The following is a 57,671-nucleotide window of genomic DNA, read 5'->3' on the forward strand; positions in this document are numbered from 1 at the left end:
TTTGAATTATTCACGATAAAATTTAGTGGAGGTGAAATCCACCGTCATATCAATCAAAAATCTATTCAATGACCAATGACTAATGACCAATGACTAATGACTGCTGACTAATGACTGCTGACCAATGACTAATGACCAATGACTAATGACTAATGACTAATGACTAATGACCAATGACTAATGACCAATGACTAATGACCAATGACTAATGACCAATGACTAATGACCAATGACTGCTGACCAATGACTAATGACCAATGACTAATGACCAATGACTCTCACATCATCATCGTCAGTAGCCCCTGCTGGCCGAGAATCATTTCTCGCAGCAAGCTACAGATGCCAACCCAAATAATCGGCGTAATGTCCACCCCGCCGATGGGCGGTACAATCTTTCTAGTAGCTGCTAAAAAAGGTTCCGTGGGCCAAGCAATCAGACTCAACGGCAGTCTACTGAGATTGACCTGGGGATACCAAGTCAAGACGATGCGAAAAATGAACAACAAAGTCATCAATACTAGGACAAAGCCCAGAATCCAGCTTGTAACGGTAATACCAGTCATAGAGTTATTGTGTCGAAATTTTAAGTTTTGTTAAGTCAGGTATTCATAATTTTAACTGTTTCCCTGGTGCGATCGAAAGTATAAAATTAATAAAAATCAAATTGTTGTAACAAAGGCTTTGAATCTATGACTCCTTCACTCGCGAATTTTCTGTACAGCCTGCTGGTGGGCGTTAGTGTGGTGGTAATTCCAGCAACGATCGCCCTAATCTTCATCAGCCAAAAAGACAAAATTAAGCGCACCTAAAACATCTGTAAAGATCCAAGTCCGGCGTCAAAGTCAATTGTCGGCTGTAGCGATGGCTTGACGTCGGGCATTTCCCTAGTTCCGAAACCTCGGCTGTAAGCAACTCAGAAGCCAAAACCTTCTAGAACTGCCAAGCTGAGGTTTTTTCCCGTTAACTGAGACCCCCGGAAAGTCCCTCGCTCTACCTGTAGCCCGGTGATATCAATTCCGGTTGTATCGGAATGGTTTAACCGCGAAGGCGCTAAGGACGCGAAGTTCGAGAAGAGAGAGTTTAATACAGGACGATGAAGACAGGATTTTATATGAGCTGTTCAGATTCAGTATTATGTCAATATTATGTGAATTCCCAAGCTGCAAAGCGGATGAGACCCTCATCCAGCTAAGTCGGAATAGCAGATTTAAGTAAAAATGTAAACATCTAACTCGCTAATATAGAACAGAAATAGGAGATAGGGTAATGGTTAATTTAGGATTAAACTGGAGCAGCCTGCTGGGGATCATCCTAGCAGTAGCTGGCGCGGGACTTTACTTTCTACGATCTTGGCGTCCCAAGCTAGCACGAGACCATGATATTTTTTTTGCAGCAGTAGGTCTATTGTGTGGGGGTATTCTATTATTCCAAGGCTGGCGGCTAGATCCAATTCTGGCCTTTGGTCAATTCATGCTCACTGGTTCCGCCATATTTTTTGCAGCCGAAAGTATTAAGCTGCGGGGAGCAACCACCGCCCAAGCCAAAAGTCGGGCACAATATATCGATGAAGATAGACCCGTCAGCAACGCCTACGGTTATGATGGCTACGATGCTGACATTGAGCAGCTAGAACCAGAGGAAGACTATCCCCAGCGTCCCCGGATTAGAGGTAGTCAAGATTATCGTGCTTCGCGGGAAGGCTACGATGACGAACCTCGCCGCCGTCCCGACCGTCGCAATAGCAGCATTGATATATCTAAACCCGATGGACCTGAGCGATCGTCCCGCAAACGTCCCTCTCGCCCCGAAAACCCTGCCCCAGAGCGATCGGACAGATCGGACAGATCGGACAGATCGGAGAGATCCGACAGATCGGACCGTTGGGACATTTCAGACAATCCCGATGAAAAACCGACTCGCAGCCGTAACAGCCGCCCGCCAACTTCCGATAACCGCAGCGATGGGACACCGAGAACCAAAAAAACTCGTCCCGCCGAAGGAGGGAAGTCTCGCCCCAGTAGCCGCGATTTGCAACCACCACCCTCAGATTACGTGGAGTATCGACCAGTAGAACACCCGGAAGACCAACCGGATAATTCCCCCAATTTCGACAACTAGGGGAAGTGCTAAGTAGATGGGTGAAATTTAATATTTCTGGTGTCAATATCACCGGAAAAATACCAGTTACATTTGATTTATGCCCATCTACTGGCGATCGCGATCGGAGAATTACGATCCAAAAAACTGTGAATGGGGAGTGTGAAACCGCCGATCGACGCACAGACAACACAGAGCACAACCGACAGCTAAATACTCATCGATCGCCATGAATTTCAAACTTTTAAGTTTAGCAATATCGGGAATTTTAACAATGGGGGTTTCAGCCAGCGCCACCGCCGTTGTTACCACATCCCCTGTGCAGTCATCACCAGATGTTACTGAATTTAAGTCGCTGGATAGACAGGGTGCGATCGCCCAAAATATCGAAGAACAAACTAATATTCGCGTTTACGAACGAGCCAGTCCGGCAGTTGTTACCGTCGATACAGATAAATCCAACGGTAGTGGCACAATTATCAGCCCCGACGGCATGGTTTTAACCAACGCCCACGTTGTTGCCGCAGGCGGTACTGTGAATATAATTTTGTCAGATGGCAAAAAAGTCCCAGCCGATGTCATTGGATTCGGGGAAGAAGGCTTAGATTTAGCCGTAGTTAAAATGCGGGGTCAAAACAATTTGCCCACAATTCCTTTAGCCCGTCCTGGTTCGGTGAAAGTGGGACAACAAGCATTTGCGATCGGCAATCCTTTCGGTCGATTTCAAGGTACTTTTACCGTCGGAATTGTCAGCCGCATCGACCAACAACGAAGCTTGATTCAAACAGACGCAGCCATCAATCCCGGCAATTCAGGAGGTCCACTGCTTAACAGTTCGGGAGAATTAATCGGAGTCAACACTTCTATTTTTACTCGCGGTCAGGGCGGAGGCAATATCGGCATCGGTTTTGCCATTTCCATAGACAAAGTACCCGCTTTCCTGACGGCGGTAAGAGAAGGGCGAGCTCCCCGCGTTGCTCAGAGACGATCGCCCTTTGGTAACAAATCACCAGAAAAACTCGCGCTCAACGGCCCCGCAATCAGTGGCAAACTCACCAACCAGTCTAGCGTTCTGCCGGGAGACAACAGCTTTTTCGACCTCTACTCCTTTGAAGGAAAAGCAGGTCAGCGAATCACAATTGAAATGAAAAGTCAAGAAATTGACCCTTATTTAATCTTGCTCGGCCCCGATCGACGACAAATCGCTCAAGATGATGACGGCGCAGGCAGTAACAATGCCCGAATTACAGTCAGGCTGCCAGCAGACGGCACTTACACCTTATTGGCAAATTCCAACCAGGCCAGGCAGTCGGGAGCTTATACACTAGAACTGAAAGCCGCAGCTTTTACCCAGGCGGCCAGGGCAATTTTGCAAGAAGAAGGTACTTTAGCTGCTGGCGCTCAGGTACTGCCCTCGGACAACAGTCTCTATCGCGAGTATACTTTTGAAGGTCGATCGGGTCAGTCTGTGGAGATTTCCCTCGAAAGTAAAGAGTTCGATCCCTATGTAGCTTTGTTTGGCCCTAATGGTCGATTAGTAGCAGAAAATGATGATGAGAGCGATGCGAATAAAAATGCGTCTCTAAGCGTTACTTTACCCGCTACTGGTCGCTATCGTGTCATTGTCAATGCTTACGACGCTTCGGGCCGGGGGCGTTACACTCTAACAGTCCGCTAAAAGTTGAAAATTAGTAATTGGGAATTAGTTATGAGTGGGGGGGGTAGGCACGCACCATCCACTACCCCTACAAACCCCTCGTTTGTTGGAGAATGAAACCGCCCTGGGGTAGGGGAGGGGTTCTTCTTCCTTCTTCCTTCTTCCTTCTTCTTTCTTCCTTCTTCCTTCTTCCTTCTTCCTTCATCAAAAACTGAGGTAATTCATGCGTCAAGTTAGATTTTGGGCGATCGCGCCAATTGCTCTACTAGCTACTGTTTCAGCCAAGCCCGTTGCTTCCTCGCCAATTTTCGATGCGAGTCGAGTTTTAGCGCCCGGTAATTCTACCCTAATTGCCGCAGGATTTTCTCAGAATGCCCCTCATACTAACAGGGATATTAATCATGTTTTAGCTCAGGCTACTCCGAAGTCTTCGCCATCAGCAATACCAACTCCCTCAGCTTTGCCTATTCCTGCTGCGGGATCGTCTAAAGTCATTTTGGAAAAACAAGGAGAACTGACTCCGGCGAAGTCTTCCGTACTGCCCTCAGACAGCAGTTTATATGACGAATATACCTTTGAAGGCACGACAGGCCAGACAGTAGTTGTTTCCTTAGAAAGTGGCGAGTTTGATACTTATCTGGCTGTCTTCAACTCCCAAGGCGAATTGCTTGCAGAAAATGATGATGCTACTGAGCAAAATTCCAATTCGGAATTGACTGTTACTTTGTCTGCCAGTGGTAGCTACAAAGTAATTGTCAATGCTTTTGATTCACCGCCAAAAGGTAAAGGCAAGTACAGTTTGATAGTCCGGGAAGTCATTAAAAATTAATGATTGATAAATCGATATTCTCTGAATTCAAACATCTACGCAGAAGGTGAAAATTGGATAATAATTTATTTTTCACCTTCCATTTTTTAGTGATTTAACGCAAACCTAGCCAGGTGAAAAAATTCTCGCCTGTGAAAAATTCTAGCAACAGAATTGCCACGAATCCCACCATCGCAAATCGTCCGTTGATTTTTTCCGCGTAGGCGTTCCAGCCAAAGGCAGGTTCTGCTTTTTCGGCTGACTCTGGGCTTGGTGGTGTTGGAGAAGCAGGAGTTTTAGATTTCATTGAAAAGTTATGAATGTTGAGTATTGAGTTAAAATTTTATAGCAAAAAGGTTAAATCATGACCATGCAACGGTCAACTACATAATATCAAATCCGTTGACATCATAATTATTATTTCTCTGTTCTCTTTCTCTGTGTCCTCTGTGTCCTCTGTGGTTTAATCATTCCGATACAACCAGAATTAATATAATATTATTTTTTACCCCATGTTCATCGCCCCCTTGCACAAATTTCTGACAGCCACAAATCATGATGATAAATCTCGATCGCCTACCATATTTTGGTTAGCTTTAAGCTTGACATTTGCCGCAATCTATGGTTTTTTAGGACTAAGACAAGCCTTCGGTGGCGAGTATGTCGTGCAAGACGACGCGAGACAACACGTTTTCTGGATGATGCGATTTGTCGATCGCCAATTGTTTCCCAACGACTTCATTGCTAACTACTTTCAATCCATCAGCCCCACAGGCTACAGCACGCTCTACAAAATAGCAGCCACAATTGGCATCTCTCCCCTATTATTTCACAAAATATTGCCGCTTTTCCTCAGCTTAATCTCCACTTATTACTGTTTTAGCATTGCTCTAGAAATACTGCCAGTGCCCATGACTGGATTTATTGCCTCTTTGCTGCTCAACCAACATATGTGGATGACAGACGATTTGGCTTCCACAACGCCCAGAGCCTTTATCTATCCGCTATTTCTCGCTTTTTTATATTATTTGCTGCGACGTTCCTTACTGCCCTGTTTAGGCGCGATCGCCTTAATCGGACTATTTTACCCTCCTTACGCATTGGTAGCAGCCGGTATCTTAGTTTTGCGGTTGCTGGATTGGGAAAAAGGTAGTTTGCGCTTGTCGCGCGATCGCACAAATTACCTATTTTGCACTACAGGTTTAGGAGTTGTGTTTTTAGTAATGCTACCCTATGCCCTAGATAAATCGGAATTTGGCCCCGCTTATACAGCAGCAGAAGCTAAAACAATGCCGGAATTTGCGCCCCAAGGCCGAAATGCTTTTTTTCGTCCAAATCCCCTAGATTATTGGTTGACTGGCCGGGGTAGTGGGATGTTTCCCAAGTCCCTGTTTACCCCCGTTACTCACTGTGCTGCATGGCTATTTCCGCTGCTATTGGTATGGCGATCGCACTTTCCTGTAGCCAAACAGATTCAAAGTAATATCTGGCTGTTGCTGCAACTATTTTTAGCATCCTTAGTCATGTTTCTTGCAGCTCATGCTACCATTTTTAAATTATATCAGCCGGGGCGCTATACTGCTTATAGCTTGCGATTTATTGTAGTGTTCTTAAGTGCGATCGCCCTAACTTTGCTCCTAGATGGAGTGGGAAATTGGGCCAAGACAACCGAAACCAAATTTAGCATCAAAAATCTAGTGGCAATCATCACAACAGCGATAATTGCTGTGGTAGTTGTGCTTTATCCCTGCTTAGTGAAGAAATTTCCTAGCGTTGGGTATGTAGAGGGTAAAATGCCCGAATTATACCAGTTTTTTGAGCAGCAACCGCCAGATATTTTGATTGCTTCCCTAGCGCCAGAGGTGGACAACCTGCCAACTTTTAGTCAGCGCTCGGTTGTGCTAGGAAAAGAATATGCAGTGCCTTATCAAAAAGGCTATTATACTAGATTTAGACAGCGAGTTAACGATTTAATTCGCGCTCAATATAGTCCCGATCGCTCTGTGGTGCAAAAGTTTATTAATCAATATGGAATAGATTTCTGGATGCTCGATCGCAATGCCTTGACTCTTGAGTATGTAAAGGATTACGGTTGGATCGAAGACTTTGATTCTACACCAGAGGCGATCGCCTCTCTCACACAAGGGAAAATTCCTGTGTTAGCTGAAGCAATGACAAATTGTGCAGTTTTTCAGAATGATTTTTTAGTGGTTTTAGAAACATCTTGCATTGCCAAATTGACTGGTAGTTAAGGTGAGGCAGAGCCTCTGGATATTGGTTCCCAGGCAGAGTGTGGGAACCAGAAAAGAGAAGATTCCGGTTCCCCCCTTATTAAGGGGGGTTAGGGGGGATCTAGACTGCGAAACCAACAAGAAAGATTATCGATTTAACCATCGACTTTTTTAATTTTAAGCACTGCATTTGGGAATTGCACCACGACCAACGCTGACTGTTAGGAGCGATCGCCCCATACGCTATAATTTCCATAGGAGATAATGGTGTAGCTCAATGACACAAGACGAAGAGGGTAGGCACTCTTGGCACTACCCCTACAAAATCATCGTTTTCCTGAGAATGAAACAGCCCTGGGCGGCACTTGGGAACAATTCAAGTTAATCCAGAAAGGTTCGGAAGATTCCCCTGGGGTAAAATTGTCTTTTTTTGCAGGTGCGATTGAAATTATAATGCCGGGATTCCAACACGAAAATTTTTCAGAAATCATTGGTTATCTGCTGACAACTTTTCTGCTAAAGCAAGGTATTAGGTTTTACCCTTGTGGTTCCATGACGCAGGAGAAAATGGGAGAAGTTTCAACTCAAGCAGATAAATCGTTTTGTTTGGGAAAACCTAAGTTGATTCCCGATTTGTCGATCGAGGTTTGACTTGCTAAGACGCTGTATTTTGATGGGCGAAACTGATTTGGCTGAAGCGGTTAAGGTTTTTGGGCAGGGAATTTCGACTGTCGGCGAAGGAAACAGAATATAGATCCGGGGTCAAGTTGGTAGAAAATGAAAATCATACAAATACTCGATCGCACCTTATCTCTTTAGCAAAAACATGGCAACACTATACGTCAACTCCGCCACAGGTTCCGATGCAGCCGCCGGTAGCCAAGGGGCCCCATTGAAAACTATAGCCCGCGCGATCGGTATCGCCCCCTACGGAACGATCGTTCAGCTAGCCAGCGGAACTTACAGCGCAGCCAGTGGCGAACAATTCCCCCTAGACATTCCCTCTGGAATCAAAATAATCGGTAATGAATCCAACAAAGGTAGCAGCATTATCATCCAAGGAAGCGGCAAATTTGTCAGTCCCAGCGCCGCTGGTCAAAATGTCACTATACTCCTAGGAACCGATGCCGAATTACGCGGAGTAACTGTCATCAATCCTGAGATTCGTGGCACCGCAGTTTGGATTGAATCAACTTCTCCCACTGTGGCTAACTGCACTTTGACTAAATCCAAGCGGGAAGGAATATTTGCCACCGGCACTGCTAATCCTGCTATTCTCGATAACATCTTTTTGGAAAACTCTGCCGCTGGCGTGATTATGGCTGGTAGCGCTAAAGGTGTACTCCGGCGCAATACTTTTCAAAATACAGGTTTTGGTATTTCTCTACAAGCTCAGTCCGCTCCTTTGATTGTGGAAAACCAAATTTTGCAAAATCGCTCTGGGATTGTCCTCGCAGGCGATTCACAACCAACTATACGCAAGAATCGCATTGAAAGAAATGTGGAAGACGGCTTGACAGTAGTGGGGAAAGCGATGCCTGATGTTGGTACTGCTCAAGATTTGGGTGGTAATGTGTTTGTCAATAACGGTGAATTTGACTTGCAAAACGCCACTGGGGTCAAAATTTTCGCCGTGGGAAATCAGATTAATTCCTCTCTGGTGAAAGGTTTAGTTGAGTTGGGCTCGGTGACACCAACTCCAACCCCAACTCCAGCGCCAACTCCAACTCCCGCCCCAACTCCAACTCCCGCCCCAACTCCAACCCCAGCCCCAACTCCAACCCCAGCCCCAACTCCAACCCCAGCCCCAACTCCAACCCCCACTCCCACTCCTGGCGGCATCAAGTTTAGCGACATCAGCACTCACTGGGCTAAGGATTTTATTGAACGTTTGACAAACATGAATATTATCAGTGGTTTTCCTAACGGCACTTTTAAGCCGGATCAAGGTTTGACAAGGGCTCAGTACGCAGCTTTGCTGGCGAAGGCTTTTGAACTTGCTCCTCGCCGGGATGCAACCAATTTTAAGGATGTGGCGGCGGATTTTTGGGCAAAAGCGGCGATCGAAAAAGCTAATCGGGCTGGCTTTTTGGCTGGATATCCTGACACTACCTTTCGCCCAAATCAGAATTTGACTAGGGCTCAGGCTGTTGTTTCTTTGGTAAATGGTTTGCAGCTTGTGGGCGGAAATCCCAATTCTTTGAGTGTTTACAGCGATCGCGCTTTGATTCCCAGTTTTGCCACCGCTCAGGTAGCAACGGCCACAGAGCGTAAAATGGTGGTGAATTATCCAGCGCGCGATCGCTTTTCCCCAGCCCGCGACATCACCCGTGGTGAAATATCCGCTCTCATCTACCAAACTCTAGTCGCCACCAATCGCGCCCAGCCTATTAATTCTCCTTACATCGTCTAGGAGTATGGGGAAGGGGGACAAGGAAGATTTGCAATCAAACTTGAGTCTGCTTTTTTCTCTTCTTCCCCTCTCCCAAGTCTCGATTTCCCTGTACCGAATCGTTTTATGATGGGATCTTAAGAAATTAAGTAATCATTAAGGTTCAATTGTCAAATTATGGCTACAATTCAATTTTCCCGTGGTATGGACGAAGATTCTGTGCCCGAAGTGCGTCTAACTCGTTCTAAAAGTGGCAGTCAAGGCACGGCTACTTTTATTTTTGAAAATCCCAAAGCTCTAACTACCAGTACCGAAGACATTACTGGGATGTACATGATTGACGAAGAAGGTGAAATCATAACTCGCGAAGTTAAGGCTAAATTTGTCAACGGTCAGCCTGCTGGTTTGGAAGCTCTTTATTTAATGAGAAGTAAGGAAGAATGGGAGCGTTTTATGCGTTTTATGGAACGCTACTCTGAAGCTAATGGCTTAGGATTTAGCAAGGCCTAGGTTATTTGTTGTTTGTTATTGGTTATTGGTTATTGGTTATTGGTTATTAGTTATTGGTTATTTGTGGTTGGTTATTTGTTATAATAACGAACAACACAAGAAGACAGCTACAACTAACAATAAACAACCCCCTAGATAACCAATAACCAACAACCCTTCGACCCTTCGCCTACACTCAGGGCGCGGCCAATAACCAACAACCCTTCGACTACGCTCAGGGCATCGCCAATAACAAATAACAAATAACCCATAACAAATAACAAATAACAAATAACAAATAACAAATAACTTATTTTATATGACGCAAATTCCTCATCCTGATTTATCTGAAATGACTGTGAACTGTGCTGTTGTTACTGTTAGCGACACCCGCTCGGCTGAAACAGACCAGAGTGGTGTTTTAATTAAGAAGTTGCTGAAAGATGCTGGTCATTCTGTGGTAGCTTACACAGTTATTAAAGATGATTCGGCAAAAATTATATTGCAGATTCAAGCTTTTTGCGATCGCGAAGATGTGGATGTGGTAATTTTTAGCGGCGGTACTGGTATTTCTCCGCGAGATACTACTTATGATGTGATGGAGAGTTTGCTGGACAGGATTTTGCCTGGTTTTGGGGAGATTTTTCGGTTTTTGAGTTATCAAGAAATTGGTTCTAGGGCGATCGCCTCTCGTGCTGTAGCTGGCGTTTATAAAGGCAAGTTAGTGTTTTCTCTTCCCGGCTCTAGTAATGCAGTGAAACTGGCGGTGGAGAAACTGATTTTACCAGAATTAGTTCATTTAGTCCAGCAGTTGCGGGGTGGGTGAGGGGTGAATATGCCGCGACAAATCCGATAGCGCCAGCATCTCCCTAACCTGTTATATCGTTTCTGGTTGTATCGGAATGATTAAACCTTACTAGAACACAGAGGACACAGAGAAAGAGAAGAGAGAAATCATAATTCCGATGTCAACGGATTTGATATCAAATATCTGACTAACTGAAAATTATTCAGAATTAACTTTCTAGCCTTTTGCTCCTTAGCCTCCATTCTATCTCATTCAAGAATGAGTTAATCAGACTTATTACTTCCTGACCTCCATCTTTAGGGAGTATTATTTGATAATAACCAAGTATCCCCCCACCTCCATCGTTATCCAAGATTTGTTGGTAAGAACCAAGTATAAAGGGACCGCGGTTGGTAAACAACAGACGGATATTCCGGTAGTTATTACGTCGATAGCGCGAGTCACCACCATAAATTCCAAATTTGTCAGAAAGTATTCCTAAATGCCCGTAAACCTGACTCTCGGCTCCTCTAAGTTGATTTAACAGCGATAATTGCCTGCGAAATCTTCCTAAGTAAATAACGGTAACAGTATTAGCTTTGACATCTAGTTCTAAGTAGGTAGACCCCTGGTAAAAAACGATGCTAATTCCTAGTATAAATAACAATAATCCCAAAGGTAAAAGGAAGAACATAAAAAAATTGCTGGCACTCTCATAGGATGCGTAGATATCGAGCTTCCATATTTTATCGCCATTATTCAATTTAGCTAAACCCGCGTTAATCGCTTGGATATTTTGAAGGTTATTAGATGTCGGTTCCAGAACCATCCAAGGTTTTGAACTGGTGAGGACAATGGTTTCGCCGTTCGGTGTCTGAGAGGCGATCGCCTTTTTAGTATGGGGAATTTTAATAGTATTTCCAGAGATAAACCCAGGAATTACATACTCGCAGTTTACAGCTTGCTGCTGTTTTTGACAGGTAAGAGTTCGAGGTAATCTAACTTCCCATATTATTGTAACAAATAATAAATTTAAGCAAGTAACAAAGCCAAAGTACATAAACATAAATACCCAAAATAATAATCCTGGAACTCTATGAATTACCAACAGATCGGGGTTGGGTTTGTGAGTAGTATATTTTGGTAAAATATTCATGATTTGAAATAAAAATGATCTGCTAGAAGAACCAGGGCGTTTGCTAACTTTCTGCCCTTAAGTGTTTTTACTACAAACTTATTCCTACGGTTTAACGACAAGCTCACCCGCCAGCGAAAGCGAAATGAGGAACGAACGGAGCTTTAGGCGGTGGGGTGCAGCGCCTTGTTCGGCCGTCGTTTTACCCCTTTATATCCAGTTCGCTCGCTAATATGCCATATTGTAAATCGTCATGGAATTGTCCCCCTTTGCAAAAGTGCTCGCGCGAGCATCCCTCGTAACTCATGCCAATTTTTTGCATCACACGGCCTGAAGCAGGATTACATTTAAGATGAGCAGCGTGAATACGATGGAGATTCAAGGATTTGAAACCGTAGTATAGAACTGCTTTTGCTGCTTCGGTGCAGTAGCCTTGACCCCAGTAAGGCTCACCGATCCAATAACCAAGTTCGGCATTATTATTCCTATTGTCTATGCCGAGTCCGATTGCACCACATAAGAGCATTCCTTCTCGAATGACTATGGCAAAATCGACGACTTCTCCCTTTTCATGCTTTGCTCGTTGAGAAGAAATCCACTGTTCTGCCATGCCATCCTGATATGGGTGGGGCATATTGAGTGTCGTCGCAGCCACTTCATAAGCCCCTGCCAATCGCTGCACGATAGGAGCATCTTCTAAAGTAAATGGCCTCAAAATAAGCCGTTGCGTTTGTAAAGTAGGATATATTTCCATAGGCAAAATCTTAATTCATGACGTGGCTGTATCCAATCAAGCTGCGCGCGACGGCAGAACTATTAATTGTACGGCTGTTGCGGTATAAGAGAGTTAAAAATTTTATTATACCGCACACATTTTTCAAACGTCAAACTTGACTATTTATTGCCTCAGCAACAATAGTCCGGTGTCTGGGAGTATTGCAAGTTATCGTCGGTGCTGCGAAACCACAATCTACCAAAGCCTGCTCAATATCCAACCCAAAATACTGATCCAAATAAGGCTCGGTACTCTTGAGCAAAGTCAAAATATAAGGAGGCATTTTGGCATAAATTTCAGATTTGGGATTCATATCCATAATAGTCAAATGTCCGCCATCGCGCAGCAAACGCCTCGCTTCTCGGAATATTTCCATCGTTGCCTTCTGCGGCAATTCGTGACAAACTAGAAAGATAGAAACTAAATCGAAAGCATTCCCAGGTAAACCTGTAGATTCAGCGGCAGCGTGTACCCAAGTCGGAGTTTTTTGGTTTGGTAATTCCGCTTTTTTTTGTTGGGAACGGTATTGAGCAACGGCTAAAAAATAAGGCGACAAATCCACACCGACAGTATTTGCTTCTGGGTAAACATCCTGCATAGCAAAGGTACTCATGCCCACGCTGCATCCCAAATCTACAATATCTTGGGGTGTTTGGGAAATCTGAGATTGGATAATTTGATGATAGCTTTCCCGCAGTTTAGCATCACCTTCGGCACCGGCTTCTGGCCAAATTCCGGCGTGAACTGCACGAGCGGCAACTTCGACTTCTGTGGCGGCTTCCCAACTCATATTGCCTTTTTCGTAGGCGTGAAATGAAGTTAGATAATATTTGGGGTAAACCAGATTGGGATTTTGGACGCTGAGCAATTCTGCATCCCAATTCCTAGCTAAAAGTGCTTGGGCATCTTGCCGCCAATGCACTCCTATTTTTTCGGCTCTTTTAATCATCATTTCTCGCGCTTGGTGTTTGGCGATATTAGCTAAAGGTTTGATGGAGAGTACGCCGTTTACTAAGCGCGATGCTAATCCTGGATTGGTTTTAACTTCAACAGTCATTTTTTAGATTTTTATTTTTTTCGGGATTGATTATAACATATATCGGCGATTTATGTGGGTCTATATAATGAAACTTAACTTTGTGAGGGCGAGTGAAGTGTGAATATTTTGCACCACAGAGGGCGCTCCAGAACGCAGAGGAGCCAGCAGAGTGCCAAGGCTGGAGTATTACAAAACTGGCTGTTGTCCTGTGGTAGTTGTTTGCATTTGTTTGCTTGCTTCGGGAGAGTTTACCGGGAATCTGGAATTGTATTTTCCAAAGTTGGAGTATTTGGAAGAACAGGTTTAAATATAGCTATTCTGGAGTTTGTGATGAGCAAGTCTATTGTGGAATTGGTTGACAATTTGCCTTCTGGTGGTATCACTGTGATGATGTTGAAGTCTCTCGATTTTGTGGTTCCTGGCCAATGGAATAATCTCACGGGTTTTGATAATACTATTCAAGTTGTTACAGGGGAAACTAAGCGCAAAGTAATTGAGAAAATTCGCGATCGCGCGATCGCACTTTATGCAAATCCCAACGAACCCTATCAAGCCTCTCTCCGACTTTACCAGTTAGCCGACAGTGCCGACAGTGCGTTAGGAGTCACGGCTATGGCTAATAAAATTGGCGAAAACATCGGCTTTCTTTCTTTTATCAACCGCTTGACTCCCAAGGCTGACACCACTCAGACGATCGACTTATGTGTCAAAGTGGCGATCGAGCTAATTGTCTTCTGTAAACTTAACAATATTTCCCTTGACAATATGGGAAATTTTGGTAATTATTTATCTCATTACAAAGACGAAGCTCTGATGCGGATGGCTGCTTTAGTCTGTGCTGATGGTTTAATTCCCCTGGGCCCGGACTTCCTGAGAGTAGCACAAAATACTCTAGTCGGGTTGAATCCTTCCACCTTGCAGCAAAACTCAACTTTCCAAAATATCAGCAACCTAATTCCCGGCGGTAGTGGTGCTGCAAAACTCGGATTTGTCAGCGCAACTTTTGCTTCAGCCCAAGGTTGGATGAACAATTTAGTACAGTCTCGTGGTTTAACTCCCGCTACTGTTTTGGGAAATCTTAAGCAATATGTTGATGTTACTGATGACAAGCTGGATTATGTGGCTGCGTTTTTAGATATGACTACTAATTATTACGAACATACTGGAATTCAAACTGTGGCTCGCCGATTGATCGATCGAGCTTATGCCGATATCACCTCTGGTAGAGTGTAGCAACTTGTTTTCAGGTGAGGAAAAGCAAGAGCGAGGCAGATTGCTCTTACTTTTCCCTCGTTTGAAGCCTGGATATCAATGTGATGTAAAATAAACAGATTATGTTTAGCAAATTACTTTGAATCCCTGGCGTGAAAAACAAATCACTTCCTTCATCAGTAACAGTCAAATTAGGCAAATTTGTCTGGACATCAATGTGGCAATTAATGATGTCAAAACTAGCACCGCCCGATCGCACCGGAGCATACATTCGCCCCAGCAGCAGTTTCCGCAATTTTGTCTCGACAGAAGCAAACAACCCTCACCAGCCCGCCACGGGACAATATCGCCTGTTTGTGGGTATGGGATGCCCGTGGGCGCACCGCACTCTGGTGACGAGAGCGCTCAAAGGACTCGAAGATGCGATATCGGTGTCGATTGTCTATCCCTCGGAAGGGGGAATGTGGGTGATGGAATCGGAGACTTTTGGCTGCAATACGATGCCGGAACTTTACCAGTTGGCATCACCGGGCTATCAGGGGCGGTGTACGGTACCTGTGTTGTGGGATGACTCGAAAAAGGCGATCGTTAATAACGAGAGTTCGGAGATTATTGTGATGCTAAACTCGGAGTTTAATGAGTTTGCTAGCAATCAAATGGATCTTTATCCTGTGGATGTGCGATCGCAAATTGACGAGTGGAATGAGAAAATTTACCAATCGGTGAATAACGGTGTTTATCGCTGCGGTTTCGCCCAATCTCAAGCTGCTTATGACTCGGCTTGCAGTGAATTGTTTGCTGTTTTGGACGAAATCGAGCGATCGCTCTCGATGAATCGTTATCTTTGTGGCGATCGGGTAACATTAGCAGACGTGCGACTATTTACTACTCTATTCCGTTTTGATGCAGTTTATTACAGCTTGTTCAAATGTAATGTGCGCCGCATTCAAGATTACGAGAATTTGGGCGCCTACCTGCGCGATTTGTATCAGTTACCGGGAGTTGCGGGTACTTGCGATTTGGAGGCTGTAAAACGCGATTATTACGGCAATTTGTTCCCGTTGAATCCCGGCTGTATTATTCCGGCTGGGCCCGATGTGGCGAATTTGCTCAAATCGCACGATCGCGCAGGATTCAGAAACCTGGTTTCTTAACTTAATCTAGGTGAGGATGCCAGAATTATCGCGTGTGGGGTTCAGAAACCGGGTTTTTTTGTAAAATATCATGAGGATGCAAAGATTACCGCAGAAACTCGGTTTCTCGGATGGGCGTGGGAGTCAGAAACCGGGTTTATTCGTAAAATATCGTCAGGAGGCGTAAATTCTCGCAGAAACTCGGTTTCTTGGATTATCTACTAGCTCAATATTATTCTTGAATTTCACTTATTTGCTCGTTTACTTCCTCTTCAACTTCAAAACTAATCCGTTCGTAAATTTCGCTCAGTGGGATTTGAAAATCTACAGATTCTAGGGTTAATCCAGATTCCGCTGAATCATATTCTGTTAATACCCATTTGCCATTAGAGTTTTTAGCAAATTGCTCAATATGATAACTATATTGGTCTATTAAAATGTATTCTCGCAATTCCGGGATTGAGCGATAGGCGACAAATTTGCCACCGCGATCGTAGTCCTTGGTTGAATTGGATAAAACCTCGACGATTACCAGAGGATTTGTGACAATTGTTTTGTTACTTCCTTGATATATTGGTTCTCCTTGAATCACCATGATATCGGGATAGACGTAGCGACGAGTTAGGGGTATCCACAGGCGCACATCATTGATAAATGTCTCGTAATCTTGACCATTCACAGTCAAGGGAAATTTCCGGCAAAAATTCAGTGCGATTTTATTGTGGTTGGTTGTTCCGCCTGTCATTGGTATGATTTCTCCATCATGATATTCACTTTTGTCGATCGCACTTTCTTCTAATGCGAGATATTCCTCTGGGGTGTAGTGGCGTTTTTCTGTTTGGGGTTTCTTTTCGATCGCTGGTTTTTCTTGGGTTTGCATAGTCGTTCCCTTCTGCTGTGAAGTGATTTTATGATAACAGCGATCGTGTGGGGCCTCAGAAACCGGGTTTCTCACCACAATCTCGGTGAGGATGCGAAAATTATCGCAGAAACCCGGTTTCTTGGATTTGGGGGTGATGTGTGGGGCCTCAGAAACCGGGTTTCTCACCACAATCTCGGTGAGGATGCGAAAATTATCGCAGAAACCCGGTTTCTTGGATTTGGGGGTGACTGTGGGAATGGTTGTCAGTTCCTGTGACAGTTTTGTATCTCAGGAAGCTTTGTTGGATATTGCTGTCAATTTTGCGATCGCCAAATACGAAAAAGCTTCTTGTGAAGAAGTGGCCCAAATGCAGCCTCAGTCTAAGTCCACACCAGATTCAACAACTGATGGGGGGAAACAAGCTGCTCTGCAAGCAAAAGCGATCGAACTCTTGCAGAACAATCCTGAAGTCCGTCAGAAATTTATCGATCGCGTCGCCGGACCCATTGCAAATAAGATGTTTGAATGTAACTTAATTCCCTAGGTTTATATTAAAATCTTAGTAGGGCCTAGAGAAATGTTGGTAACGAACAGCTATCTAAAATTTAACATCTAAAATCCCATGACTAATTGGTTAGAACATAGCGTACAAGTAGAAGTAGCAATTCCCATCGAATTAGCGTGGAAACTTTGGTCAGACTTAGAGCAAATGCCGCGCTGGATGAAGTGGATAGAATCAGTTCGCATTCTCGAAGACAACCCGGAATTGTCTAGGTGGAAACTCGCTACTGGTGGCTTAGAATTTAGTTGGCTGTCTCGGATTTTAAAATTAGTCCCCAATCAGATTATGCAGTGGGAATCAGTAGACGGTTTGCCCAATCGAGGTGCTGTGCGGTTTTACGATCGCAAAAACAGCAGCATTGTCAAACTAACCGTAGCCTATGGCATTCCCGGATGGTTGGCAAAATTGATGGACAATTCCTTTGTGGGGCGGGTAGTTGAATCGACACTTCAGGCAGATTTGGAAAGGTTTAAAGAGTATGCCCTGAAAGTTAAGGCAACATCCTAAATTCTGATGACTAAAGTCCTCATTACAAACCAAGATTCCCTTGGTAGTAAGGACTTTAGTCCGTCTGAAAGTTAGTTTTTTAACGATCGCGCGAGGCTCCATCTCCCATAGGTTTTCGTATGATAGAGATATCCTGCTGATTCATTCCTCGCTTGGTTATGAGTTACTGCCTCAATCCTGCTTGTCAAAATCCCCAAAATGCCGATCGCACCCAATTTTGTCTCAATTGTGGCAGCAAACTCTTGCTCAGAGAGCGTTACCGGGCAATAAAACCCCTGGGGCGAGGGGGTTTTGGCCGCACTTTTTTAGCCATAGATGAAGACAAACCCTCCAAACCTCGCTGCGCCATCAAACAATTTTTCCCCTTAGCCCAAGGTACTAGCAGCGCCCAGAAAGCAGCAGAATTATTCAACCGAGAAGCCGTGCGCCTAGACGAATTGGGAAAACACCCACAAATTCCCGAATTACTGGCCCACTTTCAGCAGGAAAACTATCAATATTTGGTGCAAGAATTTATCGAAGGTCAGAATTTACAGCAAGAGTTGGCGCGACACGGGGCCTTTAGCGAAAATCAAATTCTCAGTTTGCTGAAGGATTTATTGCCAGTATTGGAGTTTGTCCACTCGCGCAGTGTCATTCACCGAGATATTAAACCACCAAATATTATCCGTCGCCGCCCGGTTCAACCTTCCATTATTTATACTTACCCAACCCTAACGGGGGAATTAGTTTTAGTTGATTTTGGTGCGGCCAAAGTTGTCGAGGGTTCGAGAGAAACTGGTACTGTCATCGGTTCTCCCGAATTTGTCGCGCCGGAACAAATTCGAGGTCAAGCGGTTTTTGCCAGCGATTTGTACAGTTTGGGAGTAACTTGCATTTATTTGATGACTCAAGTATCGCCTTTTGATTTGTTCGATCTCAATCAAGATGTTTGGGTTTGGCGAGACTTTGTGAAGGTGCCTATCGATCCGAAATTGGGTCGCATCCTGGACAAAATGATCGAACCGAGTCTGAGTCGGCGCTACAAATCTGTGGCCCAGGTACTCCCAGATTTGCTACCGCAGCCGTCGGCGGGGACGGGCACGGCGACACCGCCCCAGTCAGCCCCCGCCATTCCCGTGCAGCAGAGGATGCCTGTGTTGCAAAATACACTGCCGCCAACGGTTGCAGGCACGATTTTACCTGTGCCATCAATGCAGCGGGTTGTACCGGCACAGGCCCCCACTTGGCGGTGTGTTCATACTCTGGTAGGTCACTCGAATGCTGTCACGTCGGTAGCTTTTAGTCCTGATGGTCAAACTTTGGCTAGTGGTAGCGAGGACAAGACGATTGAGATGTGGAAGTTGGATACCCTCAAGCGCTGGTATACTCTCACTGGCCATTCTGACTGGGTGACTGCTGTGGCTTTTAGTCCTGATGGGGCGACTTTGGCTAGCAGTGGCCGGGACAAAATGATTCACATTTGGGATTTGAATAAGGGTAAGTGGTGGTACGCTTTGGCTGGTCATTCTGACAGGGTTGCTGCTGTGGCGTTTAGCCCCAATGGTCAGGTTTTGGCTAGTGGGAGTCGGGACAAGACTTTGCGGTTGTGGAATTTGAATAAGGGAAGGCGGATGTCGGCTTTGATTGGTCACGCTGAGGGGGTGGAAGCGGTGGCTTTTAGTGCGGATGGGGAGTTTTTGGTTAGCGGGAGTCGGGACAAGACTTTGCGGTTGTGGGATTGGCAAACTGGTCGATCGATTTGTACTTTAGCAGAGCACGGGGATTGGGTGCGATCGACTGTTTTTGCTGGGAACTTCCCTCACCCCAACCACACCAGGGGAGGGCTAGGAAAGGGATTGATTTTGGTGAGTGGGAGTCGGGATGGTACGGCGAAGTTGTGGCGGGTGGATACCCAGGAGGGTCGTGGCAGCTTGTTGCGGAGTTTCAGGGATAATTCTGGGGATGTTTTGTGTGTGGCCTTGAGCCCGGATGGTCGGGTTTTGGCTAGTGGGAGTCGGGATGGTACGGTTTATTTGTGGGATGCCCAGGCGGGGGGTTTGTTGGAAATTTTGTCGGGCCACGGGGGGGAGGTTTTGTCTGTGGCGTTTAGTGCTGATGGGGGTAGTTTGGCTAGTGGTGGGGGCGATCGCACTGTGAAAATTTGGGGCAAAATTGGCGATTAGAAAAAACTTAATTTTTATGCTTGACATTCTACGGATAGTTCTGCTACATTAGGAATTCGTGAGGACGCATAGCTCAGTTGGTTAGAGCACTACGTTGACATCGTAGGGGTCACTGGTTCGAGTCCAGTTGTGTCCATGAATTTGATTCCCATACCACATTAGCCTTTCATTTATCCCTAGGATGTCAAGGTAGTGCTACTATGCGGTTTGTATCCGTTTTCTAAACTTAGCATCCTGGTTTTCTGTGAGTCCGCATCGGCGGACTTTGGTTGTTTAGAAGCGATGTTCATCGCCGAATTTGAAAGGGTTTTCAACTATGATTGATATTGGTTCCTTGGTCCGATCGCCTAAAAACGATTTGGGAGTCGGAAAAGTGGTCGAATTATCCCGCACCGAAGCCCTAATTGAATATTTTTGCTCAGTTAAAAACCGCCTTAGCAAAACAGTACCCCTAGGCTTGCTCCAAGAAGCCAGACTTCAGCGCCAAACTCGATGCTACCTCTGGAGCACCACCTTGGAGCGCTGGATCATTGGTCGGATTTATGACTGGGATGAAGATAGAATGCTCTACGACATCGACCTCCCTGATAGTCAAAGCATACAAGCTGTCGAAACAGATATTTATGTTCGCTGCAATATCCCGATCGCCGATCCGATCGACATTTTAGCCGTCAAAGGTCAAGAAACTCCCTATTTTCACGATCGCCGACTCGCCTTCGTTCAATCTACCATCACCCAGCGCGCCGTCAGCCGCGGTATGACAGGTTTAATTTCTGCCAACATAGACCTCTATCCTCACCAAGTTGAAGTCGTGCGGCGCGTCCTAGAAGACCCCATTGGACGCTATTTATTAGCAGACGAAGTAGGATTGGGAAAAACCGTAGAAGCTGGGACAATTCTCCGCCAATTTCTCCTAGATGAACCCAATGGGCGCGCTGTGGTGATGGTTCCCAAATACCTAACTCAGCAGTGGCGCGATGAGTTAGAAAATAAGTTCTATTTGTCTCATTTTGCCGATCGAGTCCAGCTAGTTTCTCTTAGCGAAATTAATCAAGTTAGTCGCAATGCTAATCTAGATTTTCTGATTGTAGATGAAGCCCATGAGCTGGCGGCCATGGCTTATTCCGGCGATCGCACTCAGAAGCAGTGCTTTGAAATTTGCCAAACCCTAGCTCACAAAAGCAAAAATTTATTGTTATTATCTGCGATACCAGTTTTGGGACACGAGCAAGAGTTTCTCACAATGTTACACTTGCTAGACCCCACAACTTACCGTCTTGATGATTTGGCAAATTTCAAAGAACAGGTGCAAAATCGCCAGGAAATCGGGCGCGCCTTGCTGGATTTTCGAGCAGAAACCAACCCTGGGGTTTTGCAAACAAAACTCGCTCAACTCCGCACTTTTTTTGCTCAAGATGATTATTTAATCGGATTAGCCAATGAATTAGAAAGTTGTTGGAAAACTGAAGCAACCACAGAATGCGATCGCCTTGTCAGAAGTATTCGCACCCACGTTAGCGATACCTATCGTCTGTACCGCCGAATGCTTCGGAATCGCCGAGACGCAGTGGAAGATGTGATTTTCGATCGAGATACTCTCCCCAAAGTTGAGTACGATCTCAATGACGAACAGTGGTCGGAAATTCATAGTATCCTGGAAAAATGGCGGACTCTCGCTCCTAATAAGACCACCTATCAAAAAATATTTCTGCTGTTTTTCCGCACTTCCGGTACCTGGTTGAATGTTTTGGAACGGGTTGTGAAAGCTCGTTTACAAAAGAAATCGACGGCGGAACTCGATCGCGAATTTGGGCAAAAGTACATGGGGATTGTGACTCAAACCGCCATGTTTTCAGGAGAAAGCGCCATCTTAGAATCTTTGCTCAATGCCCTGGAAAAGCCCCAGGAAGGAACCGACAGACTGAGTTTGTTGAGAATTGTCATTATCCGATTTCTAGGCGTTGCTTTAAAGATTCCACCGGAGTATCACAGCAAACCTCGCGATTTGTTGTCCAGAATTCAACAGCAAATTAAAAGACCGCTTCCCGGTGATAAATTCCCCAAAATAGTCATCTTTACCAGTTTTAATGAAACTTGTAAAGCCATTGCGGAAAATTTAGCGAAGATTTTGGGTAAAAATGCGATCGCCACCCATGAGACTAGCAAATCAGCCGCGGATGTTGAAGCGAATTTGAAACGGTTTAAGACTGAGCCAAATTGCTTTATCCTAGTCTGCGATCGTTCAGCGGAAACAGGCATAAATCTGCAATTTGTGGATTGGTTAATTCACTTCGATTTACCGTGGCTTCCCAATCAGTTAGAACAAAGATTAAGTAGAGTCGATCGCATTGGTAGCAAAATGGGAGTGCAGTTTTGTTTGTTTGCAGGCCCAGATTTGCCAGAAAGTCCCCACGAAGCTTGGTTTCAAGTTTTAAAAGATGGGTTTGATATCTTCCACAAATCTATTGCTAGTCTTCAGTTTTATGTCAATGAAAAAATGCCAAAACTTGAAGAAAAATTGCTGACAGAAGGAGCAAAAGGCCTAGCTAGCGAAATTGAATTAATCCAAACTGAAATCGTCGCCGCCAAAGTCAAAATTGACGAACAACAGGTTTTGGATGAAATTGACCTGTTTGAGGAAAGTGCATCTGAGTATTTTCAATCCCTCGATGATTGCGATGCTAAACATAAAGAAATGCAGCGGGCGACGGAAGGCTGGCTCTGTCAAGCTCTGAATTTCAAACAGGTTGAACATCCGAGTATATCGGGGTTGGTGCGCTATCAACCTAGTCAAAAAACCTTGATTCCTTCCAATGATTTGAGAACCAGATTAATTCCCTATTGTCAGCAATATGGTAGTTACAATCGCCGCGTTGCTCACCAAAATTCGGATGTCGCTCTTTACCGCATTGGTGAGGGATTGATCGATGCGCTTAGTTCTTATATTCGCTGGGACGATCGGGGTCAAGCTTTTGCATTGTGGCGTCACGATGAAAGTTGGGATGCGGAGGAAGGTAAGGAGTGGTTTGGGTTACAATTTAATTATTCAATCCAGACAGATTTGCAGCCTGCTTCCGAGGTGTTGCAAACTCAAAATATCGAAAATTACAATTTGAAAGCTTTGCAAAGACGGGCTGATGCTCTGTTTCTGCCTGTTTTTGAAACGGTGTTTGTGGATGCTCGCAGCGAGCCGATGTTGCTGGTGGAAGACGAGGAAATTCTGAATATTTTGCAGCGGCCTTATAAGGGGAAAGGTGGCCCGAATCGAGATTATAATTTGTCAAAAAATCGGACGGCGATGCTCGACAGTTTTGTCGATCCGCTAGAATGGGATGATTTTTGTCAACGGGGAAGGATGAGATCGGAGGAATTGCTGCGTGGGCGATCGGCTTTTGTCGAAATGTGCGAGCGATCGGCTCAGACTGCTGCAATGCAACTAGAAAACCGGGTAAATCAATTGCATTTGCGTTTGCATCGGCTGTCTCCATCCGAACAACTTTTAGAGTCGGTGTTGACCGATGAAATTAGCACAGAAAGTATGTTAAGTCAAGCTGTTTTGGCGGGAATTCGTCAGCCGCGTCTGACTCTGGAATCAGTTGGGTTTATTGTGATTTCTGGGCGTGCTCCTGTTAAGTTAGAAGATGAGGGATAACTGGTTTTAGTGAACTGCGATCGCTCTTGTTTACCGAGAGCGATCCATCGCTAACGATATCTCAAATTATATCAAATCCTCTCTTCATCGTCCTGTATTAAACTCTCTCTTCTCTTCCTTCGCGTCCTTAGCGCCTTCGCGGTTAAATCATTCCGATACAACCGTAATTGATATTACCCATCCTGCAATTACCTCCTATATCAACAGCGGGTAAAAAAACCATGAAATGTCGATAGGTGCGAGGGACTAAACCTCCTGAAAAATTGCTCCCCGCTGTTGTAGATTCACTTTCATCTCCTCGGAAAGTCCTGAATTATTTCCAAATATGGCTGACTCAACCTTCGCACCGCCCAGATTCGCATTGGTTAAGTTTACTTCGACTAGATTTGCATTTTCCAAATTCGCACCGCCCAGATTAGCTAAAGCTAGACTTGCTTTGTACAAATCTGCACCTTTCAAATCGGCATTTCCTAAGAAAGCACCGCTCAAATCTGCACCGCTGAATTTGGCATTTTGGAGGTTGGCATCGCTGAAGTCTGCGTCGCTTAAGTCTGCACCCCGGAAATTGGCGCGATCGAGATTTGCACCACTAAAATCCACTGCATTCAAAGTCGTTCCCCGCAGGTTAGCACCCGCCAAATCCTGTGCTGGATTAAGATTAGCGATTTTTGCTAATGCTGCAAAATCGGCTGTTTCGGCCCCGATAATGCGATCGACCATTTCCTGCAATAGCGCTTCCTCAGTTTGCGGAACAATTTCCACATCGCGCCTTTTCACCCCCGATGAATCCTCACACAATAGCGCCCAACTCAGAGCTGGCTGGAGTTGATTTGTTGCCAAATATAATGTCAGGATTCTTTCTAAAATTGAATGTTGATTTGGGGTAATATCGTGGGGCCACAAACCTTCGGCATCTGTGACATAAATATCTTCTTTGGCTACTTCAAAAACTGCTTCAATCCTAAATTCGGGTGTTGTCACTTCTCCTACTTTAGCACTTTTTAACAAACCTTTCAAGAAGGGTTTTCCCCGTTTAACTTCAAATTTCCAACCGGGTTGGCTCTCATCTTCCATGATTGAAACGTGGCAAGATGTGTAGTCAGTTTCATCTTTTTGGAGCCGATCGCTTACTCCCTCGCCCCGCTGATTTTCCGGCGCTTTTTCTGCTATAGGCAATAGCTTGAAATCACCGACTAATTGACACGATGCCAGGGTAATTTTGGTGTTTGCCAAATTTAATTTTAGCGTACCTGATTGTAGTCCAAATTTGACCCTACCACCGAGCAAAGGTTGCCAATGTTCGTTAAAATTGAGGCTGATGTAAAGGTCTAGGTGCTGAGTTGCTGTTGGAGTCGCCGACACTGGAATTGCTTCTAATTGCATCCACAAGCAATCTGGATATTTGTTATGAGAATCTAGCGATCGCATATCGGGTAGAATTGCTGGCGCTACCAGCTTGTAATTAAAAAAATTTTGACTGTCTAATCTCTAATCTATCACAAGGGAGCATTTTTTTCTAGGTTTAATTTGTAAACTTTGTTGGATTTTCAGGACTTATATCAAATCCGTTGGTATCGTCCTGTATTCATCTCTCTATTCTCTTCCTCTGTGCCCTCTGCGCTCTCTGCGGTTAAATTATTCCGATCCAACCGTAAACGATATTAGGCAAAAACCCGGTTTGTGAGAAAAAAACAATAGACAAATCCAGAAAAATCTACTCAAAAATTCCGCCCCCCTCCATTAACTCAATTTTCAACCCTTCAGAAATACCCAAACAACCAGCAAACTTGGCATTTTTGACCACAATATTTTTCAAATCCGCACGGCTCAAATCAGCGCCCTTCAAATTTGCACCGCTCAAATTAACACCGCTCATATCAGAATTGCGGAAATCAGTACCCTGCAAATTTGCACCAGCTAAATTCGCATGGGGTAAATAAGCACTGCTCAAATTTGCGTTAGTTAAATTGGCATTTTCCAAATTAGCCCGTGGCAACTTTGTCCGCAAGTCAGCACCGCTCAAATCAGCATCATTGAGTTCGCTATCACGCAAATTAGCATTGCATAAAGTAGCATTAATTAACCGAGCACCGCTCAGCAAAGCACCGCTGAGATCTGCTAGGGTAAAATCAACACCGCTGAGGTTGGCATTCCGCAAATTTGCTCCGGCAAAATCAGCATATTGCAAATCAAAATTGCTTAAATCTGCTCCGGCAAAATCTTCCACCGGATTCAAACCAACCATTTCTGCAAGTTGTATAAAATCGTTATTTTGCTGACTTAAAAACATTTGTCGCACGATCGCCAATTGTTGCTGTCGGTAGTAGTTAGCTTGCTCGTAATTTGCTAAATACTTGTAAGCTAGCTTCAAATTCTTGAGGGCGTGGCGTTCAATGCGATCGTCTGCGATCGCGCGGGCGAGTTCCAACTGTTGATGATAGCACTGGAGCGCACCAGACAAATCTCCTTTGGCATCGAAAGCTAAGGCCAAATTACCCAAAGCTTCCTCTTCCCCGCGATTGTCTCCCGTTTCGCGGGCGATCGCCAAACGCTGCTGCTGGTGTTCAATCGCACCGTCAAAGTCCAACTGAGCACAACAAGCATTACCCAAATTCCCCAAAGCATTCGCCTCACCGCGGCGATCGCCAATTTCCCGCGCTAACACCAAATGCTGTTGATAACAGTCGATCGCACGCGCCAAATCTCCCAGGGCTTCATAGGCAACTCCCATATTTCCCAGCGCCGCACCCGATCGACGTTTGTCATCGATTTCCCGATACAGACTCAGCGCCTGTCCCCAAGATTCCAGCGCTGCCTCAAATTCCCGTGCCTGATATTGGGAAATTCCCTGTTTGATTAGCTCATTAGCTTGTGGGGTCATAATTATAAAAATTAGTGAAATTTTTAACTAAAGTCGATATTAGTCCGTAATGGGTCATCAGTAATCGGTAATTAGTCATGGGTAGGCTACTTTCCTGTAGCCGCTTTCCCCCATCCCTGTCGCTGCAAAAAAAAGCCTAAAGAGAAAAATTCCCAAAAAATAGAGAGTCGCCTAAGCGACTCTCCTTGCCATCAGGGTGCATCTACATAACATAATATATCATGTCTGCAATGAGGGGTCAACCCCCTTTCTTGAAAAAATCAAAATATTTATCAGCCCCGGCGGTTACAAACCGCAGCTACATAAACAAAACCCGCCTGCGCGGGTTGAAGAATTATTGGGAACTAATTTTTAGCCGTTGAGCTTGTTGGCTAGCAACTCATTGGTCAATTTGGGATCTGCCCTACCACCAGTCTCCTTCATCACCTTGCCGACAAAAAAGCCCAACAGCTTAGTTTTGCCCGCCCGGTACTGTTCGAGCTCCTTGGGATTGGCAGCCAAAACTGCATCGATCGCAAGTGCGATCGCACCAGTATCGGAAATTTGGATCAAACCCTTGCTCTCAACCAACTGTTGCGGAGAACCGCCCTTGGCTAGCAACTCCGGTAAAATATCCTTAGCGATTTTGCCACTGATCGTGCCAGCCTCAATTAGCTTCAGCAGTTCGGCCAAATTATCGGGTTGGAAAGGAATTTCGCCGATCGCCACTTGTTCGTTTTTGAGATAAGCAGTGATATCGCCCATCACCCAATTGGCAGCTTGCTTAGGCGCAGCACCAGCGGCGATCGCTTGTTCAAAATACTCTGCTACTGCTTTGTCATCAGTCAACACCCGCGCGTCATAGGGAGAAAGACTCAGTTGAGTTTCGTAGCGATGCCGCTTTTCGGCCGGTAATTCTGGCAATTGAGCTTGCCAATCTGCCAACTGAACGCTAGAAACCTCGATCGGAGGCAAATCCGGTTCCGGGAAATAGCGGTAATCGCTTGCCCCTTCCTTCATCCGCATACTAAAAGTACACTGTTTGCCCTCATCCCAAAGTCGCGTTTCTTGGAATATGGTTTCGCCGTTTTCTAAAGCTTGAATTTGGCGCTCGATCTCATAGTCGATCGCCCGTTCGATCGCATTAAAAGAGTTCATATTTTTAATTTCCACTTTCGTGCCGAACTCTTTCCTACCCACCGGGCGCACCGAAATATTCACATCGCAGCGCAGGGAACCTTCCTGCATATTCCCGTCGCCCACACCAATATAGCGGACGATCCGGCGCAATTCTTGACCGTATTCCGCTGCTTCTGCGCCCGATCGCAAATCTGGTTCCGAGACAATTTCGATCAAAGGCACACCAGCGCGGTTGTAATCTACCATAGAATAAGTAGAACCGCTGAGTCGATCGCTGCCGCCGTGCACCAATTTTCCCGCATCTTCCTCCATGTGCAAGCGAGTGATCCCGATTTTTTTGCGAGTCGAATTGCCTGATTCATCAACCAATTCAATTTCGAGCCAACCCTTAGTGGCGATCGGCAAATCAAACTGAGAAATTTGATAATTTTTCGGCAAATCCGGGTAAAAGTATTGCTTGCGATCGAACTTACTGTAAGGTGCGATTTCACAGTGCAGAGCCAGTCCTGCTTTCACCGCATACTCCAGCACTTTCTCATTTAAGACAGGCAACACTCCGGGCATTCCCATACAAATTGGGTCAATATTAGTGTTGGGAACACCACCAAATTCTGTGGAAGAACTCGAAAAAATTTTAGTCTTCGTACTCAATTGGCAGTGAGTTTCCAAACCAATAACGGCTTCGTACTCAGTTTTAACTTTTGCAGCAACAGTCATAAAAAAGTTCGGTAAGTGAGAAAAAGTGCGAGTTGTTAGAGCGAGGGACGGAAAGGACGCGGGTGGTTTTAACCACAGTCAATCTTTTTTTTTTCTATTACCATCTGGGGATTGTTTAGCGTGAGGTACTTTTTCGATCGACTTTCAAGCTTGACAATTACCATCTCAAGCTGCACAATCCTGTACGCATAATAGTTTGCTGCTAGACAAATCCAAGACTTGTCTCGACATTTGCTTCTTACTTCAACGGGAGCATGGGAGCGGTTATCCCTTGGTAAGCTTTCACGATGAGAGCCAACCGCGATCGATTAATTGCTCTTTCCATCCCCCCACGGGGTAATGCGCACCATAGCTTAATTCAGTTTAAACTTTATTTTAGCTTTTGATTAACCAAAGCGATGCACCAGAGCTCAAGTACAACTCGCGCCCACAACTTTTCGATCGCCCCCAGCTCCCTCACCACCTTTTGTAAAGATATGTTAAGATTTTTCAGACTCAGCCAGTGGTAAGGCATTGCTAGGGGAAGTTCAGCCTCGCAAACCGCAATTGCCGACCACTAGGCAAGTGTATCTTGTAGCCAGTGCCAGCTTAAGGGGTTCAATTAATGATTAAAAATGTAAAATTTAAGAGTAATACCAATTTTAAAAAAGAATGCAACAGTAGTCTTGTCCCTCCCCTTTATAAGGGGCGGGTTAGGGGGGTCAAAGATTGTTGCACGATTTTAGAGAAATGGTATTAGTTGAAATATATTCTTTAAATCATTAATTGATTACCACAAAGTAACACTTTTCTAAACATCAAAAATATGCCTGAAATTCCAGTCGGAAGTGCCACACTGTTTCCCAACAGCATCACTGAGCTAGAGCAGGCGGAATCAGCCCTAGAAATAGCTTGGGAAGAACTAGAAGCAGAAACAGCAAAAACTATCGATCTAATAGGGCAAATCAGTCCAGAACATTCACAGAGAATAGGCGAGCGACTTGCCACAGTCAAGCAACTGCGGCAACAGTTAAAAACCCAAAGAAAACAAGCCACCTCGCGACTAGAGTTTCACCTGGACAACTCACAGATGGCAGTTTTAGAATGGGATTGCCAATTTCGGATAGTTCAGTGGTCAGCCGGGGCAGAACGCATATTTGGCTGGAAAACCGCAGAAGTAATCGGCAAAAACTTTGAGGAATTATCAATAGTCTATGAAGCGGATTTAGAGCTAGTCAACTTAGTCACAAATAACCTCTTAGAGGGGCGCGAACCTCGCAATATTTGCCACAACCGCAACTACACTAAAGATGGAGCGGTAATTCACTGTGAATGGAATAATTCAGCACAGACAGATGCAGAAGGAAAAGTAGTTTCGATTATCTCCTTTGCCCTAGATGTCACTGAACGTCACCGCACTCAAGAAGAACTGCGTAGGCGGGAAGAAGCTTTCAGCGCGATCGCCGAAAATGCCACCGATACCATCGCGCGGTTCGATCGAGAATTGCGCCACCTTTACGTCAACAAAGAAGTCCAACGGGCCACCGGAAAACCACCTTCAGAATTTATCGGCAAAAGTAACCAAGAATTAGGAATGTCCCCCCAACTTTGCAATCTGTGGGACCAAGCTTGTCTGAAAGTTTTCCGCACCGGTCAACCAGAAACCATAGAATTTGACTTTCCTACTCCCGCAGGCAAAAAATATTATCAATGTCGAGTAATTCCAGAATTTACTCAAAATAATAGCGTAGAAACAGTCCTAGGCATCGCCCGCGACATCACAGATCTCAAACAAATAGAAGCCCAGTTGCGACAAAGTGAAGCTAAATTTAGGAACATTGTTGATTCTAACATGATAGGCATCTTCTTTTGGGATATACATGGTGAAGTTATAGACGCAAATGATGCTTTTTTAAACATGATTGGATACCCGCGAGAAGACCTGGAAAGCCGAAAATTGAGCTGGCAAAAAATTACACCACCAGAATATCGCAGCCAAGATGAAGCAAAACTAGCAGAACTAGAAGCCACCAGCAAAGCTAGTCCCTTTGAAAAAGAATACATCCGAGGAGACGGCAGCCGCGTTCATGTCCTGCTGGGGGCTGCATTTTCCGAAGGTTCTCAGGAGCTTGGTGTCAGTTTTGTGCTGGACTTAACTCAGCGAAAACAGGCAGAAAATGAACTCCAAAAACATCAAGAACTTTTGGAAAGTATCCTAAAAACTATTCCCAATTTTCTTTATATTTATGATGTATTAGAAAACAAAAACATTTATGCAAATGAAGCTGCACTCTCTATATTAGGCTACTCTTCTGAAGAATTACAAAGCATGGGAAATGCAGCCCTTTCAACCTTAATTCATCCTGACGATATGTCAAAATTAATCGCTGGTATGCAGCGGCTAGCAAATAGCCCAAACATTCACGAAACAGATGATATAGACTACAGAATTCAACATAAAAATGGGGAATGGCGTTGGGTACACGATCGCTCTACAATTTTCAAAAGAACCCCAGACGGACAAATTAAACAAGTTATCGGCTCTGTACTCGATATCAGCGATCGCAAACAAGCCGAAGAATCCTTAAAACAACAAAAAGAACTGCTGCAAACTATCTTCGACAACGTACCAGTCATGCTCGCATTCTTGGGCGACAGTGGGGAAATAGAGTGGGTAAACCGATACTGGGAACAAGTGCTCGGCTGGAGTTGTGAAGCAATGAAAGGCCGCGATATCTTTGCCGAATTTTATCCCCAGCCAGAATACCGCCAATACGTTTTGGATGAGATCCAAGCAGCCAATAAGAAATGGACCGACTTTAAAACTAGAGTGAGAGATGGGCGAATTATTGACACTTCATGGGCAAATATTCGTCTTTCTGACGGGAGATGTATCGGCATTGGTCAAGATATCACCGAACGCAAACGAGCGGAAGCCGAACTCCAAAAACTTAACGAAACTTTAGAAGCTCAAGTCGCCCAGCGTACCGCTGAACTAGAGACTTTCTTTGATGCTTTGCCCGATCGCATTTTTGTTGTAGAGCGCGAAAATATGCGTCAGCCCTTTGTTAACCAATCTCTGGCAAAAATGGCGGGTTTCCAAAATAGAAAAGAGATGCAAGGAAAAACTGTTTTTGAATGTTTTCCACCAGAGCTATCCGCAAAATTTTATCAAGAAAATATGCAAGTTTTTGAATCTGGTGAAACTCTACATTTGCAGGAAGAATTTAATTTTGAAGGGAGAACTCATTACTATGATACGTTTAAAATTCCCCTCAAAAATCAAAGAGGCGAAATTTATGCTTTAATTGGGACTTCTCGCGAGATAACTGAGTTAGTTGAAACCAAAAAAGCTTTATCAGAACGTACAGATCAATTAGAATTTGCCAATCAAGAACTAGAATCTTTCTCTTACTCTGTTTCCCACGACTTGCGCGCTCCTTTGCGACACATTTCAGGTTTTGTCAACGCCTTGAAACAGCGACTACAATCAATGGAGGTTCTGGGCGATCGTAAAATAGTTCATTATCTGCAAGTAATTGATGACAGTAGCCAAAAAATGAGTCTGTTGATTGACGGTTTGCTAGCACTTTCGCGGGTGGGGCGCACCGAGTTAATCCAAATTCCGATCGACGTCACCGAGTTAGTACAAACTGCGATTAAATTGGCTCAACCCCGAACAGTCACAGATGTTACCCAAACTCCCCAAACCGTTGAATTTGAAATCGGAGATTTACCTATGGTGACGGGAGATCCTACCTTACTCCAACAGGTGTTCAGCAACTTGATTAGCAATGCAGTCAAGTTTAGTCGCGGACGCAATCCAGCTACAATAGTTATTGATGCTTTACCAGATGGAACAATTTTTGTCAAGGATAATGGTGTCGGTTTTGAGATGGAATATGCCGATCAACTGTTTGCAGCCTTTGGGAGATTGCACTCCCAGAGAGAATTTGAAGGCACCGGCATCGGTTTAGCGATCGCCTGGCGGATTATTCATCGCCACGGCGGTACAATTTGGGCCGAAAGCACACTCGATGGAGGAGCAACATTTTACTTTAAACTCAATTAAACAGTCTCAACCTTTTTTCCTGTCTAGGACGAGCTTATTTCATTTGTAAACAAGATTTTTTAAAGCCGTACCACAGGATGCAAAGCAAAAGCACAGAGAACATAAAGAGAAGTTCACAAATCATTTAAGATTGCTATATACTATTACATATTTCATAAAAATTTACTAAATAAATCCCCAAAAGCTATGTTAAACTTATTGATTGTCGAAGACATGGCAGAAGATATAGAATTAGTGGTAATCGCCTTAGAAACAGGAGGAATCAAATTTACATTTGACACAGCTCAAACGGCAAAAAAATGTAGAGAACTGCTCGAAAATGGCAAAAAATATGATGCTGTATTGTCCGATTACAGGCTGCCAGGTTTCAACGGTTTAGACTTGTTGAAAATGATGCAGGAATTAGATCGGAATATCCCTTTTATTTTAGTCACAGGAAGCTTGGGAGAAGAGGCCGCAGTTGAGTGCATCAAATCAGGCATGACCGATTACTTATTAAAAAGCAGATTATTTAGACTACCAACAATATTAGAAAGATCGCTCCAAGAATATCAAATGCGCGCCCAGCGACAAGAAGCGATCGCCAAAATTCAACGACAAGCTCAGAAAGAAGCGATCGTCAACCGCATTGTCCAAGCCATGCGCGAAACCCTAGTGCTAGACGAAGTGCTACAAACCACCGCAGATCAGCTCCATGAAGCTTTTGAAACTAGCGGCTGCGGGATTTTGCAGCCAGATGCTGACGGGGGTATCATAGTTCGCTACATGAGCAAATCAGCACACAAACAACAGATCCTGGGGCTAAATTGCGACTTTGCCGAACACTACCGCTCCTCCCTCGCAGCAGGAGAAACCCTAGCCCTCGACGACTTATCCAACCTCGGTCCGTCTCTGCAAGCATCAGCAGAGATTGTAGGGTTTCAGGCAGTGACGATCGCACCACTGCTCTACCAGCAGTCATTTTTGGGAGGAATTTGCCTCTACCAGTGCGATCGCACCCGCTCTTGGAGTGCAGAAGAAGTATCCCTAGTCAAAGCAATAGCAGATCAGTGCGCGATCGCGATCCACCAAGCCGAACTCTATCAGCAAGCCCAAACCGAACTAGCAGAACGCAAGCGCGCCGAAGCAGCAGTCCTTGGCATCCAGCAGCAGCTAGCAGCAATGGCAGCCAACATCCCCGGCTCCGTTTACCGCATCATCATTCATCCCGACGGTAGGATTTCCCTGCCTTACATCAGTCCGGGGGTGCGGGAAGTGACAGGCATCGAGCTATCCGAGGTGATGGCGCGTCCCGAAATCTTGATGGAAATCATTCATCCAGAAGACAAAAACTCCTTTGACCAAAGCGTAGCAGCATCCAGTGCCAGTCTAGAGCCGTGCGATCGCCAATACCGGATCATTTTGAAAACCGGCGAGGTGAAGTGGGTGCAAGACAACGCCCGGTTTTCCAAAAACGAAAACGGCGACATCATTATCGACGGAGTAGCCCTAGACATCAGCGGACGCAAAAAGGCAGAAGAAGCACTGCGTCAAAGCGAACAGCGGTTTCGCTCGCTGATCGAAAACGCTACAGACATCACAATCATTCTCGACGGTGAAGGCACATTTCGCTACGTCAGCCCCTCCGTCAAGCGAATTTTAGGATACTTACCCCAAAAGACGATCGGGCGGAGCGTTTTTGATACCGTTCATCCCGAAGACGGAGCCCTGATTACCGAAACACTCAACAAAGTAATTCAAAACCCCAAGACAAGTCACTCCCCTCTCGAGTACCGAGTCCGCCACCGCAACGGCTCATGGTGTTTTTTAGAAGCAGTAGCCACCAACTTGCTACACGATGGGGCTGTCCAAGGAATAGTAGTCAACTGTCACGACATCACCAAGCGCAAACTCGCCGAAGAACAACTACTCCACGACGCCTTTCATGACGGGCTGACTGGACTGCCTAACCGAGCCCTATTTATCGATCGACTCGAACACGATCTCAGACTCGCCCAAAGACGCAAAGAATACTTATTTGCAGTGCTGTTTCTCGATTTAGATAGATTTAAAGTAGTCAACGATTCCCTCGGCCACGCCATCGGCGACCAACTGCTAATCGCCAGCGCGCGACGTTTAGAAACCTGTTTGCGGGTGGGAGATACAGTGGCTCGCCTCGGAGGCGACGAATTTGCCATCCTGCTAGAAGATATCGACGGCATCAATGAAGCCAATAATATTGCCCATCGCCTCCAACAGAGAATCAGTGCTCCCTTGGTTCTAGACGGACACGAAGTATTCATCACCGCCAGCATCGGTATCGCCCTGAGTTCCGTTGAATACATCGAATCGACAAATCTGCTGCGCGACGCCGACACCGCCATGTACCGGGCAAAAGGACTAGGCAGAGCCCGCCACGAAGTATTCAACAGTTCCATGCACGCCCACGCTTTGCGGCTATTGCAGCTAGAAAACGACCTGCGACGCGCCGCCGAATCGATTCGAGACCGCCCCAGAGAAGAAGATGAGGGACAACAGCAACTTGGGGAATACAGAACCTCAGAAGACTCCACCCAATCCCTTCTCTGCCTCAAATGCCCCAAACCTTCCTTACCTCCCTTGTCCCCAGCGCCCCAGTTTATTATTCACTACCAGCCCATAGTCTCGATCGCCACCAACACCATTAGCTGTTTTGAAGCCTTAGTGCGGTGGCAGCACCCAGAAAGAGGATTAGTTTCCCCAGCCGAATTCATCCCAGTCGCCGAAGAAACCGGACTGATCGTACCCCTGGGCCGCTGGGTGCTGCGTACAGCTTGCCAGCAAATCCGCCAGTGGCAGCAGCTATTTCCCAGCAACCCCCCCTTGAGTGTCAGCGTCAACCTTTCAGTCAAACAGTTTTCTCAGCCAGACTTAATTGAATACATCGACCAAGTGCTAGAAGAAAGTGACCTAGAAGGCAGCAGTTTAAAACTAGAAATTACAGAAAGCGTACTCATAGAAAACTCCGAATCAGTTACCGCCATGCTGGTGGAACTCAGAGCCCGCAACATACACCTTTGCATCGACGATTTCGGCACCGGTTATTCATCCCTGTCCTATCTGCACCGCTTTCCGACCAATACTTTAAAAATAGACCGTTCTTTTGTCAGCAGAATGGGAGTCAAATTTGATATCAGCAAAGGAGAGATTGACCCCACAGAAATTGTGCGATCGATCGTTACTTTATCGCACAATTTAGGCATGGACGTAGTAGCCGAGGGAGTCGAAGAAGCCACACAGCTTGACCTGCTCAAAGGGTTAAAATGCGAGTACGCCCAGGGATACTTTTTCTCAAAACCTCTAGACTCTCAAACAGCAGCAACCCTCATCCGACAGCAACAAGAAAAGCAAAATTTGCTCGCATTAAGCGAACTCGTAAACGGCAATTAAAAAAAACACGGCACTTTATGGCTCCCATTTACCAAATAAATGGGTCTGAAGCCCCATAAAATCTTAAGATATTGTAAAACAGTTCCTAACTCGTGTCAGTTTATTAACTGCTGGATCAAAATAATTATGACTACTGGCTACCTCGCCCTCGTGCTTCACGCCCACCTACCCTTTGTCCGCCATCCCGAAAGCGACTATGTTTTAGAAGAAGAATGGCTGTTTGAGGCGATCGCCGAAACCTACATTCCGCTACTACAAGTTTTTGAAGGACTAAAGCGGGACGGCATCGACTTTAAAATTACCATGAGCATGACACCGCCCTTGATTGCCATGCTACGGGACCCCCTGCTACAAGACCGATTCGACGAGCACCTGGCAAAACTCGAAGAATTAATCGAACTGGAAAGGTCACACAATAGCGGCAACGGTCATCTCCGCTACTTAGCCGAACACTACGCCACCCATTTCTCTCAAGTCCGCAACTTCTGGGAAAGGTACGATCGAGATTTAGTCACAGCCTTCAAACAACACCAAGACACCAACAACCTCGAAATCATCACCTGCGGAGCCACCCACGGCTATTTACCGCTGATGAAAATGTACCCAGAAGCAGTTTGGGCACAAATTCAAGTAGCCTGCGACAACTACGAACAAAACTTCGGCCGTCGTCCCAACGGCATTTGGCTACCCGAATGCGCCTACTACGAAGGCTTAGAGCGAATGTTAGCCGACGCGGGTCTACGATACTTCCTCACAGACGGCCACGGCATCCTCTACGCCCGCCCGCGCCCCCGCTACGGTAGCTACGCCCCCATTTTCACCGAAAGCGGAGTAGCAGCATTCGGTAGAGATCACGAATCTTCCCAGCAAGTTTGGTCTTCGGAAGTCGGCTATCCAGGTGCAGCAGAATACCGAGAATTCTACAAAGATTTGGGCTGGGAAGCAGATTACGAGTACATAAAGCCCTACATCATGCCCAACGGCCAGCGGAAAAATACCGGGATTAAGTATCATAAAATCACCGGTCGCGGACTAAGTTTAGGCGACAAACAGTTATACGATCCATACTGGGCGAGAGAAAAAGCCGCCGAACACGCCAGCAACTTTGCCTTCAACCGCGAACGCCAAGTCGAACACCTCAACGGCATTATGCAGCGCCCACCGATTATAGTTTCCCCCTACGACGCAGAACTTTTCGGTCACTGGTGGTACGAAGGGCCTTGGTTCTTAGACTACCTGTTCCGCAAGAGTTGGTACGACCAAAATACCTACGAGATGACCCATTTGGCAGATTATTTGCGCGCCAATCCGACTCAGCAAGTTTGTCGCCCCTCCCAGTCTAGTTGGGGATATCGCGGTTTCCATGAGTATTGGTTGAACGATACGAATGCTTGGATTTACCCCCATTTGCACAAGGCTGCGGAACGGATGATTGAGTTGGGAAGTATGGAACCGGAAGATGAGTTGCAATGTCGTGCTTTGAATCAGGCGGCGCGGGAAGTGTTGTTAGCTCAATCTTCTGACTGGGCGTTTATCATGCGTACAGGGACAATGGTCCCCTATGCAGTGCGACGGACTCGATCGCACTTAATGCGCTTTCACAAACTCTATGATGAAGTAAAACAAAGGAAAGTAGATTCTGGTTGGTTGGAGAAAGTTGAGGAGATTGACAATATTTTCCCTGAAATCAACTATCGCGTTTATCGATCGCTTTAAACAGTTATATTACTCGTCCCCAGGCCCAGAGACCCTGGGGGCAATTCTCTCCATCCAGCCATCCATTCAATTTTCCTCCCCTCATGTCCCCCCCTTAATCAGAGGGGGACATGACAGTTTATGGGTTGCCTTTCTACGCGATATTACTTAGATATTCATGCTTATTTAAGACCAAGCTATATACTTAATGACAATCCTAAAGACTCCATACTATAATCTAGTAACCTATCCCCACATCTAAATGATTAAAATATGATTTTCCTAACAGGCTATCAAATAACTGAAAAAGTTTATACGGGAGTCAATACGGTTATTTATCGGGGAATCTGGGAAAAACATAACTTGCCTGTCATTGTCAAAATACCGATCGCAGAGTATCCCACTCTCGAAGAAATTACTCGGTTGAGACACGAATATAAAATTAGAAAACCCCTAGAAAACATCGCGGGAATCATCAATTGTTATCGAACCGAAAATCATCAAAATGCTATTGCACTAATATTAGAAGACTGCGGGGGTATTGGTTTATCTGATTTTCTGAGAAATACAAAACTGACTTTAAAGCTTTTTTTAGAAATAGGTATCCAGCTAGCTCAAGGGTTAGACAGTATTCATAAAAATGAAATAATTCACAAAGATATAAAACCTCAAAATATCATCATAAATCCCAGCAATAATTGCGTCAAAATAACTGACTTTAGCATCGCTTCCCGCTTGATTAGAGAAAACGCAACTGCCAGCTATGCTAACTTGCTCGAAGGCACGTTAGCTTATATGTCGCCCGAACAAACTGGTAGAATGAATCGGGCGATCGACTATCGCAGCGATTTCTATTCGTTAGGTGTCACTTTTTATCAGATGCTGACTGGTGAATTACCATTTAGTGCGATCGACCCTTTAGAATTAGTTCACTGTCACATCGCCCGCACCGCGCCCTCTCCACAGAGTTTAAATCCCGAAATACCCGAAGCAATTTCTGGAATTGTGATGAAACTGTTGGCGAAAACAGCGGAAAATCGTTATCAAACTGCTGAAGGTTTAAAGTTTGATTTAGAAACTTGTCTGGCGAAGCTGCAAGCACCCAGTGGTACTATATCTGATTTTATTCCCGGAAATGCCGATCGGGCCAGTCAATTGCTCATACCCCAAAAACTCTACGGTAGAGAAACCGAAGTAGCTACTTTACTCAGCGCTTTTGAGAGAGTTAGCGGTGGAAACCCCCCCCAACCCCCCCTTATTAAGGGGGGGCTTTCGGAGTCGCCTCCCCTTATTAAGGGGGGGCTTTCGGAGTCGCCTTCCCTTATTAACGGGGGGGTTTCGGAGTCGCCCCTTAATCAAGTAGGGCTTTCGGAGTCGCCTTCCCTTATTAAGGGGGGGCTTTCGGAGTCGCCCCTTAATCAAGTAGGGGTTTCGGAGTCGCCCCTTAATCAAGTAGGGCTTTCGGAGTCGCCACTTAATCAAGGGGGGCTTTCTTCCTTAGCAAGCGGGGCTGGGGGGGTAGAATTGATCCTGGTTTCCGGTTATTCGGGGATTGGCAAAACTGCGATCGTCAATGAAGTGCAGAAACCCATTGTACGGCAGCGCGGCTATTTTATTTCGGGGAAGTTCGACCAATTTAAACGCAATATTCCCTACGCTTCTTTAATTCAAGCATTCCAGTCATTAATTCAGCAGTTACTAACAGAAAGTGATGCCTCCATCCAAACTTGGCAACAGAAACTCCTAGCAGCTTTGGGAGCTAACGGCAAAGTTGTGGCAGACGTGATTCCCGAAATTGAATTAATTCTAGGCAAACAGCCGGAAGTAGCGCAATTGGGACCAACAGAATCACAAAACAGATTTAATCGAGTATTTAAACAATTCATCAGCGTGTTTACCGCCAAGGAACACCCTCTGGTGATTTTTTTAGACGATTTACAGTGGGCTGATTCCGCATCGCTGAAATTAATCGAACTGCTAGTGACAGACTCAGAAACCAAATATTTACTAATAATAGGAGCCTATCGAGACAACGAAGTCAGTCCCAGCCATCCGCTGATGGTCACCATTGAAAACATCACCACAACCCAAGCAGCCACCAAACAAATCGTCAGCAACATCATTCTCGAACCATTAAATTTACGTCATGTCAAAGAATTAATAACTGATACTTTGAAATGTCAATTTTCCCAAAAAATCGAGCTGCTGGCAGAGCTACTTTTCAACAAAACTCAAGGAAATCCTTTCTTTTTCACTCAATTACTCCGAACTCTGTATCAAGAAAATTTGTTAGTTTACGACTTTCAATCGGGCGCGTGGCAGTGGGATATCGAACAAATCCAAGCGATTGGAATTACTGACTGCAATGTGGTGGAGTTAGTTGCTCGAAATATTAGAAAATTGCCGGCGGTGGCCCAGTTAGCATTAAAATTAGCAGCTTGTATTGGCAACCAGTTTAATTTACAAGTGCTGGCAATTGTTAGCGAAAAATCTCAGACAGAAACAGCCTTAGACCTCTGGGATGCGCTTCAGGCAGGTTTGATTTTGCCCCTGAGCAACGATTACAAAATTCCGCTGGTTTTTGAAGGAGCAGAAACCGGGCCGACAGGGCTGCAAGATGTGAAGGTTGACTATAAGTTTTTGCATGACAGAGTGCAGCAAGCAGCTTATTCTTTAATCCCCCAAGAGCAGAAACAAGAAACTCACTTAAAAATAGGTAAATTGCTGCTGCAAAATACTCCTGCTGATGCCAGAAAAGACAATATTTTTGCTCTGGTAAATCAACTGAATTTCGGTATCGATGGAAGCACAGGAGGATTGCCCCTACTGAATTCTGAACCAGAAAAAATTGAGTTAGCAGAACTCAATCTGATGGCAGGTCAAAAAGCGAAGGAAGCAGCAGCTTTTGAGGCTGCTCTCAGGTATTTTAATCGGGGAATTGAACTCCTAAATTTTCTCTATCGCACTGGTGGGGAGTCAAGTCAAGTTCAGTCAAGTTGGCAGAATCATTATGACTTGACTCTGGCTCTTTATACAGAGGCAATGGAAGCCGAATATCTGAATACCAATTTACAGCAAGCTGAAACTATGGGTGAGTTAATCTTGCAGCAAGCTACTACTCAGTTAGATGCGGTAAAGGTATACGAGATTAAAATCCAAATGTATATAAACACCTTGCAGATGCTGAGAGCTTTGGATACGGGATTGCAAGCTTTGGCAACTCTGGGTTTTTCCCGCTCAACTATCCAGAATTTGGCTGGGAATGAGGTGATACTTCCTGAGTTTGAAGATTTAGACAATTTACCAAAAATGACCGAGCCTGAGCTGATAGCAGTCATCAAATTACTGCAATCTATTACTATTCCGGCTTTAGGTGTAGAACCAGAGATTGGTGTCCAAATTGTTTTTGTTCAAGTTAATCTTTGCATTCAACGAGGTTATTCAGCAATAGCTGCTTTATCCTATGTTTGGTACGGGACTATACTGTGTGCGTTGGGAGAAATTGAAAAAGGATATCACGCAGGCAAGTTGGCTGTGAAATTGTTAGATATATTTAATGGCAAGCCACTTATCTGTTCCGTTTACAATATGTTTAACTCTTTTATTAGACCGTGGAAAGAACACGCCAAAGAAAGTTTGGCTCCGTTGCAAGATGCGTTGCAGAATGGACTTGAGTTTGGCTGTTTAGACTATGTTGGTTATTGTCTTAGTAACTATTCCATCTATCTCTTTTTGAGTGGAGGGGAACTAGAATCGTTATTTAACAAGCAATTATCATATGTAAAGTTGAGCGAAGAAATAGGGAATCCATATATTGCGCTGGAAATAAATGTAGAAAGGCAACTAAATTTAAATTTGCAAGGTTTAGCAACTGATAAGTATCGGCTAATTGGAGAAGCAATTGATGAAGTTAGTTTGCTGTCAAAGTTGGAAGTTGCTAATAATGGTTGGACACTTTTTCATTTGTATATAGCTAAAGCAATTCTGCTTTATTTATTGAAAGATAGTGTTGGATCTGTTGCTAACATTTTGCAAGCATTAAAATACATTCAATCTATATTGGGGATTATGTATGTTGCTGTACACAATTTTTACTATTCGCTGGCTTTATTAGCTGTATATCCAACTGCTGATACTCAAGCAGAATATTTGCAGCAAGTGGAAGCCAATCAGGAAAAAATGCAGGATTGGGCTTTTCATGCACCGATGAATTTTCTGCATAAATACGAGTTGGTGGAAGCGGAAAAGGCGCGGGTGTTGGGGGACAATGATCGGGCGATAAATTATTACGATCGCGCAATCCAGCATTCCGGCGAACAGGGGTACATTCAGGAAGAAGCTTTAGCTAATGAATTAGCCGCCGAGTTTTATCTGTCTCTGGGAAGGGAGAAAGTTGCGAAAACCTATATGACGGATGCTTATTACTGCTACATCCGCTGGGGCGCGAATGGGAAAGTTGCTGATTTGGAGGAACGATATCCGCAGTTAATTGTGCGGATGCCGGAAATTGACACTTCTTTGCTCACCAATTATCCCACTTTTACTGTGACTTCTTCCACCGCCACCAGCGGTCACAATTTTCTAGATTTCGCTACAGTAATTAAAGCATCTCTTGCTATTTCCGGGGAAATTGTTTTAGATTCTTTGCTGGAAAAAATGATGAGAATTTTGCTGGAAAATGCTGGTGCCCAAACTGGTTGTATCATCGCGTCACAATCCGGTGAGTTTGTCGTAGAAGCTGCGGGAGAAGTTGACGGCGAAGTCTCGATTCGCCAAGATGCGGGATTGCTGTATGCTTATCCGCGATCGGTGATTAATTATGTCGATCGCACTCAGCAAGATGTTGTGCTAAATGATGCCCGCAGCGAGGCAATTTTCAACAACGACCCCTACATCGTTGAACGCCAGCCAAAATCGCTGTTATGCGCGCCGATCGTCTATCAGGGCAAATTAACCGCTATCCTGTATTTGGAAAATAACTTGACAAGCGACGCTTTTACAGCCGAACGTTTGGAAGTTTTGAAACTGCTTTCTTCCCAAGCTGCGATCGCCCTGGAAAATGCCCGTCTCTACGCTAACCTAGAAACGGCTAACCAACAATTAGTAGAATCTAACTTGACTCTGGAAGCAAAAGTTCAACAACGCACCCAGGAATTATCAGAAAAAAATGTGCTGCTGTCTCAAGAAATTCAAGAAAGGCAAAAAGCCGAAGCAGCAGCCAAAGCAGCCAGTCTTGCTAAAAGCGACTTTTTGGCTAATATGAGCCACGAATTGAGAACGCCACTAAACGGTATTTTAGGTTACGCTCAAATCTTCCAACGAGACAAACATTTGACCAAACAACAACAAGATGGAATTCGGATTATTCACCGCTGTGGCGAACATTTGCTGGCTTTAATTGAGGATGTTTTAGATATTTCTAAAATTGAAGCGCGGAAGATGGAATTAAAACCGACAGAGTTTAATTTGAGCGAATTTATTCAAGGCATAACTGCGATTTGTCGTATCCGGGCTAGCCAAAAAAACATAGCTTTTAACTGCGAATATTTATCAGCGATTCCCAGGGCGATCGCCACTGATGAAAAGAAGTTGCGACAAATTTTGATTAATTTGATCGGCAATGCAGTTAAGTTTACTGAAGTTGGCGGTGTTACTTTTAAAATTTCAGCAAGTGAAAGGACAGAAGTCCTCACCACAAACCTGACAAATGTTAAAATTCGCTTTCAAATCGAAGATACTGGTATTGGGATAGCCACTAATGAATTGTCAAAGATATTTTCGCCGTTTGAACAGGTGGGAAATACTCCGCGCCATACGGAAGGAACCGGATTAGGATTAGCTATTAGCCACAAATTAGTGGAAATAATGGGTGGTGAATTGAAGGTAGAAAGCACTTTGGGAAAAGGTAGTATTTTCTGGTTTGAGTTGGAGTTACCGGAAGTTGATTGTGACACAGATAACAAGTATTTGCCACAAATAATCACGGGTTTTAAGGGCGCTATTCAAAAAATTTTGGTGGCCGATGACAAGTGGGAGAATCGCTCAGTTTTAGTGAATTTGCTCGAACCTTTGGGTTTTGAAACTATTGAGGCAATCGACGGGCAAGATTGTTTGAATAAAGCTCAGGAATTTCAGCCGGATTGCATTTTAATTGATTTGGTGATGCCGGTGATGGACGGATTTGAAGCGGTGCGACAAATTCGCAAGTTGCCCCAGTTGCAAGATGCGATCGCGATCGGCACTTCTGCTAGTGTTTATGAAGCTGAGAAACAGGAAAGTTTGGCAGCCGGATGTAATGCTTTTCTTTCCAAGCCGATTCGAGTCGAAGAACTTTTAGATTGCCTGCAAGTTCATTTAGGTTTAGAATGGATCTATGAGCAATCAGAAAATCGGCTCGCTGACTCTGAAGTCTCCCAAGGATCGTCGAAAATTCTATCTCAAGAAATGATTGCTCCTGGGCCAGGAGAAATAAATATACTATTTGATTTAGCGATGATGGGAGACTTGGCAGGTATTCAAACACAAGCAGAAAAACTGGGCAAACTTGATGTTAAATATCTGCCTTTTGCTAACCATCTAACTCAATTGGCTAAGAAATTTGAAGAAGAAAAAATTTTAGAGTGGGTGCAAAAATACAGGAGTTAGTGAAAAAAAATATGAGCAGTTTACAGTGGGAACAGAACACTATATTAATTGTCGATGACAATCCCAATAATTTAGCAGTTCTGTTTGAGTTTTTGACAGCATCGGCATTTAAAGTTTTAGTGGCGAGAACGGGGGAAAGTGCGATTACAAAAGCTGAGTATTCCCTGCCGGATTTGATTTTGCTGGATGTGGTGATGCCTGGTATTGATGGGTTTGAAACTTGTCAGCGTTTGAAAGCAAATGATTCCACAAAAGACATCCCGATAATTTTCATGACAGCGCTGGATGAGACGGAAAATAAGGTAAAAGGGTTTGATTTAGGGGCGGTTGATTATGTTACTAAGCCGATTCAAAATGAAGAAGTTCTAGCTCGTGTCAAAGCGCATTTGAGCATTCGTAACTTGACGAAAAAACTTCAGGCTCAAAACGAACAAATGCAGCAGGAAATTGCCGATCGCCAACTAGCTCAAGTCAGCCTGCGACAACTAGCTGAGCAATTGGAAAAACGAGTAGCAGAACGCACTGATGAACTTTCTAAAACTAACGATCTGCTTAAACAAGAGGTTAAAGAGCGACAACAAGTCCAGGAAAATTTGCAGAAATCTCTGTTAGAACTCCAGCAGGCTCAAACTCTCCTGATTCAAAACGAAAAAATGTCAGCTTTGGGGCAAATGGTGGCGGGTATTGCTCACGAAATTAACAATCCCGTGAATTTTATTTGTGGCAATCTCAACTACGTTCGCGACTATACTCAAGATATTTTGAGTGTACTCAATCTTTACCAGAAGCACTATCCAGATCCACCAGTGGAAATAGAAACCAAAGCCGATGCTGTCGATCTAGAATTCATCAAAAAAGATTTGCTGAAGATGCTGGATTCGATGCAGGTTGGAGGCGATCGCATTCGGGAGCTCATCTTCTCCATGCGCTATTTTTCGCGGCAAGAAGGGCTGGAGATGAAGCAGATTAACCTCCACGAAAGTATTGACAGTACCCTGATGATTTTGAAAAATCGGTTGAAGTTTAAGCCGAACCGCCCCACCATTGAGGTGATTAAAAAGTATTCTCCTCAAGTGGTAAGTGTAGAGTGTTTGGGCGGCGAAATCAATCAGGTATTTATGAATATCTTGGCCAATGCGATCGATGCGATCGAAGAATCTATTATTGAGGGAAATACTGATGACATTAAACCTAATCTCTACCTGATTCAGGTTAGCACTGAACTCAGCAAATACAACACAGTAACTATTAAAATTTCCGACAGCGGGGCGGGAGTTAGCGAGGAAGTGCGGAGCAGAATATTTGACCCATTTTTTACTACGAAGCCGATCGGGAAAGGTACGGGAATTGGGCTGTCAATTAGCTGGCATATTGTAGTAGACAAGCACGGGGGGATGTTGCGCTGCACTTCCATTCCGGGAAAAGGGACTGAATTTGCGATCGAGTTACCAATTCAACAGCAAGTCCGAGACATGACAGCCTCTAGTCCCCAACCTGCGGGTTATTAAAAGCTGCAAGTTCGATCGATTAAATTGATGAATCCGATCGTTGCTGATAATCTTGTGCCGAACTTGGGTCTAGTTCCCACCGATTGTCATCTCGATGTTCTAGCATCTGAGTTGTGTCCAAAATAGCCCCATCGGCCATTTCTATGCCCGCAGCAACTCCGAGTTCATCCACCATATTCAGGTCAGGATTGGGAGCGCTTCCCCCCACCAATTCCTCACCAGTGGCACTTTCTTGTTCCGCAGCAGCAACATCGCCATCGCTCTGGCTGATTGAGGAACTGGCTGAAGTGTATTCCGAACTGTGGTCATTCAGAGTCGAGATCTCGTCTTCAGTCAATCCCGGTTCCTGGATCGCTCCGGTGCCGTAAGATTCGGTAATTTCTTGAGGTAATTCGTCCCAATTATCTGCTTCTTCTATTGCTTTTTCTGCGGTTGTCTTATGCTTTTTCACGATACTTACTCCTATTTTTTGAGCGCCGTTGAATTGAGAACTTAAGCTTTTTTCCAGGTTCCTTTCCCCCTGCATTATTTTTAATTGCTATTTGGGTTATTGACTTCTATCTACGGCAATATTTTAAATTTATATTAGCTCTTTCATTAGGAGTAGCGATCGCCTTTTGTCACAGGCGATCGCTGTTTGATGCTCAGGCTAATTCTATTCCGGGAAATCAGGAATTACCCATTTGGGGGGTGCATTCCGTTTTTTTCTCACCGCTTCCTCCGCTATCTCCAGGATTTTGTCGAGGGAAGTATTTTCAATAAAACTTGACGTTGCCGCTGCGTATTCCCGCTTCGGGCACTTGTCGCCCAAAACGCACCCATTGACGCAAGCTACAGCACAATCGACACTGTTTTCCACCATAACTTTTTTCCTTGACGCTTCTAACAACTAAATAGATACGTACTCTTGGTTAATTTGTCAAGAGACTTGGCTCTATCTTTATTTTACTTTACAAAGCACAATCAAAGGGCGATCGACTCAGGTAAATTACTATAAAATCTAAGTAACCTACATAATCTCTAGCTCATGAGCGATTTTCTGCGCCGCTTAAAAATTTTACCTTGGCGAGAAATGCTGCAAATTGCCGCGATCGTCAACTTGACTGTTTTGGGAATAGAACTATTCTTAGTATGGAGTGCGATCGCGATTCCCCCCATCAGCAACGCTCTGATGTTACTCTACAGCTCCTCCCTAGGAACATTGATACCTGTAGTTACAGCCGTGGGAATAGGCGCTCTAGCCGTTTATTTTTTAGAATATTGGCAACAGCAATTTTTATTGAACCGGGCTAATTTGTGGCTGTTAGTTTTCTGTTTAGTCCTAGGTTTATTTTTCAAGTCTCTGTTGTTACCTCCATTTTTCATAAGTTTATCGGAAATTACACCCATAGCAGTTGCGGTGGGAGTTTTTTGGAAAGGTAGACCTTATTGGAGATAGTTACGGGTTATTTGTTATGGGTTATTAATTATTGGTTCCTAGCGACGACTGACTTCCTCAGAATAAAGGAATAAATTCCTGACGAGAAACCTTGGGGACTAACTGGAACAATAAAGGATAAAATTAACTCAATTTCCTCTAAAATGTTTGCAAACATCGCGATTTTGTAAGGGCGAAGCATCACCGCTGTAAATCTCTGGCGCGAGCTAATAAATTGTTTGCGGTCATGATTCGCCCCTACGAATATATTTGCTAAACCCAGATCCACCCAAATGTTTGGCATTGTCCACTGATTTTGTTGAAATTAATAATGACTGTCAAAACACGCCAACAGACTAACCTATTACTCTTACTATTTCCTGCTACCGCCTGGTTAATAATTTTCTTCATTTTGCCTGTGCTAATTGTACTTTTGTACAGTTTTCTAGAACGCGGCACCTATGGTGGCGTTACTTGGATATTTACTCTTAGCAACTACCAAGGTTTGTTCAGCGGACTTTTTTGGGGGGTAATTGGTCGATCGCTCTGGCTGGCTTTTCTGACAACTGTGGCTTGTCTTTTAGTTGGCTATCCCCTAGCATTCTTGATTGCTACCCGTTCTCCCCGCTGGCGAAATGCCTTACTGTTGCTCGTAATTATTCCATTTTGGACTAACTTTTTAGTCAGAACCTACGCCTGGATTATCTTGCTGCGAAGTGAAGGAGTGATTAACACAGCCTTGCAAAATTTGCATATTATTACCGAACCATTAAATTTGCTATTTACACCTTTCGCTGTGGCGATCGGTCTAATTTATGGTTATTTACCTTTCATGGTTCTGCCATTATATTCTAGCATAGAACGATTTAATTTTTCATTAGTAGAAGCCGCTCAAGATTTGGGGGCTAATGATATTCGCACTTTTTGGCGTGTATTTTTGCCTTTGACTACTCGCGGGATTGTTGCAGGTTCCATTCTGGTTTTTGTCCCCGCCATTGGTGCTTTCGTTACCCCAGATATATTGGGTGGTTCTAAAACAATGATGGTGGGAAATCTGATTCAAAATCAGTTTTTTAAAGCCCGTGACTGGCCTTTTGGTTCGGCCCTTTCTATGCTATTAACAGTAATAGTTTTGATTCCGGTATTGATTTATTTCCGCCTGTCCGATCAAACTGAAAGTTAACAATTAACTGTTAATCCGGCGCTGACCAATGACTAATAACTAATAACCAATGACTAATAACTAATAACCAATGACTAATGACTAAACTAGATTTACGTGTTCGGGCGATCGGTAAAAAGTGGCTTTGGATACAAGCTACACTAGCATTTGCTTTTCTCTACCTGCCAATTCTGATCTTAATTATTTACTCCTTCAATAGCTCCAAATTTAACGCCATTTGGCGGGGTTTTACCCTCGATTGGTATCGCAGCTTATTCAGCGATGTCGGTACTCTCGGCATGGCTAGCAGTAGCAGTGCCGGAATTTGGACAGCACTCAACAACAGTTTACTGATTGCTACTATTTCGACTCTGCTAGCCACAGTTTTGGGTACAGCCATCGCCCTCGCACTGGAACGCTTTCATTTTCCGGGGCGCAAAGCAGTAGAAACTTTACTGTTTTTGCCGATAATTATGCCCGAAATTACCATCGGGATTTCGTTGCTAGTTTTCTTTACCCTAGTATTTCGTATCCTCGAAAATCTAACTGGAATTCGCATCAATCTCGGTTTACCTACAGTAATTATCGGTCATGTTACCTTTAATATTTCATTTGTGACTATTACTGTCAGGGCCCGTTTGGCAGAACTAGATCCGATATTAGAACAAGCAGCTTTTGACTTGGGTGCTAACGAATGGCGGACTTTTTGGCGGATCACCTTACCTCTAATTTGGCCTAGTGTTTTTAGCGGGGCACTGCTAGCTTTTACTTTGTCTCTTGACGATTTCGTGGTGACATTTTTTACTACAGGTGTGGGTTCAATGACGCTACCGCTATTTGTTTATGGCATGATAAAATTTGCTGTAACACCAGCAATTAATGCGCTCTCCACTTTGATGTTGTTGGCTTCCTTCTTGCTGGTTTTGTCCTCATTGAGAGTGAAAAGAAGTTAAAAAAATGCTTTTTGTGTCATAATTAATTTCACTTGCGACTAACAAAACCTATGAAACGCCTGCTGACTTTATTGTTTTTGTTTATGATTAGTGCCTTAGTGCCTTTTGGCTGTAGCAGCCAAGGTGCTAACCAGCAACAAGTGCTCAGCATTTACAACTATGCCTCCTATATCGCCCCAGATGCGATCGCCCAATTCGAGAAAGAGAACAATGTCAAGATTCAATACGATACTTTCGAGAACAGCGACGCACTTTACGCCAAACTCAAACAGGGAAATCCCGGTTATGATGTCATATTTCCCGCAGATTACATGGTAAAAATCATGGCTAAGGAAAATTTACTCGAACCGCTGAATATCAATAATATCCCCAACCATAAAAACCTCGATGATAAATATATTAATCAAACCTTTGACCCTGGTAATAAATATTCTTTACCCTATCAGTGGGGAACTATGGGCATTGGTTACAATCTCAAAGTAACTAAGGGCGAAATTAATAGTTGGGCATCAATGTTCGACTCGAAATATGCGGGAAAAATCGCATGGCAAGATGATGCGAGATACACTTTTGCTGGGCTTTTGATTTATTTAGGATTCGATCCCAACACCACTAATCCTGAAGAAATTAACAAAGCCCGTGATTTGTTGCTAAAAAATAAAAATTTGATTGCTGCTTTTGTCCCCGATACTGGTCAAACTATGTTAGATCAAGGCGAAGTAAATCTGACAATGGAATGGAGTGGCGATATCTTCCAAGTTATGAAAGAGAATCCTAACCTCCGCTATGCTATTCCGAAAGAAGGAACTATTATCTTTTCTGACAATATGGCCATTCCCAAAGGCGCTGTTCGCAAAGAGTTAGCAGAGAAATTTATTAACTTTATTTTGCAGCCAGAAGTAGGGGCTAAAATTTCTAATTTTACTCACTTTGGTTCGCCGAATAAAGTAGCAATAGATAAAGGTTTAATCGACCCGCAAGATTTAAAAAATCCTCAAATATACCCCAAGCCAGAGGTGTTTGCTAAAATGAAATTTTTGGAGGATGTCGGGAAAGCCACTGCATTGTACGATCGAGCTTGGACTGAAGTGAAAGCAGGTGCAGGGAAATAAAATGATGGGATTGCTCTACTAGAGGGAACTTTTAACACAATGCACGCCGTAGAACTCCGGGAAATTTCCAAAGTATTTAAAACTGTTCGCAGCGAAGATTTTTTGGCTGTAGATAACATCAATTTGCAGATTGAAAAAAAAGAGTTTTTTTCAATACTCGGCCCTTCCGGCTGCGGAAAAACTACGACTTTGCGAATGATTGCGGGATTTGAAATGCCGACGACGGGGGAAATTTATATTCACGGTGAAGCGATCCAAAATCAATTGCCATTTCATCGTCCTGTGAATACAGTATTTCAAAACTATGCTTTGTTTCCACACATGACAGTAGCACAAAATGTTGCTTTTGGGTTGGAAATGGAAAATTTATCGAAGCAAATAATTCGCGATCGCCTTGCAGAAGTGTTAAAGTTAGTGCAGTTAAATGATGTAGAAAAACGCTATCCCCGCCAACTTTCAGGGGGACAACAGCAACGAGTAGCATTAGCGAGGGCCTTAGTCAAACAGCCTGGGGTTTTGCTTTTGGATGAACCTCTGGGGGCGCTGGATTTAAAATTGCGAAAAGAGATGCAATTAGAATTGAAAAAAATTCAGCGCAGGTTGGGGATTACGTTTATTTATGTGACTCACGATCAGGAAGAGGCGTTAACGATGTCGGACAGAATTGCGGTGATGGATGGCGGAAAATTGCAACAAGTGGGAACGCCTGTTGAGATTTATGAATATCCAAAAACGCGGTTTGTTGCTGAGTTTATCGGTGAGAGTAATTTCTTGACTGGCCGTGTGGTGTCCAAGGAAAGTGGTACAATTATAGTGTTAGTTGACCAACACTTACCTGTGTTAGTTGCTACCACTGACGATCTGCCGGCGGGAAAGGTTGTCACCTTAGTTTTACGACCTGAAAAAGTTGCTATTTATCCGGGTAATTATGAGGCGGAAAATACTTGGCCGGGAACTGTAACAGAGGTGGTTTATATTGGCACTGACACTCGGTATACGGTGCGGTTAACTACGAAAAGCTCGATCGCGATTCGGAGACAAAATTTACACAGAGATGACTTGCAGCGGTACAAAATGGGCGATCGGGTGCAAGTAGCTGTCTCGCCAGACAGTATTTGTATTTTGTGAATTTTTATAAAAGGTGCGGAGAATTGTTTCTTTGCCCGCTGTCAAGTCGAACAAAAAATTAGGGAGAAAGTTAAAAATGAAAGATACTTTTAATGAATTGAAAGAAATTATACAAATACCTACGGCAACTCCATCTTTTGACAAGCCTCTAATGATTGCTGGCAAAACTTTTCATTCTCGTTTAATGACTGGTACGGGAAAATATCGCAGCATTGCAGAAATGCAGCAAAGTGTCAATGCTAGTAGGTGTGAAATTGTGACTGTGGCTGTGCGGCGCGTGCAAACCAATGCTCCCGGTCATGAAGGATTGGCGGAAGCTCTGGATTGGACTAAAATTTGGATGCTGCCCAATACTGCGGGTTGTCAAACTGCGGATGAGGCGATTAGGGTGGCTCGTTTGGGTAGGGAAATGGCGAAGCTTTTAGGTCAGGAAGATAATAATTTTGTGAAGTTAGAAGTGATTCCTGATGCTAAATATTTGCTGCCCGATCCGATCGGCACTTTGGAAGCAGCAGAAAAATTAGTCAAGGAAGGTTTTGCTGTTTTGCCTTACATCAATGCCGATCCCCTGTTGGCAAAACGCCTAGAAGAAGTTGGTTGTGCGACTGTGATGCCTTTAGGTTCCCCCATCGGTTCGGGACAAGGAATCAACAATGCTGCCAATATTCAAATAATTATTGACACGGTAAAGATTCCTGTGGTGGTGGATGCGGGGATCGGGACACCTAGTGAAGCTGCACAAGCAATGGAAATGGGGGCTGATGCACTGTTAATTAATTCGGCGATCGCCAATGCCCAAAATTCTCCAGCAATGGCAAAAGCAATGGGAATGGCGACGGAAGCAGGGCGTTTAGCGTACTTAGCAGGTAGAATGCCGATCAAAGATTATGCGATCGCTTCTTCTCCCCAAACAGGTACTGTAACCTCAAAATAAATTCTTGAATTTTCGTGGGTAGTTTTTTGGTAAAGTTGTAAACATCAAAAACACTAAGGATTGTGACTAATGCCTTACATCAAGGACGACGATGGACGCTTGAACAACTTTGCTAAAGAGCCAAAGGTGTATGAAGCCGTACCTCCCAACAAAAACCAGCAACGAAACTACATCATCATGGGTATTGCCGCGGCGATGTTAGTTGCAGGTTTGGTGTTTGTGGCTGCTTCTGTCTAGAAACAGGGCTGAGATTCAAAGTAGATTCAAATCGCGATTTTAAATAACTGTTGAGAAAACCATGTTTCTAGACAAATGGAAACATGGTTTTTGTGCTTCAATAACAAGCAGGAAGTCCTAAAAGTCCTGAGCAACGCCACACGAGCTGAAAGACTACATAAGACCAAAAGCATTAGAAACAAAAAAATCAGGACGGGGTTGGGACCTGAATTTTAGGTCAAAAATATACAATAGCTAGTTGAAAATCTACCCTAAACAAGCTCCCAGATTTACCTGTGGGCATAAATCTAAAATCTAAAATCTAAAATCTAAAATCGCCAGACTCTGATGTCTATTCCTTCCCAAAAAGTTTCTAACTCAAACAAGCTGATTTACCAACGCTTGAAACAGGCACTTGAACTGAATTTGCGCCGTCAAATTTTTATCGCCGCCTGCGATGACTTGTGCTTGCGGGACTGTCTAGCAGCCCGCTTAGAGGCAGAATTGACTGCCACAGCCACCGGCGAAATATTTCGATCGCCGATCGCAATTCCGCGATTTGTCAGCTTGCAACTCAACCTGGCCGATCCGAATCCTTGGGGTGCGATCGCCGCATGGTTGACCGAAAATCCACCGCCCCAAAATTCGCGCAGCTACAGCCCCTTGCCAGGATTTCAAATTTTGGGGGCCGAACACCTGACTCGGCACTCAGCGGCCGTCCAGTGGTCTTTCCTGAGCCATTTGAGAGACATCGAAACACACCTGCAAGTGTGGGAGTCCACTCTGTTACTGTGGGTGTCGCGACCTTGGCTGAGTTCGATCGAACAATCAGCCCCCGAATTTTGGCACTGGCGAACCGGAGTATTTGAGTTTGAAGGGGAACCAACACCATCCCCCCGCCATTGGGACTTCGGAGAGCGGCAGGAATTGGGCGAGGAATTTTTAAGTTCCCTATCTCCTGTGACAAATTCCCCCTTAGTAACTCCCAATTCTCCATCCCCAACATCAAACTCTGAGTCTATTGAACTAGCAGATTTAACGCTACCAACACCGGCCCCGGAGTTGACCACTTACAATCGGGCCGCCGAGGCGGAAAATGTGCAGCAGTTGCAAACTCTGCAATACATCGAACTGTTGCAAGAAAATCAATGTTCCTCCGAATCCTTGGCTTTGGCTTATCAAAGTTTGGGGAATTTCTACCGCGATCGCATTCAAGCCGGAGACGCTTCTTGGCAAAACTTAACCATTGCCATTGGTGCGATCGAACAAGTGATTCAATACCTACAAATAGATCGCCACCAACACCAAAATCAACCACCAACTCCCAAATGCGCGCTACTAATTGACGAATTCAAAAACCACTTAATTGAATATATTCAGGAGTCAAATCACCTACTGCCAATTTCCGATTTGTGCAACGACCTCGGCACTCTCTACTGGATGTTATCTCGCCTGCAACCAAGCTATACCGAAACAAATGACACCGAGGAACCCACGACTTTAGATCCAGTATTTTGCTTGCTTCGCAGCATCGGCCTCTACCGACAAGGTTTAAACAAAAAAGATGGGTCTTTGACACTGCAAACCCGTGCTCGATTAAACAAAAATTTGGGCATCGCCTTGGCTGATTTAGCCCGCTATCAAGACAAAACCGAAAACTTGCAGCAAGCAGTTACAGCCTATCAGCAAGCGCTGTTGGATATTGACTCCCGGACGGAACCTCAACAGTATGCAGCAGCTCAAAATAATTTGGCGACAGCATACTGGAGTTTAGCTCAAGATGGTCAGCCGATCGTCTACCTCAAAAGTGCGATCGCCGCTTATTCCCAGGCCCTGACCTGCTACAATCCATCTACAGAACCGCTCAACTATGCAGGAGTGCAAAACAACATTGGTACGGCGTGCTGGAATCTCGCCCAGCATCAACCGGAAGAAATTCTGCTGGTAAGGGCGATCGCGGCCTATCGCGAAGCCTTAAAATACCGCACCAGAGAATTAGTCCCCGCCGCCGCCGCCGCCACTCAAAACAATCTCGGTACAGCTTATTGGCATTTGGCCAACAACTTCCAGCAACAACGGGCCAGGACAGAATCCTTGCAGCAGGCTATTTTAGCCTACGAAACTGCCCTGGATATCGCCTCGCAGCTCGATCGCACCCAACTCACCTTTGACACCTTAGCCGCCCGCAGCAATCTGGGACTAGCCCACTATCAACTAGCTACAGACCCTGATTTCGCTGCCAACAAAGCCGCACAGACACAACACTTAGAAGCAGCGCTGCACCACCAGTTACAAGTTTGCGCCACCTGGGAACAGCATCTTCAGGACAAAGAGTTAACATATGGAGATAAACTAAATCTACAACCCGACGATGCCAACTCCCAAGCTATCGATGGTCGGCAAACAGCTTTGAGCTATATTGTCAAAACGATTAGAGCTTTCTATAGTGAATGTGGGCTGCCCGGCCAAAACTTAGCCTTATCCAAAGTTCCAGGAGATTTGTTGCCGGAAATCCTGCGTAGGTTATAACTATTAAAAGCTGAATTGTTCCCAGATATGTATCCAGTTTTCTATTATTATGGTTAAACATTCTGCCCTAATTATTCAAACAAAATTGTGGTCATGACCCCAGAAAAAATCCTTGTGGTTGATGACGACCCGGCAATCCGAAATTTAATTCACCGTTTTTTAAGTCAGCAAGGTTATCAAGTTGAGTCTGGCGAGGACGGTCACACTGGTATGGAATTATTTAAGCAACTAAATCCTAATTTAGTGATTTTGGATGTAAATTTACCCGATACCACCGGCTACAGTTTGTGTAAACAAATGCAAAAGGAGACGGGCGTTTTTGTCGTCATGCTAACTAGCCGCACCGATGAAAATGACAAGGTGATAGCCTTTGACTGCGGTGCCGACGACTACATTACTAAACCTTTCAGTCTCGTAGAGATTAAAATTCGCGTCGCAGCTCTTTTGAGGAGGTTGCGCCAGCAAAAAAATTCAGAAGAACCTGAAAGCCGTGTCTTCGGAAAGCTGGTTATAGATCCCTTAAGTCGCGAGGTGACTCTGGGTGGTCAAATAGTTGCTTTGACTGCACTGGAATTCGATTTGCTCTACTGTTTGGCCAGCAAACCAGGTCGCGTCTGGAGGCGTGCGGAATTGCTGCAAGAAGTCTGGGACTATGAGTATGTAGGAGCCGATCGCGTAGTCGATGTCCATATCGGTCAAATTCGTCGCAAAATCGAACCCGATAGTAATCAAAATTCCATGATTCAAACTGTGCGGGGCGTGGGCTACAAATTTGTTGAGACAACTAGCTAGAAACTGTCAAGACCCCCGAATTCCTCCGTGGGGTCTGTTTCTTCACCCAAATCTTCAATCCCTTAGCGGGTTTCTTGTAAATATTTACTAACTGCGATCGCCCTTTCCAAACCCAGTCGCACACAATCTCCCAAAGCCACTCCGCCAACGTAATTACTACACAAATACATCCCTGGCAAAGATTTTAAGCCTCGATCGATCTGTTGAAGGCGATCGAGATGCCCCAAATTATACTGAGGAATCGCCTGTTTCCAGAGCTTCACCGCCAACACCTTCGGCTGTGGCACATTCGGTTTGAGCAAAATGCGAGACAAATCTCGATGCACCTCAGCCACAATTTGTTCGGGGTCAAGATTGCCAATACCCGAATCCGTAGCCCCACCGATGTAACTCGTCAGAGTTTGCCAACCCGCCGGTGCCCGCGAGGCAAATAAACTGGAAGTCCAAATCGTTCCCAGAGTGCGAATTCCCTGCCCCCTCGGAATTAAATTTCCAAATCCCACCAATTTACCATTGACATCGGACAGCGGATATGCTAAGACCACACAGGCAACAGTAGGGTAAGTAAAAGCTTGTAAAGTGCTGCTAACTTCCGGTTGCAGAGATTGCAACAAATCCGCAGCCACATAAGCAGGCGTTGTCAGCACCACAGTCCGAGTCTCAACTTGTTGCGGTCCGTCGGGGGTAGAGAATTCCGCAATATAAGTTTTATGTTCAGTACGCTGCAAACCTGTTAGATGCCAATTCAGTTTCAGGCGATCGCCCAAGGAAGCAGCGATCGCCTCTGGCAGAGCCTTCAGCCCCCCTTTAAACGAACCCAGCTCCCCCGGCTTAGTCTGAGGAATATTCGGGTCTGGAGGCATTTTTGGTGGCCGTTTCCTGGCAGAAAGCAGCGCCCCTGCCACCAGCCCACCACCAACATCAGCCATCTTTGTCACCCGACCAAAAGCAGCCGCCGCACTAAGTTGTTGAGGATCGCCTGCATAAACCCCAGACACAAAGGGCTCCACCAATCGCTGCATCACTTCCGTACCCAAATGTCGCCGGAAAAATTGAGAAACAGTTTCCTCCTCACCCTGCTGCGAAAGTGTAGCACCCATTGCCGGAGCCACAAAGCCCAAAGCCCCGAACAGAGCCCGCAGTTTCCCCGGAAAACTCAGCAACCGAGACTGAATCATCGCCCCAGGAGTCATCGGCACAGGTTGCAGCTTATTTTGCCAATATACAAAACGAGGCAATTTGCGATCGGCAAAAATCAACTCCTGCTTCAGCCCCACATCCACAGCCAACTTCATCAATTCCGGCGTCGGCGAAAAACTATTCGGGCCCTCCTCCCACAGAAACCCATGCCCTGTAGAAGTTGTGATATTCCCGCCCACACGTCCCTGACTCTCAGCAACTAAAATCTTCAGGGGAGTTCCAGTCTTTGCTTCCTTGTGCAGTGCGTGGGCCAGACTCAAGCCGGTAATACCAGCACCCACAATCAACGTGTCTACTCGGTTCGTCATTGGTAAATGCTAATTGGTAACTACTAATTGTTGACATACTCCGTTCTTCAACCTCAGAAAATCGTCAACTTACTCAGAGAACCATTTTAGCGTAATCGATGAAGACGCTTAGGGAAGTTTAGATAGTCAGCAGTTTCAACCCTATTTTCTGGTAAGTGCCACGCCAAATCAGAGATGTTAAGCGTGCTATACATTATTGCTGTGCAAGTCTTGAGGCGACTGAAACAGCGTCTCCAGATAAACTCTTGCCGCTTGGCGATAGCTACGAGAAGCCTCCGGGGTGCCACTGTCGGCATTCTGCAACAAAAACAGCGACAAAGAAGCACAGAAAACTCGGTCTAGATCCCATTCAGGATGAGTTTCCAAGTAGGTTTTGAGGGAATCATGCAGCGT

Annotated in this window: 44 protein-coding genes and 1 tRNA gene (1 of these 45 running past the window's edge); 31 read left to right on the top strand and 14 right to left on the bottom strand. The window is 44.8% G+C overall.

Annotated features, from left to right (window positions below; translation table 11 throughout):
- Window positions 1-278: 278 nt before the first annotated feature.
- On the bottom strand, window positions 279-563 hold the full coding sequence (locus AAFP14_RS12775) for a YggT family protein (RefSeq protein WP_341732633.1): 285 nt from the start codon (window positions 561-563) through the stop codon (window positions 279-281).
- Between the two features lie 126 nt (window positions 564-689).
- Here AAFP14_RS12775 and psbX point away from each other — a divergent pair, with 126 nt between their 5' ends.
- From psbX to AAFP14_RS12800, 5 genes are all read left to right on the top strand, one after another.
- A complete protein-coding gene (psbX, locus tag AAFP14_RS12780; RefSeq protein WP_333272427.1) occupies window positions 690-809 on the top strand; it encodes a photosystem II reaction center X protein in 120 nt (39 codons plus the stop codon).
- Window positions 810-1,266: 457 nt separating this feature from the next.
- Window positions 1,267-2,118, top strand: coding sequence for a Ycf66 family protein (locus AAFP14_RS12785; RefSeq protein ID WP_341732634.1), 852 nt, complete (start codon window positions 1,267-1,269; stop codon window positions 2,116-2,118).
- 20 nt (window positions 2,119-2,138) lie between these two features.
- The gene (locus tag AAFP14_RS12790; protein WP_341732635.1) at window positions 2,139-2,330 is read left to right on the top strand and encodes a hypothetical protein; all 192 of its coding nucleotides are present in this window, start codon (window positions 2,139-2,141) and stop codon (window positions 2,328-2,330) included.
- Entirely contained in the window at window positions 2,327-3,775 is a 1,449-nt protein-coding gene (locus AAFP14_RS12795; protein WP_341732636.1) for a trypsin-like peptidase domain-containing protein, read from the top strand. Before AAFP14_RS12790 ends, AAFP14_RS12795 begins: the two co-directional genes overlap by 4 nt.
- A 202-nt stretch (window positions 3,776-3,977) precedes the next feature.
- Window positions 3,978-4,583 carry a DVUA0089 family protein gene (locus tag AAFP14_RS12800; RefSeq protein ID WP_341732637.1) on the top strand — a complete coding sequence of 202 codons (606 nt, stop codon included), beginning with the start codon at window positions 3,978-3,980 and terminating at the stop codon, window positions 4,581-4,583.
- A 94-nt stretch (window positions 4,584-4,677) separates the two neighbouring features.
- Here the strand turns inward: AAFP14_RS12800 and AAFP14_RS12805 are convergent, their stop codons facing one another.
- On the bottom strand, window positions 4,678-4,869 hold the full coding sequence (locus tag AAFP14_RS12805; protein WP_341732638.1) for a chlorophyll a/b-binding protein: 192 nt from the start codon (window positions 4,867-4,869) through the stop codon (window positions 4,678-4,680).
- A gap of 205 nt (window positions 4,870-5,074) precedes the next feature.
- Here AAFP14_RS12805 and AAFP14_RS12810 point away from each other — a divergent pair, with 205 nt between their 5' ends.
- From AAFP14_RS12810 to AAFP14_RS12830, 5 genes are all read left to right on the top strand, one after another.
- Window positions 5,075-6,814, top strand: coding sequence for a hypothetical protein (locus tag AAFP14_RS12810; RefSeq protein WP_341732639.1), 1,740 nt, complete (start codon window positions 5,075-5,077; stop codon window positions 6,812-6,814).
- 285 nt (window positions 6,815-7,099) lie between these two features.
- Window positions 7,100-7,444: a hypothetical protein gene (locus AAFP14_RS12815; RefSeq protein ID WP_341732640.1), complete on the top strand. Its 345-nt coding sequence runs from the start codon at window positions 7,100-7,102 to the stop codon at window positions 7,442-7,444.
- Window positions 7,445-7,619: 175 nt separating this feature from the next.
- Window positions 7,620-9,206, top strand: coding sequence for a DUF1565 domain-containing protein (locus tag AAFP14_RS12820; RefSeq protein ID WP_341732641.1), 1,587 nt, complete (start codon window positions 7,620-7,622; stop codon window positions 9,204-9,206).
- 156 nt (window positions 9,207-9,362) lie between these two features.
- Window positions 9,363-9,695 carry a photosystem II reaction center protein Psb28 gene (gene psb28 / locus AAFP14_RS12825; RefSeq protein ID WP_340520837.1) on the top strand — a complete coding sequence of 111 codons (333 nt, stop codon included), beginning with the start codon at window positions 9,363-9,365 and terminating at the stop codon, window positions 9,693-9,695.
- Window positions 9,696-9,993: 298 nt separating this feature from the next.
- Window positions 9,994-10,500: a MogA/MoaB family molybdenum cofactor biosynthesis protein gene (locus AAFP14_RS12830; RefSeq protein ID WP_341732642.1), complete on the top strand. Its 507-nt coding sequence runs from the start codon at window positions 9,994-9,996 to the stop codon at window positions 10,498-10,500.
- A 190-nt stretch (window positions 10,501-10,690) separates the two neighbouring features.
- On the opposite strand, the gene AAFP14_RS12835 is transcribed toward AAFP14_RS12830, so the two are convergent.
- The 3 genes from AAFP14_RS12835 to AAFP14_RS12845 form a co-directional block, all read right to left on the bottom strand.
- Window positions 10,691-11,617: a hypothetical protein gene (locus AAFP14_RS12835; RefSeq protein ID WP_341732643.1), complete on the bottom strand. Its 927-nt coding sequence runs from the start codon at window positions 11,615-11,617 to the stop codon at window positions 10,691-10,693.
- 181 nt (window positions 11,618-11,798) lie between these two features.
- Window positions 11,799-12,350 (bottom strand): GNAT family N-acetyltransferase, encoded by a 552-nt coding sequence (locus AAFP14_RS12840; RefSeq protein ID WP_341732644.1) that lies wholly within the window; start codon window positions 12,348-12,350, stop codon window positions 11,799-11,801.
- A gap of 130 nt (window positions 12,351-12,480) precedes the next feature.
- Window positions 12,481-13,428, bottom strand: a complete 948-nt coding sequence (locus tag AAFP14_RS12845) for a class I SAM-dependent methyltransferase (RefSeq protein WP_341732645.1) — start codon at window positions 13,426-13,428, stop codon at window positions 12,481-12,483.
- Between the two features lie 312 nt (window positions 13,429-13,740).
- Here AAFP14_RS12845 and AAFP14_RS12850 point away from each other — a divergent pair, with 312 nt between their 5' ends.
- Window positions 13,741-14,643, top strand: coding sequence for a hypothetical protein (locus tag AAFP14_RS12850; protein ID WP_341732748.1), 903 nt, complete (start codon window positions 13,741-13,743; stop codon window positions 14,641-14,643).
- Between the two features lie 194 nt (window positions 14,644-14,837).
- Window positions 14,838-15,776: a glutathione S-transferase family protein gene (locus tag AAFP14_RS12855; protein WP_341732749.1), complete on the top strand. Its 939-nt coding sequence runs from the start codon at window positions 14,838-14,840 to the stop codon at window positions 15,774-15,776.
- Between the two features lie 211 nt (window positions 15,777-15,987).
- Here the strand turns inward: AAFP14_RS12855 and AAFP14_RS12860 are convergent, their stop codons facing one another.
- The gene (locus tag AAFP14_RS12860) at window positions 15,988-16,635 is read right to left on the bottom strand and encodes a Uma2 family endonuclease (RefSeq protein WP_341732646.1); all 648 of its coding nucleotides are present in this window, start codon (window positions 16,633-16,635) and stop codon (window positions 15,988-15,990) included.
- Between the two features lie 91 nt (window positions 16,636-16,726).
- Between AAFP14_RS12860 and AAFP14_RS12865 the strand changes: the two genes are divergently transcribed.
- From AAFP14_RS12865 to dpdE, 5 genes are all read left to right on the top strand, one after another.
- The gene (locus tag AAFP14_RS12865) at window positions 16,727-17,161 is read left to right on the top strand and encodes a hypothetical protein (RefSeq protein WP_341732647.1); all 435 of its coding nucleotides are present in this window, start codon (window positions 16,727-16,729) and stop codon (window positions 17,159-17,161) included.
- Between the two features lie 78 nt (window positions 17,162-17,239).
- Window positions 17,240-17,686, top strand: coding sequence for an SRPBCC family protein (locus AAFP14_RS12870; protein ID WP_340550798.1), 447 nt, complete (start codon window positions 17,240-17,242; stop codon window positions 17,684-17,686).
- 158 nt (window positions 17,687-17,844) lie between these two features.
- Complete coding sequence (locus AAFP14_RS12875; RefSeq protein WP_341732648.1) at window positions 17,845-19,851, top strand: serine/threonine-protein kinase; 2,007 nt, start codon at window positions 17,845-17,847, stop codon at window positions 19,849-19,851.
- 62 nt (window positions 19,852-19,913) lie between these two features.
- Window positions 19,914-19,987: transfer RNA gene (locus AAFP14_RS12880), tRNA-Val, on the top strand.
- A 180-nt stretch (window positions 19,988-20,167) separates the two neighbouring features.
- The gene (gene dpdE / locus AAFP14_RS12885) at window positions 20,168-23,503 is read left to right on the top strand and encodes a protein DpdE (RefSeq protein ID WP_341732649.1); all 3,336 of its coding nucleotides are present in this window, start codon (window positions 20,168-20,170) and stop codon (window positions 23,501-23,503) included.
- Window positions 23,504-23,749: 246 nt separating this feature from the next.
- Here dpdE and AAFP14_RS12890 read toward each other — a convergent pair whose 3' ends face one another.
- The 3 genes from AAFP14_RS12890 to gatB form a co-directional block, all read right to left on the bottom strand.
- Window positions 23,750-24,931: a pentapeptide repeat-containing protein gene (locus AAFP14_RS12890; RefSeq protein ID WP_341732650.1), complete on the bottom strand. Its 1,182-nt coding sequence runs from the start codon at window positions 24,929-24,931 to the stop codon at window positions 23,750-23,752.
- Window positions 24,932-25,217: 286 nt separating this feature from the next.
- Window positions 25,218-26,384 carry a pentapeptide repeat-containing protein gene (locus tag AAFP14_RS12895; protein WP_341732651.1) on the bottom strand — a complete coding sequence of 389 codons (1,167 nt, stop codon included), beginning with the start codon at window positions 26,382-26,384 and terminating at the stop codon, window positions 25,218-25,220.
- Between the two features lie 351 nt (window positions 26,385-26,735).
- Complete coding sequence (gatB, locus tag AAFP14_RS12900) at window positions 26,736-28,220, bottom strand: Asp-tRNA(Asn)/Glu-tRNA(Gln) amidotransferase subunit GatB (protein ID WP_341732652.1); 1,485 nt, start codon at window positions 28,218-28,220, stop codon at window positions 26,736-26,738.
- Window positions 28,221-29,025: 805 nt separating this feature from the next.
- Between gatB and AAFP14_RS12905 the strand changes: the two genes are divergently transcribed.
- The 5 genes from AAFP14_RS12905 to AAFP14_RS12925 all read left to right on the top strand — a co-directional run bounded on the left by AAFP14_RS12905 (window position 29,026) and on the right by AAFP14_RS12925 (window position 45,527).
- Window positions 29,026-32,271 (top strand): PAS domain S-box protein, encoded by a 3,246-nt coding sequence (locus tag AAFP14_RS12905; protein WP_341732653.1) that lies wholly within the window; start codon window positions 29,026-29,028, stop codon window positions 32,269-32,271.
- Between the two features lie 186 nt (window positions 32,272-32,457).
- Window positions 32,458-35,679, top strand: coding sequence for an EAL domain-containing protein (locus tag AAFP14_RS12910; protein WP_341732654.1), 3,222 nt, complete (start codon window positions 32,458-32,460; stop codon window positions 35,677-35,679).
- A 126-nt stretch (window positions 35,680-35,805) separates the two neighbouring features.
- Window positions 35,806-37,395 carry a glycoside hydrolase family 57 protein gene (locus AAFP14_RS12915; protein WP_341732655.1) on the top strand — a complete coding sequence of 530 codons (1,590 nt, stop codon included), beginning with the start codon at window positions 35,806-35,808 and terminating at the stop codon, window positions 37,393-37,395.
- A 252-nt stretch (window positions 37,396-37,647) separates the two neighbouring features.
- Window positions 37,648-44,019: a hybrid sensor histidine kinase/response regulator gene (locus AAFP14_RS12920; protein WP_341732656.1), complete on the top strand. Its 6,372-nt coding sequence runs from the start codon at window positions 37,648-37,650 to the stop codon at window positions 44,017-44,019.
- 11 nt (window positions 44,020-44,030) lie between these two features.
- Window positions 44,031-45,527, top strand: coding sequence for a hybrid sensor histidine kinase/response regulator (locus AAFP14_RS12925; protein WP_341732657.1), 1,497 nt, complete (start codon window positions 44,031-44,033; stop codon window positions 45,525-45,527).
- A gap of 19 nt (window positions 45,528-45,546) precedes the next feature.
- Here the strand turns inward: AAFP14_RS12925 and AAFP14_RS12930 are convergent, their stop codons facing one another.
- Together AAFP14_RS12930 and AAFP14_RS12935 are read right to left on the bottom strand one after the other, a co-directional pair.
- On the bottom strand, window positions 45,547-45,978 hold the full coding sequence (locus AAFP14_RS12930; RefSeq protein ID WP_341732658.1) for a DUF6335 family protein: 432 nt from the start codon (window positions 45,976-45,978) through the stop codon (window positions 45,547-45,549).
- 204 nt (window positions 45,979-46,182) lie between these two features.
- The gene (locus tag AAFP14_RS12935) at window positions 46,183-46,389 is read right to left on the bottom strand and encodes a hypothetical protein (RefSeq protein WP_341732659.1); all 207 of its coding nucleotides are present in this window, start codon (window positions 46,387-46,389) and stop codon (window positions 46,183-46,185) included.
- Between the two features lie 165 nt (window positions 46,390-46,554).
- Between AAFP14_RS12935 and AAFP14_RS12940 the strand changes: the two genes are divergently transcribed.
- Window positions 46,555-46,965, top strand: a complete 411-nt coding sequence (locus AAFP14_RS12940; protein ID WP_341732660.1) for a peptide chain release factor 1 — start codon at window positions 46,555-46,557, stop codon at window positions 46,963-46,965.
- 28 nt (window positions 46,966-46,993) lie between these two features.
- Here AAFP14_RS12940 and AAFP14_RS12945 read toward each other — a convergent pair whose 3' ends face one another.
- Window positions 46,994-47,248 (bottom strand): hypothetical protein, encoded by a 255-nt coding sequence (locus tag AAFP14_RS12945; RefSeq protein ID WP_341732661.1) that lies wholly within the window; start codon window positions 47,246-47,248, stop codon window positions 46,994-46,996.
- A 27-nt stretch (window positions 47,249-47,275) separates the two neighbouring features.
- On the opposite strand from AAFP14_RS12945, the gene AAFP14_RS12950 reads away from it, so the two are divergent.
- From AAFP14_RS12950 to AAFP14_RS12985, 8 genes are all read left to right on the top strand, one after another.
- A complete protein-coding gene (locus tag AAFP14_RS12950; RefSeq protein ID WP_341732662.1) occupies window positions 47,276-48,127 on the top strand; it encodes an ABC transporter permease in 852 nt (283 codons plus the stop codon).
- 77 nt (window positions 48,128-48,204) lie between these two features.
- Complete coding sequence (locus AAFP14_RS12955; protein WP_341732663.1) at window positions 48,205-49,059, top strand: ABC transporter permease; 855 nt, start codon at window positions 48,205-48,207, stop codon at window positions 49,057-49,059.
- 50 nt (window positions 49,060-49,109) lie between these two features.
- Window positions 49,110-50,171 carry an ABC transporter substrate-binding protein gene (locus AAFP14_RS12960; RefSeq protein ID WP_341732664.1) on the top strand — a complete coding sequence of 354 codons (1,062 nt, stop codon included), beginning with the start codon at window positions 49,110-49,112 and terminating at the stop codon, window positions 50,169-50,171.
- A 39-nt stretch (window positions 50,172-50,210) separates the two neighbouring features.
- A complete protein-coding gene (locus AAFP14_RS12965; RefSeq protein WP_341732665.1) occupies window positions 50,211-51,299 on the top strand; it encodes an ABC transporter ATP-binding protein in 1,089 nt (362 codons plus the stop codon).
- Between the two features lie 76 nt (window positions 51,300-51,375).
- Entirely contained in the window at window positions 51,376-52,233 is an 858-nt protein-coding gene (locus AAFP14_RS12970) for a thiazole synthase (protein ID WP_341732666.1), read from the top strand.
- A gap of 69 nt (window positions 52,234-52,302) precedes the next feature.
- A complete protein-coding gene (gene psb34 / locus AAFP14_RS12975) occupies window positions 52,303-52,470 on the top strand; it encodes a photosystem II assembly protein Psb34 (protein WP_015177107.1) in 168 nt (55 codons plus the stop codon).
- Between the two features lie 327 nt (window positions 52,471-52,797).
- A complete protein-coding gene (locus AAFP14_RS12980; RefSeq protein ID WP_341732667.1) occupies window positions 52,798-54,978 on the top strand; it encodes a tetratricopeptide repeat protein in 2,181 nt (726 codons plus the stop codon).
- A gap of 93 nt (window positions 54,979-55,071) precedes the next feature.
- Complete coding sequence (locus AAFP14_RS12985) at window positions 55,072-55,770, top strand: response regulator transcription factor (RefSeq protein ID WP_341732668.1); 699 nt, start codon at window positions 55,072-55,074, stop codon at window positions 55,768-55,770.
- Window positions 55,771-55,832: 62 nt separating this feature from the next.
- Here the strand turns inward: AAFP14_RS12985 and hemG are convergent, their stop codons facing one another.
- Together hemG and AAFP14_RS12995 are read right to left on the bottom strand one after the other, a co-directional pair.
- Window positions 55,833-57,278 (bottom strand): protoporphyrinogen oxidase, encoded by a 1,446-nt coding sequence (hemG, locus tag AAFP14_RS12990; RefSeq protein ID WP_341732669.1) that lies wholly within the window; start codon window positions 57,276-57,278, stop codon window positions 55,833-55,835.
- 186 nt (window positions 57,279-57,464) lie between these two features.
- A protein-coding gene (locus AAFP14_RS12995) for a DUF2811 domain-containing protein (protein WP_340517738.1) crosses the window boundary here: on the bottom strand, window positions 57,465-57,671 show its 3' portion. 39 nt of this gene lie beyond the right edge of the window; the window shows 207 of its 246 coding nt (coding positions 40-246); its start codon lies beyond the right edge, outside the window; the stop codon is at window positions 57,465-57,467.

Origin of the sequence: Microcoleus sp. EPA2, from assembly GCA_020882975.1 — a bacterium.
Taxonomy (GTDB): Bacteria; Cyanobacteriota; Cyanobacteriia; order Cyanobacteriales; family Microcoleaceae; genus Microcoleus.

Bases quoted from the DNA above. Each gene is read 5' to 3' on its own strand.
- AAFP14_RS12860 (WP_341732646.1), bottom strand. From the start codon at position 16,635: ATGCAAACCCAAGAAAAACCAGCGATCGAAAAGAAACCCCAAACAGAA.
- AAFP14_RS12970 (WP_341732666.1), top strand. From the start codon at position 51,376: ATGAAAGATACTTTTAATGAATTGAAAGAAATTATACAAATACCTACG.
- hemG (WP_341732669.1), bottom strand. From the start codon at position 57,278: ATGACGAACCGAGTAGACACGTTGATTGTGGGTGCTGGTATTACCGGC.
- AAFP14_RS12965 (WP_341732665.1), top strand. From the start codon at position 50,211: ATGCACGCCGTAGAACTCCGGGAAATTTCCAAAGTATTTAAAACTGTT.
- psbX (WP_333272427.1), top strand. From the start codon at position 690: ATGACTCCTTCACTCGCGAATTTTCTGTACAGCCTGCTGGTGGGCGTT.
- AAFP14_RS12940 (WP_341732660.1), top strand. From the start codon at position 46,555: ATGAGCGATTTTCTGCGCCGCTTAAAAATTTTACCTTGGCGAGAAATG.
- AAFP14_RS12820 (WP_341732641.1), top strand. From the start codon at position 7,620: ATGGCAACACTATACGTCAACTCCGCCACAGGTTCCGATGCAGCCGCC.
- psb34 (WP_015177107.1), top strand. From the start codon at position 52,303: ATGCCTTACATCAAGGACGACGATGGACGCTTGAACAACTTTGCTAAA.
- AAFP14_RS12850 (WP_341732748.1), top strand. From the start codon at position 13,741: ATGAGCAAGTCTATTGTGGAATTGGTTGACAATTTGCCTTCTGGTGGT.
- AAFP14_RS12935 (WP_341732659.1), bottom strand. From the start codon at position 46,389: ATGGTGGAAAACAGTGTCGATTGTGCTGTAGCTTGCGTCAATGGGTGC.
- AAFP14_RS12960 (WP_341732664.1), top strand. From the start codon at position 49,110: ATGAAACGCCTGCTGACTTTATTGTTTTTGTTTATGATTAGTGCCTTA.
- AAFP14_RS12895 (WP_341732651.1), bottom strand. From the start codon at position 26,384: ATGACCCCACAAGCTAATGAGCTAATCAAACAGGGAATTTCCCAATAT.
- AAFP14_RS12870 (WP_340550798.1), top strand. From the start codon at position 17,240: ATGACTAATTGGTTAGAACATAGCGTACAAGTAGAAGTAGCAATTCCC.
- AAFP14_RS12830 (WP_341732642.1), top strand. From the start codon at position 9,994: ATGACGCAAATTCCTCATCCTGATTTATCTGAAATGACTGTGAACTGT.
- AAFP14_RS12795 (WP_341732636.1), top strand. From the start codon at position 2,327: ATGAATTTCAAACTTTTAAGTTTAGCAATATCGGGAATTTTAACAATG.
- AAFP14_RS12810 (WP_341732639.1), top strand. From the start codon at position 5,075: ATGTTCATCGCCCCCTTGCACAAATTTCTGACAGCCACAAATCATGAT.
- AAFP14_RS12875 (WP_341732648.1), top strand. From the start codon at position 17,845: ATGAGTTACTGCCTCAATCCTGCTTGTCAAAATCCCCAAAATGCCGAT.
- AAFP14_RS12910 (WP_341732654.1), top strand. From the start codon at position 32,458: ATGTTAAACTTATTGATTGTCGAAGACATGGCAGAAGATATAGAATTA.
- AAFP14_RS12905 (WP_341732653.1), top strand. From the start codon at position 29,026: ATGCCTGAAATTCCAGTCGGAAGTGCCACACTGTTTCCCAACAGCATC.
- gatB (WP_341732652.1), bottom strand. From the start codon at position 28,220: ATGACTGTTGCTGCAAAAGTTAAAACTGAGTACGAAGCCGTTATTGGT.
- AAFP14_RS12950 (WP_341732662.1), top strand. From the start codon at position 47,276: ATGACTGTCAAAACACGCCAACAGACTAACCTATTACTCTTACTATTT.
- AAFP14_RS12890 (WP_341732650.1), bottom strand. From the start codon at position 24,931: ATGCGATCGCTAGATTCTCATAACAAATATCCAGATTGCTTGTGGATG.
- AAFP14_RS12785 (WP_341732634.1), top strand. From the start codon at position 1,267: ATGGTTAATTTAGGATTAAACTGGAGCAGCCTGCTGGGGATCATCCTA.
- AAFP14_RS12845 (WP_341732645.1), bottom strand. From the start codon at position 13,428: ATGACTGTTGAAGTTAAAACCAATCCAGGATTAGCATCGCGCTTAGTA.
- psb28 (WP_340520837.1), top strand. From the start codon at position 9,363: ATGGCTACAATTCAATTTTCCCGTGGTATGGACGAAGATTCTGTGCCC.
- AAFP14_RS12920 (WP_341732656.1), top strand. From the start codon at position 37,648: ATGATTTTCCTAACAGGCTATCAAATAACTGAAAAAGTTTATACGGGA.
- AAFP14_RS12805 (WP_341732638.1), bottom strand. From the start codon at position 4,869: ATGAAATCTAAAACTCCTGCTTCTCCAACACCACCAAGCCCAGAGTCA.
- AAFP14_RS12915 (WP_341732655.1), top strand. From the start codon at position 35,806: ATGACTACTGGCTACCTCGCCCTCGTGCTTCACGCCCACCTACCCTTT.
- AAFP14_RS12945 (WP_341732661.1), bottom strand. From the start codon at position 47,248: ATGCCAAACATTTGGGTGGATCTGGGTTTAGCAAATATATTCGTAGGG.
- AAFP14_RS12775 (WP_341732633.1), bottom strand. From the start codon at position 563: ATGACTGGTATTACCGTTACAAGCTGGATTCTGGGCTTTGTCCTAGTA.
- AAFP14_RS12955 (WP_341732663.1), top strand. From the start codon at position 48,205: ATGACTAAACTAGATTTACGTGTTCGGGCGATCGGTAAAAAGTGGCTT.
- dpdE (WP_341732649.1), top strand. From the start codon at position 20,168: ATGATTGATATTGGTTCCTTGGTCCGATCGCCTAAAAACGATTTGGGA.
- AAFP14_RS12865 (WP_341732647.1), top strand. From the start codon at position 16,727: ATGCGAAAATTATCGCAGAAACCCGGTTTCTTGGATTTGGGGGTGATG.
- AAFP14_RS12980 (WP_341732667.1), top strand. From the start codon at position 52,798: ATGTCTATTCCTTCCCAAAAAGTTTCTAACTCAAACAAGCTGATTTAC.
- AAFP14_RS12985 (WP_341732668.1), top strand. From the start codon at position 55,072: ATGACCCCAGAAAAAATCCTTGTGGTTGATGACGACCCGGCAATCCGA.
- AAFP14_RS12925 (WP_341732657.1), top strand. From the start codon at position 44,031: ATGAGCAGTTTACAGTGGGAACAGAACACTATATTAATTGTCGATGAC.
- AAFP14_RS12835 (WP_341732643.1), bottom strand. From the start codon at position 11,617: ATGAATATTTTACCAAAATATACTACTCACAAACCCAACCCCGATCTG.
- AAFP14_RS12855 (WP_341732749.1), top strand. From the start codon at position 14,838: ATGTGGCAATTAATGATGTCAAAACTAGCACCGCCCGATCGCACCGGA.
- AAFP14_RS12840 (WP_341732644.1), bottom strand. From the start codon at position 12,350: ATGGAAATATATCCTACTTTACAAACGCAACGGCTTATTTTGAGGCCA.
- AAFP14_RS12800 (WP_341732637.1), top strand. From the start codon at position 3,978: ATGCGTCAAGTTAGATTTTGGGCGATCGCGCCAATTGCTCTACTAGCT.